This is a genomic window from Arthrobacter sp. P1_C12_2 (genome assembly GCF_056406415.1).
The window spans coordinates 169,438-225,545 of sequence record NZ_JBFUAF010000007.1 but is presented as its reverse complement, the minus strand read 5'-3'; the positions used below and the strand labels follow the sequence as shown (position 1 = coordinate 225,545).

The following is a 56,108-nucleotide window of genomic DNA, read 5'->3' as shown; positions in this document are numbered from 1 at the left end:
GGCAACGAATTGTGCGCGTTGTCGGCAATCTTCACGAGCGTGGCGTCGTGGTCCTCGGCGATGTACCGGATGCCGGCCTGGTAGTCGTCCGGGTTCTCATGCAGGCGCTTCGTGACCCGTTCGACGATGTCCACGGCCCGCTCGGAGACGCCCATGTCCAACAGCGCCTGCCGCGTCATCGGGGTGTCCTCGGCGATGTCGTGGAGGTACCCGGCGATCCGGATGTCGTCGTCGAAGTCCGCCAGGGCATCCCCGACGGCGAGCACATGCTCCCGGTACGGCCGCTTGAGCTTGTCCTTCTGGCGGTTGTGGGCCACCTCGGCCAGGACCTTGGCTGTCTCGACAGTGAAGCGGGGCTGGGGGTGTGCGGGCTCGGTCATGAATCCAGCCTACGCGCCGCGGCTGTCCGTCCCTGCCCGGAGGCCGGTTCCCGGAAGCGCTCCCGGCACACCGGGCCACACCCAGGGCTCGCGCGGCAGCGCGGCGGGGTCGAAGGCGGCGAGTGCATCTTCCAGGCGGCCGGGCGGGAGTCCCAGGGAGGCCAGCAGCGCGTCCCGGACCTGGTCCGCGCCCACCCCGGCCAGCGCCAGGTCGGCGAGCGTGACGGCGCCGTCGCGCTTGGCCAGCCGGGCGCCGTCGGCGTTCAGTACCAGCGGCACATGTGCATATTCCGGAACGGGCATATTGAGCAGCGACGCCAAATATGCCTGCCGCGGCGTTGAAGGCAGCAGGTCGTCGCCGCGGACCACCTGATCGATGCCCTGCGCGGCGTCGTCCACCACCACGGCCAGGTTGTAGGCGGTCACGCCGTCGTTGCGCCGGAGCACGAAGTCGTCGACCACACCGGTGTAGCTGCCGTGCAGCACGTCCTGCACGGTCACCTCAGCAACGATGGAACGGAGCCGGACAGCCGGCGGCCGGGCGGCCCGTTTGGCCTCGCGCTCGGCGCCGGTCAGGTTCCGGCAGGTCCCCGGATAGGCGCCCAGCGGCGCGTGCGGCGCGGACGGGGCCTCCTGGATTTCGCGGCGGGTACAGAAGCACTCGTAGGTCAGGCCCACCGCCGTCAGCTCCGCGATCGCCCCGGCATACAGATCCTCACGGTCCGTCTGGCGCACGACGCCGCCGTCCCAGCTCACGCCGATCGCCGCAAGGTCGCGGAGCTGCTCGGCCTCGGCGCCGGCCCGGGCACGGTCCAGGTCCTCCACCCGCATCAGGAACCGCCGCCCCCCGGAACGGGCGAACAGCCACGCCAGGATGGCCGTCCGGAGGTTGCCCACGTGCAGTTCGCCGGAGGGACTGGGGGCGAAGCGGCCAGCTGAGGTCATGTCACAAGCCTATGCGGAGCAGCACAAGAGCCCCTCAGCTACCGATGACTTCGGGAAATCCGACGTCGGTGGCTCAGGGGCTCTTGCCGCGGGGCGCGTTGTGCGGAATGACGATGCGTGAACAAGAGTCAATCAGCGGCTGGTTCCTTGCGGGAGCCTCATCCGGGGTCCGGGTGGTGTGCCGGGGTGTCCGTAGCCTTCGGGATCGTGGCGGTGGCCTCGTCCTCTTTGTTGTCACCATTTGAGCAGAAGCCATACAGTTGGTGCAACGGACCAGCGCTGAAGTAGCCAATCTGATCAACAACAGCTGGGACGGTGAACAGGAAGTGGTCATTTTGCAGGAGCTCGACGTGACGGACCGGCGGATTCTCTCCGCGCTGGATGAAGATCCCCGCGTGCCGGTCATGGTGCTGGCGCAGAAGCTGGGCCTGGCCCGCGGCACTGTCCAGTCCCGCCTGGAGCGGATGTCGGCGTCGGGCGCGCTCCGCCCGAACAGCAGCCGGGTGCTGCCGTCCGCCCTGGGCCGGGGCGTGGCGGCCGCGGTCAGCGCGGAATTGGACCAGAGCCACCTCAACGAGGCGATCGCTGCCCTGCGCAATATCCCGGAAGTACTCGAGTGCCACGCCCCGGCCGGCGACACCGATCTCCTGATCCGGGTGGTGGCCAAGAGCCCGGACGATCTCTACCGCGTGTCCGAGGAAATCCGGCTGTGCCCGGGAATCGTCCGGACGTCGACGAGCATGTTCCTGCGCGAGGTCATTCCCTACCGGACCACGGGACTGCTCGGCGCCTGAACCCTCCGTCCAGACCGGCGCGCCCCGGCCTTCCAGTCCTCGCTTAGACCGGCGGCCCGGCGTTGGCTTTCAGGTTCTTCATGACCAGCGTCGACGTCAGGCGTTCGACGCCGGGCAGCGAGGTCAGCTCGCTGTCATAGAAGCGCTGGTAGGACGGCAGGTCCTCCGCGATGACCTTGAGCAGGTAGTCCGGCGACCCGAAGAGCCGCTGGGCCTCGACGATATTGGGATTGCCGGCCACCCGGCTCTCGAAGATCTCCATGGTGGAACGGTCCACCTGCCGCAGCGTCACGAACACGATCGCCTCGAAACCGAGCCCCACGGCGGCCGGATCAATGTCCGCCCGATAGCCCCGGATGATCCCGGCGGCCTCCAGATCCCGCAGCCGGCGATGGCACGGGGCCACGGTCAACCCGACCTTGGCCGCCAGGGCCGTGGCAGTCATCCGGCCGTCCGATTGGAGGTAACGCAAAATACTTCTGTCAATGGTGTCGATCACGCAATTATCTTACCCAAAACCCGCGTTTCGTCAGTAAATAGGAGAACACTTCCCGGCCGAATTTGCCTAGAGTTTTCCTTGTACCCGCCACGAGGTGCCGCACCCCTGGAGCCCGCCATGAACCCCCAGCTTTTCCTCGCCTTCCTGGTCGTCGCCGTCGCCCTGGCATGCACCCCCGGCGTCGACTGGGCCTATTCGATCGCGGCGGGGCTCAGGCAGCGCAGCTTCGCGCCCGCCGTCGCCGGGCTCTGCGGCGGCTACGCCCTCCACACGGCGCTGCTGGTGCTGGGACTGGCGGCACTGCTGGCCGGGATGCCCGGCGTGCTGGGCTGGCTGACGGCCGCGGGCGCCCTCTACCTGCTCTGGCTGGGCTTCAGCACCCTGCGGTCCTGGCGCGGGGCCACCTTCAGCACCGGCGCGGCCGCTGCCGGCGCGGCCGCGCCCGCGAGCCAGTTCCGGATCTTCCTCCAGGGCATGGGCATCAGCGGAATCAACCCCAAGGGCCTGCTGTTCTTCGTGGCCCTGGTGCCGCAGTTTGTCAGCCCTGACGCCGCGTTGCCGGTTCCGGTCCAGTCGGGACTGCTCGGGCTGACTTTCATCCTGCTCGTGGGCGTCATCTATAGCTGCGTGGCACTCCTGGCGCGGAAACTGCTGCAGGCCAGGCCGGGCGCAGCCCGCCAGGTGACGCTGGCCAGCGGGATCATCATGCTGGTCCTGGGCGCCTTGCTGCTCTCCGAGCAGATCGTGCCCGCCGTCAGCGCAGCCATGAACCGCGGCTGAGGGCGGGAATCCCGGCTACTTGCGCTGCATGTACCACTCGGTGAAGGACGACGCGCGGCCGTCCGCGGTCAACTGGATGATCCACAGGTTGTCATAGCTTCGGCTGTTGCCGCGGTACGTCGTCAGGCCTTGCACAAACGCCCGGCCGCCGTCGACCCCCAGCAGCTTCCACTCAAACGTCCAGTCATCCGGCTCATCGCGCCCGGCAAGCCAGTGCTCCACGATGTCGTCCCGGCCCCGCCACGGTTCGGCTTCCTGGGGGCTGGTCGCGTAGACGGCATCCTCGGTAAACAGCGCCCGGATGTCCTCCGGATCGTTCGTCGTCCACGCTGTGAGGTAGTGCTGCATCCAGCGCTCCACCGCATCTCTCATGCCTCGTTTGTACTCCCCGCCCAAGGGGCCCGCAAGAGTAGTGGATACGTGGATTTGGCCGTGATCGGGCGCCGAAGCTTGTCAGTCGTCGTCAGTGCGCCCGTATTCACGGTCCCAGAGTTCGTGCATTTCGGCGTCCTTGCGGATGGCCTTCACGGCCTCCAGCTGCGCCGGTTTGTGGCGCTGCCAGTCCCGGCCGCCGAGGGTCTTGCGGCCCGCCTCGAGCAGGAGCAGGGCCGTGTCCGTCAGCGCGTCGCTGCGGAGGGTGAAGTCGGTCTTCCTGCGCCGCAGGACTTCCTGCAGGGCCGAACGGGAAGCGGTGTAGGCTCCGAGCCTGCGCAGCGACCGGGCACGCACCAGCAACAGCGCTGCGGACAGATCGTCCGCGTTCAGCAGGCCTTCGGTCTCTGCCACCACGTCAGCGTCGCGTCCCAGCTCGGCCTCCAGCGAACAGCGCGCCAGGGCGAGCGGCAACGACGGCGGCAGGCCGGCCAGCGCCGCAAGCGCCGCCTCCGGCTGGCCGGTCTCGCGCAATGAGTGGGACAGGGCCAGGAACACGGCCTCCTCACTGAAAAGCACCGGAACCTCGATCCGCTCGGCCACCTCCACCCTGGTGACCACGCCGGCCAGGTACACGGAGGCGTAGCGGTTGGCGTCCTCGTCGTTCCGCAGTCTCAGGCCATGCTGCAGGAGCTCGGACGCGCGCAGATGCCCGCCGTGGGCGTACGCCAGCAGCCCGGCCATGAGGTAGCAGACCCCGGCCCAGCCGGGGTAGGCGCGGGCCAAGGTGATCAGGCGGTCCGGATCGGTGCTGCCGAATACGGCGGAGTGCACGGCTTTGGTCCTCTTGGCGGACGTCCGGCCCCCCACCCTGCCCAGGCGGGGCACGCCGCCCTCGGCTGCCAGCGTCCCGGGCGCCCGGCCCGCCATGAGTCCGGTCACGACGCCGCCCACGTTGCCGGCCAGGCCGCGGACGGGTGTCCGGATCACGACCTTGCGGAAGGGCGTCAGGTCGCGGGTGTCCGTGTACGGCGTGCGCTGGCCGGCGGGAATCTGCGCGGCGGAAATGCGGCCGTCAGGAATGCGGCCGTCGGGAATTTGGGGGGCGGATCCGCCAAGTCCGGCGCTCATTCCCCCATGGTAGTAGGCTCCGGCAGGCCGTTGCTAGGCGGCCGAAGCCACCCAGAGGCCGATCACCCAGGTGCTCGCGGCGAGGCAAGCGAGGCCGAATTCCACGATCATGCCAAGGCCCGTGGCCTTCAATGCGGCCCAGCTCGAGGCAACCGCAGTGCCGAACGCGCGGGTGCGCTGCAGCTCGCTGAGCAGGAGCCCGGCGGCGAAGCCCACAAAGAGCCCCACCACGGGGATGATGAACATGCCGGCCACGCCCAGCACCAGGCCCACCACCACGGAGCGGCTGGGGATGCTGTGCTCCTTGAGCTTCCGGCCTGTCAGGACGGCGCTGGCGGCCATGCCGGCCAGGACGAACACCATTCCGATCCCGAAGACCACCCAGCCGGTGGTCCCGGCGCCGCCCCACAGCGCCCAGACAAGCAGGCTCGCCCCGATCAGGATGCTGCCGGGCAGGACGGGAATGATGGTCCCGGCCACGCCCACCAGGATGGCGAGGCCGCAGAGCACAGTCACCAGAGTCTCGGGGTTCATGGGCCCAGTCTAGGCGGGGATCGGACCCCACCAGGCCCGCCCACGGTGGCGCTCCCGCAAGGCAGCGCCACCGTTGGGCCCGCAGTGTGCGCTGATCTACTCGGCTTCCACCGCCGCGGCGACGGCAGCGGAGACGGCCGGGGCCACGCGCGGATCCAGCGGGCTGGGCACGATGTAGTCGGCGGAAAGGTCGTCCTCGGCCAGTTCCGCGATGGCCCGGGCCGCGGCGAGCTTCATGGCCGGCGTGATCCGGCGGGCGCCGGCGTCGAGGGCGCCGCGGAAGATGCCGGGGAAGGCCAGGACGTTGTTGATCTGGTTCGGGAAGTCGCTCCGCCCGGTGGCGACCACTGCCGCGTACTTGCTCGCGACCTCCGGCAGGACTTCCGGGTCCGGGTTGGACAGGGCGAACACGATCGAGCTGTGGTTCATCAGCTTCAAGTGCTCCTCGTCGAGCTTGGCGGAGGAGACACCGACGAACACGTCGGCGCCGAGCAGCGCCTCGCCCGGGCCGCCGGTCACGCCGCGCGGGTTGCTGCGGGCGGCGAGCTGGGCCTTCTTGCTGGCCGGATCCGCGGCGATGTCCGCGCGGTCCTTGCTGATGGTGCCGCGCGAGTCCAGGAGGACGACGTCGCCGATTCCGGCCGTCAGCAGGATTTCGGCGACGGCGATCCCGGCCGCCCCGGCCCCGGAGACCACGACGCGCAGGCTATCGAGCGTCCGGCCGGTCACCTTGGCGGCATTGGTCAGGGCGGCGAGGACCACGACGGCGGTGCCGTGCTGGTCATCGTGCATGACCGGGCAGTCCAGCGCCTCGATGAGCTTCTCCTCGAGTTCGAAGCAGCGGGGTGCGGCGATGTCCTCGAGGTTGACGGCGCCGAAGCTGGGGCGCAGGCGGACAAGTGTCTCGATGATTTCGTCGACGTCGGTGGTTTTGAGGACCAGCGGGATGGAGTCGAGTTCTCCGAAGGCCTTGAAGAGCGCGGACTTGCCCTCCATCACGGGCAGCGAGGCGCTGGCGCCGATGTTGCCCAGGCCCAGCACGGCGGTGCCGTCGCTGACCACAACCACAAGGCGCTGGGCCCACGTGAGCGTCTTGGCGAGCTCCGGGTTGGCGTGGATGGCGCGGCTGACCTGGGCGACACCGGGCGTGTACGCGATGGAAAGGTCGCGCTTGCTGGCGAGCGGGACGGTGCTGGAAATCGAAAGCTTGCCGCCCTCGTGGGATGCGAAGATTTCCTCGTCGCTGAGCACGGCTACTGCCTCAGCCGGGGAAGTGGAATCGGCGGGAATGATCGTTTCAGTGGACACGTCGTTGTCTCCTGGGACTCACCGTGGGCGCACGGCTCATGGAAGCTCAAGCAGGGATGCTCAAGTTGGTCGGGCGGGGGCGGTGGCGACCAAGGGTGGCGGTCGCCGGTGGAGCCCCCGATTTGCTGGCGTCAGCCGTAGCCGGTCCATCGATGGTAAACAGGGCACCCCGCCGGTTACGCCGGGTGGGAGAGGTTAGACGCCGTGGTGAAACGTTTCTCCACGCTTTTAAGTGACCCGGATCACACACTGGAGGACGTTTCCGCTCCGCTGGTCTAGACCGGTTACGCGGCCCGCCGGGCGCGCTGCAGGAGGGAGCAGGCCTTCTTCAGGTCCTCCTCCGCTTCGAATAGAGACAGCCGGCGGCAGCGGACGGCCTGGACCAGTCCCGTAACCGTCAGCAGCAGGACCCGGGCAACTGCGGCGTCACCGCACGCTGCCGTCACTGCCTTCTCGGCCGTCGCATCGATCTCACGGAGCACCCGTGTCGTGTCGGTGTCCTTGATGTAGACCGCGTGGTTGAGAGCCTGCTCCACGGCGGGCTGCATCAGGCGCATATGGAAGATCTCCATCACCACTCCCGCGAGGGCCGCCACCTTTCCCGCCTCGTGCGTCCCCGCGAGCAGTTCGCTCAATTGCTTGCGGTACAGCGCCAGGACCAGCTGAGTGGCCGAGGGGAAGTACCGGTACAGGGTCCCCAGCGGCACATCCGCCTTGGCCGCCACCTCGGAAAGGACCACCGAGTCCAGGCCTTTACGGGCAAACCCCGCGGCAACGTCAAGGATCCGCACGTAACGGAGCCGTTGCCGGGGCAGAGTAGGGGGAGGGGCCATCGGTGGAAGATCTGAGTGAAAATCAGGCATCAGCAGCGTTCCGGGGGTCGTTTTTCTCGGCAGCCGGGCGCGATCCGCCCACCCAGCTGCCGCGGCAATTCCCGTCCACTATACGCCACGAAACCGGACGCCCCGCTAGTCGACCGGGGCCCCGGAAGCCCCTGAACGGGGACGCTCGCGGCTCAGTCCACGCCCTTGATCTTGACCACGAACACGGCGCCGAGAAGCCCGATCACGGCGGCCGCGACATACAGCGCAACATAGCCGCCCCAGAGGGCCACAAACGGATACGCGATCAGCGGGGCGAGCACTTGCGGCAGCGAGTTGGCGATGTTGATGACGCCCAGGTCCTTGCCCCTGTTCAGGGCCGTGGGCAGCACCTGGGTGATGAGGGCGAAGTCCACCGCCAGATAGCAGCCGAAGCCGATGCCCAGCACCGACGCGCCGATCAGCGCCCCCGGCCATGTGGGCGCGAACGCAAGAATGAGGGAGGCCGCGGCGATCACCGCGGACGAGGTGATGACCAGCGGCTTCCGGCGGCCCATCCGGTCGCTCAGCCGGCCGCCGATCACACTGGTGATGATCACCATGACCGCATAGAGGCCCGTGAGGATCAGGACACCAAACTCGGGCTCGATGCCTTGGGTTTCGCGGACCCGAACTGCGTCGTTGAGGAAAAACAGCAGGTAAAGCGTGACCATGTGGTTGCCGATGTTCACCAGGAGCCGCGTCAGCCAGGCCCAGGCAAAATCCGGGTAGCGGGCCGGGGAAATCCAAAAGCCCCGCACAAAGCCGGCCAGGCTGAACGGGGGACGGGCCTGCGCGGGCAGCGGCACGTCGTCGTTCTTGAAGAAATAGAGCACGACGCCGGCCAGCAGCGCCACTGCGCACACCAGGTATCCGGCGGCGAAGTTTCCCGTGACGGCGGCGGCGATCACCGCCCCGATGAGGATTCCGACCGTCTGGCCCATGGCGGCCAGTCCGCCCACCGTGCCGCGTTGCGGGACCGGCACGCGGTCCGGGATGGCCGCCGTGATGGCGGCGTAGGCGCCGTTGCAGCCGGCCTGCACGAGGCACCAGAGCAGAGTCATGACGGCGACGTTCGGCGCCCCAGCCAGCGCGATCAGGGCCGCGGCGCCAAGGACCGCCCCGAACAGCACCCACGGCACCCGGCGGCCCAGCCGCGAGGTGGTGCGGTCGCTGAAGGCGCCGAACAGGGGGTTGGCGACGAGCGATACCGCGGCGCCGGCGCCCGTCACGAGAGCGAGGATGGCTTCCTTGTCCCCCTCACTGAACGCCGCCGCCTGTTGGCCGAGGAGCACCTGGAGCGGGCCGAAGAACGCCGCATTGATCCCAAGGTTGACCAGGACCACGCCCGCGGTCCAGACCGGACGGACACGCCGCTCCGGCTCGGCGAGCGCCGCCGACGTCGGAGCTGGGCTCGGTAGGTCGGACAAGCTCATATGGTTCCCCCCGGAACTGGCGACTCAAGCTGATGATCTGTGTGGGGCCAGACTATCGTGGCGGAAGTGCCGCGACGACACGGCTGGCGCTCATTGGCGGTCCGGCGCAGTAAGGTCATCGTTGAACCTCCAACTATGGAGAAAGTCACCATCACTCATTCCGTGGGGGAATACATTTTGTTGTCACAAATATCGGGCTCTGCTGCCCGAACCAAGGCCATAGGGATCGCTATGGCAGCACTGCTGGCCCTCAGCGGCTGCAACTCCGGTCCGGCCGCCGAGACGAAGACCGCCGTGAGCTCGGATTCCGAGTCCGGGCGGGTTCAGGCAACTGTCGTACGAATCATCGACGGCGACACTTTCAAGGCTTCAACAAATGGTGAAGAAAAGACTGTCCGTCTGTTGAATGTGGACACTCCGGAGACCAAGGATCCCAACGCGCCCGTGGAATGCATGGGCCCCGAGGCGACCAAAGGCCTAGAAGAACTTCTTCCCATTGGCGCCAAAGTCACGCTTGAACTGGACGTCGACCCCTTGGACAAATACGGACGCACTCTGGCTGGGGTGTTCGACTCAGGCGGAAAGCTGGTCAACGCTGAGGTCGCCCGCCTGGGACTCGGAGTACCCGTCCTGATCGAGCCCAACAAGAAGTTCTATCCGCCGGTTGTTGAGGCCTTTGACGAGGCCCGCACTAGGGGCGTAGGCCTGAACTCCTCAAACGTCGCCTGCCTGCCGTCCCAGCAGGTTGCAATTGCGGCGCAGACTGTTGAAACCCTGGCCGCCGCTCCCCTGACCAATTCCGTGTCCGAGCTGGACCAGGGCCATGCCGGCCTGGTCGCCGCCCTCGCGACGGTCGCCGCGCTCAAGGCAGTGGCCAAGGCCAAAGATGGAATCCATTGGGCCGCATACAAGCCGGCGCAGTTGGCGGCGATGATGACCAAACTGGATTCAGCGGCTACGGCCGGGGCCGCCAGGCAGACCGCCATTGCCGCAAAGAAGAAGGAAATCGGAGACGCAGCCGCAGTAGCTGCCGCCCGCCAGGCCGCCGAATCCGCTGCCGCAGCGGCTGCTGCCGCCGAAGCCGAGCGGATCCGCAACCTGCCGCCAGCGCCGGCGCGTTACGTGCCCCCGGCACCTGCCCCCTACGTCCCGCCGGCTTATGTCCCGCCCGTATATGTGCCGCCCGCACCGGCACCCAATCCATATCCGGGATACAACGGCCCCCGCTGTTATGCCCCCGGCGGCAAGACGTGGACTCCTTGTAGCAAGAGGTAGCTCTGACCCCGAGACTCGGCAGATCTGTTCGGAATGTGCGAGTCTCGGGGATGAGCCCGCCGTCTACCTTTCAGCCAGGAGCAACCGTGAACGCCTCCAGCGTCAACACCGCCGACCTCTACGACGAGCGCGGCGAGGAGCTCAGCTCCTTGGCCGTGCAGTTCCAGTCCCTGGGCGGCCGCAGCCACTTCAGCGGGCCGGTCCGGACCATTCGGTGCTTTGAGGACAACGCGCTGGTCAAGTCCGTGCTGGCCACTCCCGGCAGCGGCTGTGTACTCGTGGTCGACGGCGCCGGTTCCCTCCGCACGGCGCTGATGGGGGACATGATCGCGGCGAGCGCCGTCGCGAACGGCTGGGCCGGCGTCGTTATCAACGGCGCCATCCGGGACCGGGCCGCCATCGCGGGGCTGCCGCTCGGGGTCAAGGCACTGGGCAGCAACCCACGCAAGAGCGCCAAGGACGGCGGCGGGGCAATCGACGTTCCCCTGGAGATCGACGGCGTGGCCATCCGCCCCGGTGCGATGATCTGGTGCGACCCGGACGGGATCCTGGTCGAACGCTGAGACCTTCTTCGCTGAGGACATTTTCGGCCTCGAGGTAGTGGCGGGAACAATTCAGCCAGTAACATAGTTACTGAAAGCAACTATCCGCTTGATCCCCACACTTCACCTTGGAGCAGTCATGTCCAAAACCACCTCCGTGCGCGCCGCGGGAGAGGTCCTGACCCACCGTCAGACCATCACCGTCATGGTGGGACTCATGCTCGGCATGTTCCTGTCTTCGCTGGACCAGACGATCGTGTCCACCTCGATCTACACGATCGCCAACGACCTCGACGGCCTTTCCCTGCAGGCCTGGGCCACCACCGCCTACCTCATCACCTCCACGGTGAGCACGCCGCTCTACGGCAAGCTCAGCGACATCTTCGGGCGCCGCCCGCTCTACCTCATCGCCATCGTGATCTTCCTCGCCGGTTCGCTCTACGCCGGCTCGGTCCACTCGATGACCGAACTCGCCATCGCCCGCGGCATCCAGGGCATGGGCGCCGGCGGCCTCCTGGCCCTCGCCCTGACCATCATCGGCGACATCGTCGCGCTCAAGGACCGGGCCAAGTACCAGGGCTACTTCATGTCGGTCTTCGGCATCTCCTCCGTCCTGGGCCCGGTAATCGGCGGCGCCTTCGCAGGCACCGAAACGATCCTCGGCATCGATGGCTGGCGCTGGGTGTTCCTCATCAACATCCCGATCGGCCTCGCGGCCCTCACGGTGGTGTTCATGTACCTGCACCTCCCCGCCAAGCACGTGAAGCAGAAAATCGACTACTGGGGCGCCGCCGCCATCACGCTGGCCATTGTGCCGCTCCTCCTCGTCGCCGAACAGGGCCGCACCTGGGGCTGGAGCTCCGCGAACTCCTACCTCTGCTACGGGCTGGGCGTTATGGGCATCATCGCGTTCCTGCTGGCCGAACGGCATGCCGCCGACTACGCGCTGATCCCGCTCCGGCTGTTCCAGAACATCACCTTCGGCCTGTCCTCGCTGCTGAACTTCATCATCGGCATCGGCATGTTCGGCGCCATCGCGATGCTCCCCATGTACCTGCAGCTGGTCAAGGGCCTGACCCCCACCGAGGCCGGCCTCATGATGATCACCTTCACCGTGGGCATCCTCACCGGCTCCATCACGGCAGGCCGGACCATCTCCGCCTCGGGCACCTACCGGATCTTCCCGATCCTCGGCACCGCAACGCTGACGGCGGCCGCCGTCGTCATGGGCCTCTCCCTCGGCGTCGACACGCCGCTGTGGGTCCCGGGCGCCATCGCCGTGTTCTTCGGCCTGGGACTGGGCTTCTGCATGCAGCCGCTGACGCTGGCCATGCAGGTTTCCGTGCCCTCGAAGGACATGGGCGTGGGCACCTCCTCCGCCGCGTTCTTCCGCTCCATGGGCGGCGCGGTTGGAACGGCCGTGTTCATTTCGATGCTTTTCAGCCTCGCGGCGGACAAGATCGCCACCGGCATGAAGGACGCCGCGCAGAGTGCTGACTACCTCAAGGTGCTCAAGGATCCGGCCGTGGCCGCCGACCCGGCCAACGCCCAGCTCTACGACTTCTTCAAGAACGGCGCCAGCAACGACTCGCTGAACGACACCAGCTGGCTGCACACGGCCAACCCGACGCTGACCCGTCCCATCGTCGAAGGCTTCGCGCAGTCGATCGACGCGGTCATGCTCACGGCCGCCGTGCTCACCGGCATCGCCTTCCTGATCACGTTCGCCCTGCCGAACAAGAAACTCACGGACCCGAAGGCGGCCGCCAGGGAAGTGGCCACGGCCGCAGCCCACTAGGGCCGTCCCGACGGCTGGAACACGTCACGGCAGGCAGTCTTGTGGACTGCCTGCCGTTGTCGTCTGCCGAAAAACCGGGCTCCGGGAGGGCGTCCGACGCCGTAAGCCGGCCCTCCGTGACGTCTTTCGGCCCCCGGCCCGGAAGGCACACCCGCAGCAGCTGCAAAGTGTATGTTTCGTCTCACTTTCCGGTGGTTGTGACAGGGGGCACGCCGGGTCAGGTGTAAGACTGGGTAGCTGCGGCGAAGGCCGTGCACCGCGAACTGCCAAGGGAGCCGTATGACCACCACCCATGACCAGACCGCCGCCAAGATCCCGAAACGGGTCATTTGGCTGGCCGTGGCGGGCGCCGTCGGCGGCTTCCTCTTCGGCTTTGACTCTTCCGTCGTCAACGGCGCCGTCGACGCGATCAAGGATGAGTTCGCCCTCAGCGAGGCCGTGACCGGCTTCGCCGTCGCCGTGGCCCTCCTCGGCTGCGCGGCGGGGGCCTACCTGGCCGGCAAGATCGCCGACCGCTACGGCCGGATCCCGGCCATGAAACTGGGCGCGCTACTGTTCCTCGTCAGCGCCATCGGCACCGGATTCGCGTTCGGCGTCTGGGACCTGATCTTCTGGCGCCTGGTGGGCGGGCTCGGCATCGGGCTGGCATCGGTGATCGCGCCGGCCTACATTTCCGAAATCTCCCCCCGCCACGTCCGTGGCCGCCTGGCCTCGCTGCAGCAGCTGGCGATCACCACCGGCATTTTCGCCGCCCTCCTCTCCGACGCCCTGTTCGCGACGGCGGCCGGCGGCGCGGACCAGGCCCTGTGGTTTGGTCTGGAAGCGTGGCGCTGGATGTTCATGGCCGCCGCCGTCCCCGCAGTGGTCTACGGCTGGATCGCCTTCACCCTGCCCGAATCGCCGCGGTTCCTGGTGTTCCAGGGCAAGGACGAGGAGGCCCTCAAGGTCTTCAAGTCGATCGCCCCGGACGACGACTCGGACCGGCACCTGCGCGACATCAAGAAGGCCATCGACGAGGACAAGGTCGCCGGCCAGAAGGGATCCCTGCGCGGCAAGGCCCTGGGCCTGCAGCCGGTGGTCTGGATCGGCATCATCCTGTCCGTGCTGCAGCAGTTCGTCGGCATCAACGTGATCTTCTACTACTCCACCACCCTGTGGAAGGCCGTGGGCTTCCAGGAAAAGGATTCGCTCACCATCTCCGTGGCCACCGCCATCACCAACATTCTGGTGACGCTCGTGGCAATCGCCCTGGTGGACCGGATCGGGCGCCGTCCCATCATGCTGGCAGGCTCCATCGGCATGGCCCTCTCGCTGGGCACCATGGCCCTGGCCTTCGGCTCGGCCACCGGGTCCGGGGACGCGATCTCGCTGCCCGGCGCGTGGGGTCCGGCCGCGCTGGTCGCCGCCAACGTCTTCGTCATCAGCTTCGGCGCCTCCTGGGGCCCGCTGGTGTGGGTGCTGCTGGGTGAGATCTTCCCGTCCCGGATCCGCGCCCGCGCCCTGGGCCTGGCCGCGGCCGCGCAGTGGATCGCCAACTTCGCCATCACCCTGAGCTTCCCCGTGATGGCCGCGGCCTCCCTGCCGTTGACGTACGCCATGTACGCGCTGTTCGCGGCGGCGTCTTTCTTCTTCGTCATGTTCAAGGTGCCGGAGACCAACGGCATGTCCCTGGAACAGGCCGAAACCCTGTTCGTGCCGAAGGGGTCCGCGAAGGAATCCGCGAAAGAGTCCGCCAAAGTCTGATCCGGCGCCGCCTGAGGTCGCCGGTGCACTCAGCGACGTGAAAAGGAACGCCCATGCTTCCGAGGAAGCATGGGCGTTCTTTGTCACCGCAGCGGGTTCTGCACGAAGCAGGCGCTGCTACACCACGTGCGGCTCGTGCGCTGCCAGGTAGCGGCGTCCGCCGAAGACCACGGCAATCGCGGCCACCATGGCCAGCGCGCCGGCGAAGAAGGGCACCTGCGGGCCGAAGTGCTCGCCCAGCTGCGCGGCGGCAAAGGGTGCCAGGGCGCCGCCCATCCAGCGCACGAAGTTGTAGCCGGCGGAGGCCACCGGCCGCGGCGAATCGGAAACGCCCATGGCCAGCTCGGTGTAGATGGTGTTGTTGATGCCCAGCAGCGCCCCGGAAATCACCACGAGGACGACGACGGCGGGCACCGAGTGCCCGGCGGCCAGGCCCAGTCCCACAAGGTCCAGCATGAGCAGGACCAGGGTGCCAGTGAGGACCCGGACCGCTCCGAAGCGGTTCTGCAGCACGGGGGCGGCAAACACCGAGAAGACCGCAACGGCCACACCCCAGCCGAAGAACACCCCGCCGATCCCGTAGGCGTCCATGCCGAGGATGAAGGGCGTGAAGGCAAGGACGGTGAAGAAGCCGTAGTTGTAGAACAGGCCGCTGGCCGCCGTCGTCCGCAGTCCCTTGTGCCCCAGGGCCAGGAGCGGATCCCGGAGCCGGACTTTCCGCTCGGGCAGCGGGGTCTTGGGCAGCAGGGCAATCAGCGCGATGAACGCGGAGGCCATCAGCACGGCGGTGCCGAAGAACGGGGCGCGCCACTGCCAGCCGCCAAGCAGTGCACCAAGGAGCGGGCCGAGGGAAATGCCCAGGCCAAGGGCGGCCTCGTACAGGATGATCGCCGTGCCGGCGCCGCCGCTTGCGACGCCGACAATCACGGCCAGTGCCGTGGCCACGAACAGGGCGTTGCCCAGCCCCCAGCCGGCGCGGAAGCCGATGAGCTCGGCCACGCTGCTGGACGTGCCGGACAGCGAGGCGAACACGACGATCACCGCCAGCCCGATCAGCAGCGTCCGCTTCCCGCCGATCCGGGAGGAGACGTAGCCGGTGATCAGCATGGCGACGGCGGTCACCAGGAAATAGCTCGTGAAGAGCAGCGACACCTGGCTCGGGGAGGCGTCCAGGTTCTTGGCGATCGCCGGCAGGATGGGATCCACCAGCCCGATCCCCATGAAGGCGAACACCGCCGCGAGGGCCGTCGCCCACACCGCCTTGGGCTGTTTGAGTAGTGAGGCCTTCTCGGCCTCGAGGGTTACTTCCGCTGCCGGCAGGGTGTCGGCGGGGTGGCCGTGCATGGGGGAACTCCTAAATGATGGGAATTTTTGGGTGAAGATCAGGCCAGAAGCGTCGCGTTGATCCTGCCGATGACCGGAAGGGCGGCCGCGAGGGCGGCACGGTCATCGTCCGACAGGGACGAGAGGACGCCGGCCATGACGGCGTTGCGGCGCTCATTGGCCGATGCGACGGCGGCGAGTCCGGCTTCCGTGAGGGTTACGCGGACGGCACGGGAGTCGTCGGGGTCCGGTTCCCGACGGGCGAGGCCTGCGCGCTCAAGCTTGATGATCTGCTCGGTGGCACTGGGCACCTTGACGCCGAGGTTCCGGGCAATTTCGCCCACCCGCACGCCGCTGCCTGCGGCGGGTCCGGCGTCCATCAGCATCTTGAGCGTGCTGAGCTGGGCGGCGCTGAGTTCGCCGTCGGCGTCCAGACGGCGAACGAGATAGATGCTGTGGCGGAGGGCCTCGCGGAAGTCCTCGGCGAGAGCGAGAAGGCCGGGGTCGGCCGGTTCACTGGCGTTCATAGTTAGGTAGCCTAACAGTTAGGCTACCTAATGGTCAAGGGAGGAGCGTTGCCCTATCACTCTTGGTCTCCAAAACCGGCGAATGGGAGCCATAAGTGATAGGGCATCGGGTAAAAACGCCGACGCCGGAACTCACGTGAGTTCCGGCGTCGGCGCCCAGCTAGGGCGTTGATCAGACGACAGCCTTGGCTTCTTCGATAAGGGTGGAGACGGCGGCGAAAAGCGGGTGGTCCGCCGCCAGGCCGGTGATCTTCTCCGTGGCCTCGTCCGGCGTGGACGCGGAGAGGATTTTCGCCAGCTCCACGGACTCGGCGTCGGCCGGATCATTGAAGCGCAGGGCCGCGGCGATGGCCCCGAGCAGCGCCTCGGGGACAATTCCGCGTTCGGCCAGCTCGGCGGCGGGGCCGATGAAGCGTTCGTGCCGGCTGAGTTTGCGCAGCGGGGCACGGCCCACCCGGGTGACGGTGTCCGGCAGGTGCGGATTGGAGAAGCGGCCAAGGATCTTCTCCACGTACGCCTCCTGGTCCGCCCGGTTGAAGCCGTGCTTGGCCACCAGCAGCTCCTTGGTCTCCTCCAGGACGGCGCGCACGTCGGCCGCGACGTCCTGATCGGCCATGGCCTCGGAAATCTTGCCCAGGCCGGCCTCGAATCCGAAGTAGGCCGCCGCGGCGTGGCCCGTGTTGACGGTGAACAGCTTCCGCTCGATGTACGGCTCCAGATCGTCCACGAACGTCACGCCCGGGACCACCGGCTCCTTCCCGGCGAACGGGGTACGGTCGATCACCCACTCATAGAACGTCTCCACCGTGACGTCCAGGCCCTGCCCGGCCTCCTGGTTCGGCACAATCCGGTCCACCGCCGTGTTGGCAAACACGGCGGCAGCGTCCAGGGATCCTGCGGCCGGATCCCACTGGGCAACGACCTCGGACTTCAGGATGTCGGTGGCGTTGATCGCGTTCTCGCACGCCATCACCTGCAGCGGCGCCAGCCCGGCGGCGCGGGCCGCAATTCCCTTGGCGATCACGGGCGCCACGAACTTCAGGATGTGCGGCCCCACGGCGGTGGTGACGATGTCCGCCGTCGCGATTTCCGCGACGACGGCGGCTTCCTGGGTGCCTGAGTTCAGCGCGCGGAAGTTGTTGACGGTACGGACGGCGGGATTCTCTCCCACTTCGTGGACCTCGTAGCTGTCCGCGTCGGCCAGCTGGGTGATGAGGGCGTCCGCGACGTCGGCGAACACCACCTCATACCCCGCGTCGTGCAGCAGCAGGCCCACGAATCCGCGCCCGATGTTTCCGGCTCCGAAATGAACAGCCTTCACTAGGAATTGACCTTTCCGAACAGGGCCAGCACTTCGTCAACCGTGGTGGCCGCCTCAAGCTGGGCCACCTGGGCCTTGTTGGTGAAGACCTTGGCGATCGAGGACAGGATGTGCAGGTGTTCGTTGTTGATCCCGGCCACGCCGACCACGAACTTCACTTCCTTGCCGTTCCAGTCGATGCCGTTCGGGTAGCGGATCACCGAGACCGCGGACTTCATGATGTGGTCCTTCGCGGCGTTGGTGCCGTGCGGGATGGCGAGGAAGCTGCCCATGTAGGTGGAGACGGATTCCTCGCGTTCGTGCATGGCGTCCACGTAGCCGGAGTCGACGGCGCCGCGGTCCAGCAGGAGCTGCCCGGCCTCGTCGATGGCGGCGTCCCGCGTGGTTGCGGTGCCGTTGAGGACGACGCTTTCGGCCACCAGGATGCCCGCGGGACCCGTCTCGGCTTCTGCCTCGGCTGCCGCGGGGGCCTCCGGGGTTGCCACGGCGCCCGGGGTGCCGGCCGCGGCGGGGGCCGCTTCCGCGCTCGTGTTGCTGGCCTGGACCAGCTCCACGATCTCGTCGTACCGCGGGCTGTTCATGAAGTTGTCCACAGAGACATGCACGGCGCTGGCGGTCGCGGGCTTGGCCCGCTCGGTCAGGTCCTGGTGGGTGATGACGACGTCGTACGTGTCGGTGAGGTTGGCGATGGCGGAGTTGGTGACCTTGACGTCCGGGAAGCCGGCGGCCTTGATCTTGTTGCGGAGCACCGAGGCGCCCATCGCGCTGGAGCCCATGCCGGCGTCGCAGGCAAAGACGATGTTCGTGATCGGGGTTGCGAGGACGGCCACGCCGCTGGCACCCACGCCCTCACCGATCAGGGCGGCGGACACCGAGCTCTTCTTGCCCTTCAGGGCCTCCATCCGGTGCGTGGCCTGGTCGAGGTCGTCCTCGGCGGGCTCCTTGCTGGCCTTCAGGATCACCGAGGCGATGAGGAAGGACACGGTGGTGGCGAACAGAACGGAGAGCGTCACGCCGACGTAGCTGTCGCGTGCTGTTGAGGCATAGACCGCGATGATGCTGCCCGGGGCTGCCGGGGACCGGAGGCCGGCGCCGGTGACCACGAGCGTGAAGATGCCGGTCATGCCGCCGCCGATTGCGGCGAAGATCGTCATCGGCTTCATCAGGACGTACGGGAAGTAGATCTCATGGATGCCGCCGACGAACTGGATCACTGCCGCGCCCGGTGCGGACGCCTTGGCCAGTCCCTTGCCGAAGAAGGAGTAGGCGAGCAGGATGCCGAAACCGGGACCGGGGTTGGCTTCGAGCAGGAACAGGATGGACTTGCCCTGTTCGAGCGCCTGCTGCGTGCCGAGCGGGGTGAGGATGCCGTGATTGACGGCGTTGTTCAGGAACAGGACCTTCGCGGGCTCGATGAAGATGCTGGTGAAGGGCAAGAGACCGTTCGCGACCAGGAATTCGACTACGGCGCTGGCGCCGTTGCTGAATGCCTTCACGATGGGGCCGACCACCAGCATGCCGACGACCGCCATGGCGGCGGCGAGGATGCCTGCCGAGAAGTTGTCGATCAGCATTTCGAAGCCCGGCTTGACGCGGCCTTCCCAGATCTTGTCCGCCTTCATCATCAGCCACGCGGTGAGCGGGCCAAGGATCATGGCGCCGATGAACATCGGGATGTCGGTACCGACGATGACGCCCATGGTGGCCACTGCACCCACCACGCCGCCGCGCACTCCGTAGACCATCCGGCCGCCGGTGTAGCCGATCAGCAGCGGGAGCATGTACGTGATCATCGGCCCGACAAGCTTGCCGAGCTCCGAATTGGGGAAGAAGCCCGCCGGGATGAAGAGCGCCGTTATGAAGCCCCACGCGATGAACGCGGCAATGTTGGGCATGATCATTCCGGACAGGAACGTCCCGAATTTCTGGACGTGTACGCGCACGCTGGTGCGAGGCTTCGCAACTGTCTCTGTTGCCATGTGAGTTCCTAACCGTCATTCCCGCAGCTTTGCGGGATGGTCCGATAATTTCGCCGAGCTAGCTGGTGGAGCTGTTGGAGATCCGGTGGAGCCACTCGAGGAAGAGCTTGAGTTCCGAGCTGGAGAGCTGGTCCGAGTGGGACGCCTGGAGTGCTGCGTTCAATGCGATGGCCGCCACAACCACTGAGGATTTTCCGCTGTCAACAGAACCGTTGTCCCTGGCCTGCTCGGTGGAAACCGCATAGATCATGGCATCGCGGGTCATGGTGGAGAGCTCGAGGTTCCGCTCCGGCACCTTTTCCGCGATCAGCATGAGGGTCATGCCCACGTTGGCCGCCAGGATGGACCTGGCCGCCTCCTTGGGCGGGACGTTGAGCTGGCCGGAGACAGCCGCCTTGTTCAGCATTTCCTCCATGAGGGCCTCGGCATCGGCGACGATCGCCGGACGGCTCTCAGGACGGATATTGCCAAACATGACGAGATACAGCTCCGGCTGATTCAGCCCGAACTGGACATGGTTGTCCCACATCCTCCGGATGTCCTCCAGGGGTTGGCCAGAGGGCGCGAAGTCACGTTCGCCCGCGACATATTCGTCGAAACCTGCTGCGACGACGGCGTCGAACAGCCCTTCCTTGTCACCAAAGTGGTGGTACAGGGTCGGTGCCGTGACACCGGCCTGCTGCGTGATCTGGCGGGTCGAAATTGCGGATCCGCCGGAGTTGGCCAGCAGCTCGGCGGCCGCACGCAGCAGCCGGGCCTTGGGTGGTAGCTGGCCATCGATACTCATAACCGCTACCCTAGCACCTATAGCAACGCTATATGAACTGCATCACATACAATTTTTGCAGGATGCCGTGACCCGCCACTGACGTAGCTGTCAGCCGCAGGCACAAATGAGCAGCAGGGTCAGCGGCGGCACCTGGTTTACCGGCTTAGTGGCCACTGGCCTACGACAGAGAATGAGGACCTTCAGTGCAGAACTTCCCAGGAGTAGGCGTCAGCCCCGGCCGCATCATCGGCACCGTCCGGCAGATGCCCAAACCGATCAGCGAACCGCCCGCCGGAGAGCAGCTTCCCGCCGGCGTCACGGCGGAAGACGCGACGGCGGCGCTGAAGGCCGCGGCGAAATCCGTCCACGACGAGCTGAAGGCCCGCTCTGAGACCGTCACGGGCGACGGCAAGGCAGTTCTCGAGGCCACGGCCCTCATGGCCACCGACACCATGCTGCTCAAATCCGCCGCCAAGCTGATCGGCCGCGGCACCTCCGGGCAGCGGGCAATCTGGGAAGCCGGCGCCTCCGTCTCGGAAATGCTGCACAACTTGGGCGGCTACATGGCCGAGCGCGCCACGGACGTCCTGGATGTCCGGTCCCGGATCGTGGCGGAACTGCGCGGAGTCCCCGCGCCGGGCATTCCCGTCTCTTCCACCCCGTTCATCCTCATCGCCGAGGACCTGGCCCCGGCCGATACCGCCACCCTGGATCCGGAAAAGGTCCTGGCGCTCGTCACCGCGGGCGGCGGCCCGCAGTCTCACACCGCGATCATCGCCCGGTCGCTGGGTCTGCCCGCAGTGGTCGCCGCAGTCGGAGTCGACGAACTCGCCGACGGCACCGAGGTCTACGTGGACGGTGCGGCCGGCCTCATCACCGCGAACCCCGACGAGTCCCAGCGTGCGGCCGCAGCCCACTGGGCCGCCACGGCGTCGCTGCTTGCCGCCTTTGACGGGACCGGCACGACGGCGGACGGCCACCTCGTGCCGCTCCTGGCCAACGTCGGCGGCGCCAAGGACGCCGTGGCCGCGGCCGGGCTGAACGCGCAGGGCGTGGGACTGTTCCGGACCGAGTTCTGCTTCCTGGAGCGGGACACCGAACCGACCGTGGAGGAACAGGCCGCCGCCTACCAGGGTGTCTTCGACGCCTTCCCGGGCAAGAAAGTGGTGCTCCGCACGCTCGACGCCGGCGCGGACAAGCCGCTGCCGTTCCTGACCGACGCCACCGAGCCCAACCCGGCCCTGGGCGTCCGCGGCTACCGGACCGACTCCACCACGCCGGGGGTCCTGGAGCGCCAGCTGCAGGCGATCGCCCTGGCCGAGAAGGCATCCGAAGCCGACGTCTGGGTGATGGCCCCGATGATTTCCACCGCTGAGGAAGCGGCCCGTTTTGCCGAGCTGTGCGCCGCGGCAGGGATCAAGACCCCCGGCGTCATGGTGGAGGTCCCGTCGGCGGCACTGACGGCCGAGGCCATTCTCCGCGAGGTCGGTTTCGCCAGCCTGGGCACCAATGACCTCACCCAGTACGCCATGGCCGCCGACCGCCAGCTCGGCCCGCTGGCCGCCCTCAACACCCCTTGGCAGCCGGCCGTCCTGCGGCTCGTGGGCCTGACGGTGGAAGGTTCGGCGGCCGAGGGCCACGACAAGCCGGTGGGCGTGTGCGGCGAGGCCGCGGCGGACCCGGCCCTCGCCGTCGTCCTCACGGGGCTGGGCGTCACCACGCTGTCCATGACGGCGCGTTCCATCGCCGCCGTCGCCGCCGTGCTGAAGACCGTCACCCTGGCCGAAGCGCAGGAGCTGGCCAAGCTGGCCTTGTCCGCGCCGAGCGCAACCGAGGCCCGGGCTTGGGTGCGGGCAAACCTGCCGATCCTGGAGGACCTTGGGCTGTAACTGGGGATCCGCCACGACGCTGCCGCTAGGATGCACTCATGGCACTGATAGCCCCACGGGTGACGGCCGGCCTCCCGGCCGAGGATGCGCAGAAACTTAGGTACGCCCTCGACGGCAGCCACGACATCACGGTGTTCGTGGACGGCACCGTCCACCGGCTGCCGACTGCGGCGCGGGACGCCGTCGTCGATCTGCTGGGCCGCTTCAGCCGCGGCGAGGCCGTGACGGTCAGCAGCGTCGAGGAAATGCTGACGACGTCACGGGCCGCGGAACTTGCGGGGATCTCGCACACGTATCTGCGGAACATGACCGACCGCGGTGAGATCCCGGTGGAATACCGGGGAACGCACCGCCGGATCCGGCTGGCCGACATCATGGCCTGGCTCGACACGCAGAAGAAGAACAGTGCGGGCGCCGTGCCGCCGGCCGGCCGGCATGACGAGGGCGCCGGTGTTTAGGGAACAGATGCTTAATGAAGAGCTGTTTCATGAAGCAGTGATAAGGATCAAGCAACGATCCCGGTCCTGCGCGGAAGCACTGATATGCCGCGGGTTAAGCTTGGAATGTGGGTAAATTCAGAGGGTGGCACATCGTGGCAGGTATCGCCGCCATGCTGCTCGCTGGCATCTTCGGAACCGCGATGGGCCTGAACAACACCGCCACCTATTTGGCCAGCGGCGTCGCGTTCGTTGCGGTGTCGCTCTGGGTGGACAGCCGGATTTCCCGCCGCCGGAGTGCGGTCCGCCATGCCGGCCCCGCCGCCGGCCAGGGCCCCGGCCAGGACGGGACACGGGCCCTCGACGTCGATCCCTCGAAGCACGAGGGCTGACCCGAAGGCTAAACTCCGGAGCTAGATTCTGGGCCGGCCCGCCCAGCGCCGCGCCTTGAGCCCCGCATGCAGTTCCAGCCGCACCATCCCCTTCAACGGATCCACGCCCAGCAGCTGGCGGATCCGGCCGAGCCGGTTGTAGATGCTGCTCCGGTGCAGGTGTAGCTTGGCCGCGACCTCCTGGACCGAGCCGTCGTTGTCGTAAAACAGCTCCAGCACGGGCAGCAGCTCGTGGTTGCGGTCGTGGTCCTCGAGGATGCGGAAATACACGGAACCCGCATCTGCCCAGGCCCCCGCGCCGCCGCCGGCCGAGGCCAAAAGCTGGTAGACGCCGGTGGCACGGCAGTCGACGAGCTCGCCCAGCTGCGGATCCACTGCCGCGGCCTGGGCCGCCTGCCGTGACTGCCGGTAGGCCTCGGCGAGTTCCCGCGGCTTGGCAAATCCCTCGCTGGTGCCCAGGATGATCCGCCGGACCGTGCGCCCGGAGCGTTTGGCGAGTTCGAGTTGGTAGTGGACCAGCACCTGGGCGTGGTCCGCCCGCCCCGTGGATTCCTTGAAGAGCACCACCGCGTGGGTTTCCGTGCCGGCGCTGAAGAGTGCGGCGTCCACGCCGATGGTCGCCTGCAGCGCCGCGGAACGGTGAATGAGCGTGTCGGCGATGGGGTCCGAGCCCCCGGCCCAGCCATCCGCGTCCAGGACGGTCACCAACTGCCAGGGCCCCTTGCCTTGGACCTCTTTCCAGCCCGCCACGGCCGCCGCCGCGTTGGCCTCGCCGGCGCAGGCGGCCAGGAACTCCTGTTCGCGGCGGCGCCGGAACTCGGACTCGGCCGTGTTGGAATCCAGCAGCAGGGAGGACAGCTGCTCCAGCTCCGGGGCCACGTCCTGCAGCTGGGCCAGGACGGTCGCGGCGCTGGGCTCCTCGGCGTCGAGCTGGACCCACAGGTACCCCACCCGGAAGCCCCGGACCAGCAGCGGCACGCACACGCGCCCCAGCATGCCGAGGTCCGCGTTGGCCGGCACCACGACCGGCCGGACCGCCGTCGCAATCCCGTGGGAGAGCTGCCACGCGATGACGTCCACGGGGACCCGCTTGCTGAGCAGGAAGTTCACCCGGACGCGGTCCGCATGGGATTGGTTGGAGCTGTAGGCGAGGAGCAAACCGTCGAGGTCCTCGAGGGAGAGGCCGCGGCCCAGCCGCTGCGCCACCTGCTCCACGAGCTGCTCCACGTCCTGCTGCTGCATCCTGCCAGACTACTGCCCCGGCCTGCCGCCCTGCGAATGCCGCCGCGACGAACACGAGCCGACACCTGACGCCCACTCCCTCGACAAATGTCTATCCGGTGATTTGAAAAACCCCGGAATGTCGCGGCGGGCGTCCAGCGCCCGGCTGCGGCTCTTGTCGCCTGCCTCACAGTGGGAACTACTCTGGAAGTACGCAATCCCCCGCACATCCAGGCCCGCGAGGCCGCCATATCTGGAGCCAAAAAATGATCATCGGTGTACCCAAAGAGATCAAGAACAACGAGTTCCGCGTCGCCATCACGGCAGCGGGCGTCCACGAATTCCGCACCCACGGCCACGAGGTTCTCGTTGAGCGCGGCGCTGGCCTGGGCTCCGGCATCACGGATGAGGAATACGCGATCGCCGGTGCCGAGATCGTCGCCGAGGCCGACGACGTTTGGGGCCGCGCCGACATGGTGCTGAAGGTCAAGGAACCGGTCAAGGCCGAATACCACCGCTTCCGCAAGGGCCTGGTCCTGTTCACCTACCTGCACCTGGCCGCCGAGCCGGAACTGACCCAGGCGCTCATCAACTCCGGCGTCACCGCCATCGCCTACGAGACCGTCCAGGAGGGCAGGTCCCTGCCGCTGCTGGCCCCGATGTCCGAGGTTGCCGGCCGTCTGTCCGTGCAGGTCGGCGCCACCTCCCTGATGGCCCCGGCAGGCGGCAAGGGCGTGCTGCTCGGCGGCGTCCCGGGCGTCCGTCCGGCCAAGGTCGTTGTCCTCGGCGCCGGTGTTGCCGGCAACAACGCCGCCGCCATGGCCCTGGGCCTGGGCGCCGACGTCACCATCCTGGACATCAACATCAACCGCCTCCGCGAACTGGACGCCCAGTACCAGGGCCGCCTGAAGACGGTCGCGTCCAACTCCTACGAGATCGAGAAGTCCGTGGTCGACGCCGACCTCGTGATCGGTTCGGTTCTGATCCCCGGCGCCAAGGCCCCGAAGCTCGTCACCAACGAACTCGTGTCCCGGATGAAGCCCGGCTCCGTGCTGGTGGACATCGCCGTGGACCAGGGCGGCTGCTTCGAGGACACGCACCCCACCACGCACCAGGAACCGACGTACAAGGTCCACAACACGATCTTCTACTGCGTCGCCAACATGCCCGGCGCCGTCCCGAACACCTCCACGTACGCGCTGACCAACGTCACCCTGCGCTACGCTGTCTCGCTGGCGAACCTGGGCGTCAAGGCTGCATTCGAGCGCGACGCCGCCCTGGCCGCCGGCCTGAACATCGCCGGTGGCAAGGTTGCGCACCGCTCGGTCTCCGAGGCGCACAACCTGCCCCTCGTCGCCGACTGGCACGAGCTGGTCTCCGCGTAACCAGCGGCTCTCCGCCTAGCACGCACCGCATCGGCTGCTCCGTAACTGCCCTTTTGGACCCCCAGAACGGCAGTTACGGAGCAGTCGATTGCTGTTTTAAGCCGGTTTCAGGCCAGGGACCGGACCTGTTCGATCAGCTGCAGCACCTGGACGGGGCCCGCGGGGTCGACGGGGACGGGCAGCGCCGAGCCGGCACCGCCGTCGGCGATCTTCGCGGCCAGGATCCGGTAGAACTCCGGGTAGGCGCCGCGCTCGGTGGACAGCCGGTCCAGATGCCCGTCGCGTCCCAGCAGCCCGGCCCAGTCCGGATCTTCCACGCCGTAGTCGGCGTCCAGCGGGCTTCCGCCGGCCACGATGTAGGGCTCCTGCGGGTCCACGCCGTGCTTGGTGAAGCCGCCCTCGCTGCCTAGGATGCGGTAGCGCGGGCCCTGCTGGGCGCAGAGCATGTTCATCCATAGGTGGCTGGTCACCCCGGAGCTGTGCCGCAGGGCCACGAAGACGTCGTCGTCCGCGTTTCCTCCGGGCCGCCGGGCCGCCAGCTCCGCGTGCGTGACCGTGGCGGGCCCGAAAAGCTGCACGGCCTGGTCCAGCAGGTGGGTGCCGAGGTCAAACAGCACCCCGCCGCCGTCGTCCGCCGTGGCGGCCGCCTTCCACGCCTTGGGGACGTCGGGCGACCACCGCTCAAAGCGGGACTCAAAGCGGCTCACAGTACCGAAGGCGCCCGCGTCCATGAGGGCCTTCACCGTGAGGAAGTCGCCGTCCCAGCGCCGGTTCTGGAACACCGTGAGCACCCGGCCCAGCCCCGCGGCCAGGTCGATGAGTTCCTGCCCCTCGGCGCTGCTGACGGCGAACGGCTTGTCGACGACGACGTCGAGTCCGGCTTCCAGCGCCGCCTTCGCCAGCGGGTAGTGGGTGGCCGGCGGCGTGCCGAGCACCACCAGGTCCAGTTCGCCGGCGAGCTCCAGGATGTCGGCCGGGGTGTCGACGATCCTGGCCGCCGGGTAGCTGTGCGCGGCGGCCGACTGCCGGGCGGCGTCGGAGGTGGAGATGGCATCGAGCGAATAGGCGGGGTTCGCGGCGATGAACGGGGCGTGGAAGACGCTGCCCGAAAGGCCGAAGCCGGCGACGGCGGTGCGGATGGGCCGGGTTGAATCATTGCTCATGGTGCCAAGGCTACCGGCTCGGCATGCGGCCGGGTGGCTGACCGGCAGGGGTAGTTAATCGAACGAGGCCGGCGCCGCCCGGATGGTTCCGGGGGCACCGGCCTCGGCCGTTGCTGTGTATTGCTTAGTGCTGCTTAGCCAGCAGGGGTTACTTCTTGTCCCAGCCGACGACGCTCCAGTCCGGGGTCTGGAACAGGCTGGCGCCGTAATTGGCCAGGCCGGTGCGGGCGAAGTAGATCTGCGGGCCGTTCATGATGACGCCCATGGAGAAGTACTTCTCCATGTGCTTCTTCTCGACGTCCATGGCGGCCTTGTTGCGCTGGGTGTCATCCTGGATGGATGCGAGGTCCTTGATGGCCTTGTCCAGCTCGGCATCGCCGAGTTCGTTCTCGTTGGTCTTGGAATCGTAGAACTGCTTCACGCCGGAGGTGGCGTCGGCGCCCACCGTGTAGCCGCTGATGGTGAGCTGGAAGTCGCGGCTGCCAACCACCTTGCCGAAGTCGGCGTCGCCGCGCTGGTCGATGCCGACGTCCATGCCGGCCGCCTGCAGCTGCTTCTGCAGCGTCTGCACGGTGGCGAGGGCGGTGGGGTCGTCACCGAAGTTGGTGACCTTGAACGACGCCGGGACGCCGTCCTTTTCCATGATGCCCTTGGCGTTGGCCTTGTAGCCGGCCTCGGTCAGGACCTTCTTGGCCGCGTCGGCGCCGGTTTCCTTGACCGGGTAGTTGTCCTGGTAGTACTTCGAGAACGGCATCAGCATCATCGAGCCCGAGCTGTTCTCTTCCCAGTTCAGTCCGCCGAAGCGGACGGCGCGGATGGCGGGGCGGTCCACGGCGGTGAAGATCGCCTTGCGGACTGCGACGTCGGTGAGCGGCGCCTTCAGGGCGTTGAGGTTCAGGCCGCCGGCGAAGAGGCGCTGGCCGCGGCGGACCTCAGAGTTCTTCGTGCCTTCAAGCTGCTTGTACTTCGTCAGCGTGCGGCCGTCGGCCATGTCGACCTCGCCGTTCTTGAAGGCGGCGATCTCGGCGCTTGCCTCCAGCTGGCGGAAGATTACCTTGTCCAGGACCGGCTTCTCGCCCCACCACTTCTCATTGGGAACAAGGGAGACGGTCTTCGCGGCAGAATCGAACTTGTCGACCTTGAACGGTCCGGCCATCCACTCGGGGTGCATTTCGCCCGTGAAGCCGGTGTTGAAGATTTCGGGGGTGTTGACGGTCTGCGGGATGAATCCGCCGAAGATGTCGCTGAGCGGGTACACCGGCTGGGTGGTGGTCACAACGACTTCCTTGTCGCTGCTTCCGGCCTTGACGGAATCGATGAACTCGTAGGCGCCGGACGTGACGATGTCGATGTCCTTGTTCTGGCCGTTGAGCATCTTCCACGTGTTCTCGAACGTGGCGGCGTTGATCGGAGTGCCGTCGTTGTAGGCGGCCTTCGGGTTGATCTTGATGGTGATGGTCTGCTTGCCGTCTTTGACCTCGCTCTTGAAGTCTTCGCAGAAGTTCTTGTTGAGGCTGGTGGTGCCGTCGAAATCGTACTTCCAGCAGCCGACGTAGCCGGCCTCGTCGATCGGGTAGTGCAGTTCAGTGTTGTCCGCCGAGTTGCCCGCGTTGGAGAAGCCGTTGAAGTCCGGTCCGATGTTGCCCAGGGGCAGCGTTACGGTGCCGCCCTGCTGCAAGTCTGCAGCCTTCTTGGCGTTGACACTGACCAGCTTGCTCAGGTCGCCGGAGGCATCCTGTGCCTTGGCGCTCTGGGCGGTGGTTGAGGCGCCACCGCTGCCGCAAGCGGTCAGCGCGAGCGCCGCCACGACGGCGGTGAGGCCGCCGATCCTGGTCCGATTTTTCATGTGTTCCCCTTCATTTTTTTCGTGCGAGTGTGATGCGTGGGTTCTCGGGTGGTGCTGGTCCGGTGATTCAGTGGTTTTCGTGGACAACCAGCATGTCCGCGTCCAGTTCGCCGTCCGGGTAGAAGCAGGCGAACTGCTGGTCGGTGGCGGACGGTTCGAGGGCCGGTTCCAGGGTCAGGCACTTCTCCTGCTTGGCCGGCGGCAGGGCCGCAAACACAGGGCAGCGGGTGGCGAAGTTGCAGCCTGCCGGTGCTACCAGCGGCGAGGGCAGGTCGCCCTGGAGGATGATCCGCTCGCGGGTGCGCTCCAGCACCGGATCCGGTACGGGGATCGCGGAGAGCAGGGCACGGGTATAGGGGTGGCGGGGGTTGTCGAAGACGGCGTCGACGTCTCCGATCTCCACGATCTTGCCCAGATACATGACGGCCACGCGGTTGGAGATGTGCCGGACCACTGAGAGGTCATGGGCCACCATGAGGTAGCTGAGGCCGAGTTCGGCACGGAGCTTGTCCAGGAGGTTGATGACGCCGGCCTGCACCGACACGTCGAGGGCGGAGACGGGCTCGTCCAGGACAACCAGCCGGGGGTTCACCGCCAGGGCGCGGGCAATGCCGATGCGCTGGCGCTGGCCGCCGGAGAACTGGTTGGGGAACCGGTTGACGTGGTCCGCCTGCAGGCCCACCAGCTCCATGAGCTCCATGATCCGCTTCCGGATGGCCGGCTTCGGCATGCCCAGGTTTTCCATCGGCTCGGCCAGGACCTCGTAGACGGTGAAGCGCGGATCCAGCGCCCCGGTGGGGTCCTGGAACACCATCTGCAGTTCCTTGCGCATGGCACTCTTGGCGCGGGCGTCCGCGACCTGCTTGTTGCTCAGCCCGCCAATCACCACCTCGCCGTCCTGGTCCTTGTGGAACTCCATGATCTCCAGCAGGGTTGTGGTCTTTCCGCAGCCGGACTCCCCCACGATCGAGAAGCACTCGCCCTCGCGGATATCGAAGCTCAGCCCGTCCACGGCCTTCACCGTGCCGATCCTGCGCTTGAGCAGGGCACCCTTCAGGAGGGGGAAGTGCTTCCTGACGTCGCGGAGTTCCAGGACAGTCTTGCGCTCGTGCCGCGGAAGGCTGTCAAAGCGGGAGACCGGCACGGCCGGGACGGCAAAAACCGCGTGGACGTCGACGTCGGCGAGTGCCTCGCTTTTGATGCACGCGGCGCTGTGCCCCGCGCCGGGCGCCACCGCCCGAAGGTCCGGTTCGCCGTCAAGGCAGGCCTCGCTGGCCAACGGGCAACGCGGCGCGAACGAACAGCCCGTGGGCGGCTGGGTGAGGTTCGGGGGGATGCCGTCGATCGGCACCAGCGACGATTTTTCCGCGACGTCCACGCGCGGGACCGCGCCGAGCAGGCCCATGGTGTAGGGCATCCGCGGGCTGTAGTAGATGTCATCGACGCTGCCGGTCTCCACCGGCCGGCCGGCGTACATCACCATGATGTCGTCGGCCATGCCGGCGACCACGCCGAGGTCGTGCGTGATCATGACAACGGCGGCGCCGGTCTCCTCCTGGGCGGCGTGGAGCACCTCGAGGACCTGCGCCTGGATGGTGACGTCCAGCGCCGTCGTCGGCTCATCGGCGATCAGAACCCGCGGGTTGTTGGCGATCGCGATGGCGATCATGACGCGCTGGCGCATGCCGCCGGAGAACTCGTGCGGGAAGGCCTTGAGCCGGTCCTTCGGGCTGGGGATGCCGACCAACCCCAGGAGTTCGACGGCGCGGGCCTCCTTGGCCTTCTTGCTCATGGACGGGTTGTGGACCGTCAGCGCCTCGATGATCTGGGTGCCGACTGTGTAGACGGGGGTCAGGGAGGACAGCGGATCCTGGAACACCATCGCGAGGTCGCTGCCGCGGTGCCGGCACATGGCCTTGTCGCTGAGCCCCAGGAGCTCCTTACCCTGTAGCCGGACGGATCCGGTGATTTCCGCCGTCGGGGGCAGCAGGCCCATAATCGCCATGGACGTGACCGATTTACCGGAGCCGGATTCGCCCACGATGCCGAGCGTTTTGCCGGGCATCACATCGAAGTCGACGCCGCGCACCGCGTGCACCACGCCGTTTTCGGTGTTGAAGCGGACGTTGAGGTCCCGGACGGAGAGGACCGCGTCGGTGGGGGCGTGCAGTCCGGCGATGTGGAGGCGCTCGGCGGTGCCCTGGACCGTGGAATTGCTGGTCATTTGATCTTCTTCTGTGTCGTGCCAGCGGCCTTGTTCCTCTTGGCGCGGCCAACGGAGCTGGAGCTGGGGTCGAATGCGTCGCGTAGGCCGTCGTTCATCATGGCGAGGGAGCCGGTCAGCAGGAACATCACGATCAGGGGGGCCCAGAACATCCACGGAAAGGTGGAGACCTGGGAGGTGGACTGGCCGATCAGTACGCCCAGGCTCACGTCGGGGACCTTGATGCCGATGCCGATGAAGGAGAACGCGACCTCGGCGAGGATGGCGCCGGTGACACCGCGGGTGACTTCCAGGACCAGCAGGGAGCCGATGTTCGGTACGAGGTGCCGCCAGACGATGCGGCGCGGCGGGATGCCCATGTACTGGGATGCTTTGACGAAGTCACGCTGCATGAGTGAGAGCGACAGGGACCGGATGAGGCGTGCGGTGCCCATCCAGCTGAAGACCAGCAGCACGATGATGAGCAGCAGCCAGCTCGGGACGGTGTTCTTCAGCCCGTTGGCGCCGCCGCTCGTGGCCACCGCGACTACCAGCAGGGCCGGCATCATGATCAGGGCTTCGAGGATGAACAGCATGACCTTGTCCACCTTGCGGCCGAAGAACGCCATGGTGCAGCCGTAGACAGCGGCGATCAGCACCGAGACGAGGCCGACGACGACGCCGATCAGGATGGAGACCCTGGTGCCCTCGACGGTCAGGGCGTAGAGGTCGATCCCGGCCTGGGAGGTGCCCAGCAGGTGCTCCGCGGAGGGCGGCATGCCGATGTTGAAGGGGTCGATGGTCTCCTTGTCCCAACCGCTGAAGAAGCCGCCGATGAAGGAGAAGAGGGTCAGGGTCAGGAAGATGGCCAGGCCGGCGACGGCTGTCCGGTTGCGCAGGAAGCGCCGCAGGATGATCCGCGACTTGCCGATCACGACGTCGTCGTCCCCGAACTTCCGTTCGTCGAGGACGGCGGCCGGGTCGATCGTGTTGAGGTTGGTCATGATTACTGCACCCGCACTCTCGGGTCGACGAGCGTGGTGGCGAAGTCGGCGAGGATCGCTCCGACCGCGAAGATGACGGAGCCGTAGGCGAGGGTCGCGGTGGCCGCGTTGACGTCCTGCAGGGCGATCGAGTCGATGGACCAGGACCCGACGCCGTGCCAGGCGAAGATCTTCTCGGCGAAGAAGCCGCCGGCGAAGATGGCCGGGATGGTGAACGCAATGCTCTGCGCCACGGGGATGAAGGAAACCCGCAGGGCGTGCCGGCTGATGGCCTGGTTGCGGGTCAGGCCCTTGGCCCGCGCCGTCCTGACGAAGTCGGCGTTGACGTTGTCCAGCAGATACTGGCGTTGGGCGATCTGGTACGCGCCCCAGCCCACAATCGTGATGGCGAACGTGGGCACGGCGTAGTGGGCGAGCATGTCGACGAACTGGGCCCAGCCGTCGCCGTCGAGGCCCGGGGTGGAGATGCCGGTGACAAAGAAGACGCGCTCCCCGACCGACTCGTTGATGTTGATGGCGCCCAGCTGCACCAGGAAGTAGGCGATCGGTGCGGGAACGATGTACATGAGGTAGCTGTACGAGGTGATGGCCCGGTCCGAGGCCTTGTACTGGCGGGCCGCGGTGTAAACGCCGAGGGCGACGCCGATGACCAGGGTCAGGATGATCGAGGCCAGGAAGAGCCGGGTGGAGATCCAGACCCGGTCGCCGAACTCGGCGTTGATGAAGGCGCCGTTGGGGCTCCGCCCCCAGTCCCAGCGGGTGAGAATGCCCGTGAGCCAGTCGACGTAGCGCTCCCACGGGTTGAGCGTCGGATCGAGTCCCTTGAGCCGGAAGGAATTAGTCACCTGCTCGGGCGTGGGCCGCGGAATCCGCTCCTGCTCGAGCAGCGCCGGCTGCAGTGTGCTCACAGCCAGGAGATAGCCGGCACTGGTGGTCAGGAAGATCATGAAGACATACGTGAGCGCACGTTTAGCGAGATATCGAAACATGGGGCGGCTAGTTCTGGATCGCCGTTGCCTGAGCGGAGCCGGGCGTCAGGGCGGCGGCTGTAGGAGCCGGCCTGCCCGCCACAATGACAAGACTATTCACAACTTCGATCCTTCCGTCGCCCCACTCGGCAGCGGGTTCCGCCGCCGGTTCGGGATCATGGGCCAGCTGGTTTCCGGCCGCCCGCATGCCTTGCGGCTGAGCCCTGGTGGACTATGTTGCGGGTCACATTCCAGAGGAAGCTATCACATCAGCCGGGCCGCGCCGCACTTCCGGCGGCCGCGACACGGCGGCTTCATGACGGATCGTTATGAATAACTCCGCGGAATGGATTTTGACGCATGGAATCGGCTGCGCCGCTACGGTCCGCCCACTACGCGCGTGACAAGTTCCCGCCAGGTGTCCGCGAGTCGCTCGGGCGCAATCCCATGCACGCCGACGGAATGGAGCAACAGTTCCGGCTCCAGCGCGGCCCCCAGGGCCGACGCCATGAGCCACGGGTCCGCCGTCACGCCGGCTTCGCGCAGCAGCATCTCAAGATGGCGGTGCCAGAGGACGGCCGGCGGGACATCGAACCTGTTGTAGACCGAGGCGTCGGCCGCCCGGGCCAGCTCGCCGAATTCCAGGATCCAGGAAATGCGGGCGGCGCCCACGGCGATCAGCCGCTCCAGGGGCGGCGCGCCGGGACCCACCGGGGGCGGACCGAACATGAACCGGCCTTGGAATTCGGCCTCGGCGTCATTGAGGAGCGCCATCATCAGGCCGGCACGGCTGCCGAACCGCCGGAAGACTGTCCCTTTTCCAACTCCGGCGCGCTGCGCCAGCCGGTCCATGGTGAGGGCGTCGACGCTGGATTCCTCAACGATTTCCCGGGCGGCGCAGAGCAGGAGCTCCCTGTTGCGCATCGCGTCGCGGCGCGCTGATTCTGCGGCGGGCGCGGCGGGGCGCCCTCCCCCGGAGTGGGCACCGGGACGGATCGGGATGAGGCTCACACCGCTGATTCTAGCGCCTCGGAATATAACCGGACCGCGGTCCGTTTAGCATGGATGAAGGCCCCCAAAGCCTCACGATCCACCAGCCGCCGAAACCAATCTGCGGCGTGATGCACAGGAGTACACATGTCCAAGAAGACCATCCTCACCCTCGTCGGCAGCCTTCGCGCCGGCTCCACCAACCTGCAGCTGGCCGAGGCCATCGCGCTCAACGCTCCGGATCAGGTGGATGTGGTCATTCACGAGAGCCTGGGCAACATCCCCTTCTACAACGAGGACATCGACGTCGAAGGCCAGGTGCCCGCGGCCGCCGCCGCCCTGCGTGCCGCCGCCAACGAGGCCGACACCATTCTGCTGGTCACGCCGGAACACAACGGCACCGTCCCGGCATCGCTGAAGAACGCCATCGACTGGCTGTCCCGCCCCTTCGGCGCAGGCGCCCTGTCCGGCAAGCCCACCGCAGTTGTCGGAACCGCTTTTGGCCAGTTCGGCGGCGTTTGGGCCCAGGACGAGGCCCGCAAGGCCGTCGGCATCGCCGGCGCCCAGGTCCTCGAGAACGTCAAGATGGCAGTCCCGGGCTCGATGGTCCGCTTCGCCGAGGTCCACCCCAAGGACGACGCCGAAGTTGTCGAGCAGATCAAGGGCGTGTTCGATGCACTGGCCGAGGCTCCCGCCGCGGAAGCGGCCTAACCCTCCGCACCCCAAAGTTCCACCGAAGCCCCCGGCAGCACAACTTTGCCGGGGGCTTCGGCCTGTCCCGGGGCACACCTGGCGGATTTCAGACCGGACCCCTCGGAAACAATTGTTTCCCCCGCGACAACACGGGTAGTATCCTTGGGTTTGTGACCTACGAAACACTTGATGCCGCCGCAGCAGTACTTCCGGCCGAGGCCATTGACGCAATCGAACGTGCGGCTACGTCCGCCCACCGCCACGAGATCCTGTTTTCGGAGCGCGCAGCAAATATCAAGCAGTCGGCAGTCCGGGATGTCTTCGACATCTCGATGCGCCCCGGCCTCGTTTCCCTCGCCGGGGGGAGCCCCTACCTGCAGTCCCTGCCGCTGGAACGCCTGGGCCAGACCGCCGCGAAGATCATCGCCGAGCAGGGGATGACCGCCCTGCAGTACGGCGGCGGCCAGGGCACTGAGGAACTCCGCACCCAGATCTGCGAGGTCATGGCGGCAGAGGGGATCCTCGACGCAGACCCCGCGAACGTCATCATCACCGCGGGGTCGCAGTCAGCGCAGGATGTGGCCACCAAGGTCTTCTGCAATCCAGGCGACGTGGTCCTCGTGGAGGACCCCACCTATGTCGGTGCCCTCAACACGTTCGAGGCCTACCAGGTGGAGGTCGAAACGGTGCCGATGGACGGTGACGGCATCATCCCGGATCTGCTGGAGGCAAAGATCGCCGCCCTCCAGACCGCGGGCAGGAACGTCAAGTTCCTTTACACCATCCCTAGCTTCAACAACCCGTCCGGCATCACCCTGTCCGCGGAACGCCGGCAATCGGTGGTGGATATATGCCGTCGCGCGAATATCTTGGTGCTGGAGGACAACCCCTACGGCCTGCTCCGCTTCGACGGCAAGCCGCTGACTCCGCTGCGGGCAGCCAACCCGGATGACGTCATCTACATGGGATCCTTCTCCAAGATCTTCGCCCCCGGCCTGCGGATTGGCTGGGCCCTGGTCCCGGCCCACCTGCAACGCCGGTACTACCTGGCATCGGAGGCTGTCACCCTGTGCCCGCCGACGCTGAACCAGATGCTGGTATCGGCCTATCTGCGCGACTACGACTGGCGCGGCCAGATCGAGACGTACCGCGGGCTGTACCAGGAACGCTGCGAGGCAATGCTTGCCGCCCTGGCCGAATACATGCCGGACGGACTGAGCTGGACGCGCCCCGAGGGCGGCTTCTTCGTGTGGGTCACGCTGCCCGACGGCGTGGACACCTACCCGCTGTTGAAGAAGGCCATCGACGCCGGCGTCGTCTTCATTCCGGGCGCGGCCTTTACGAACTTGGACGACCCGTCGAACAAGATCCGGCTGGCGTTCAGCGCGGTGCCGCCCGAATCGATCCGCGAGGGCGTGCGACGGCTCGCGCCGGTCCTGCGCGAAGCCTTGGCCGCACTGTAGCGTGAACACCGGCGGGTCCGCCGCCGGCCCCGGCTGGGGCTCGTTGGGGCTTATTTGAACGGCCAGCACATTGAACAGCATTAATCGTTGAAAGAGGAGCGGTCCATGACCGGAATTATCGTTGTCGGCGTCGATGGCAGTGAAACTGCCTTGCGGGCGGCGCACACCGCCCGCGACCTCGCAGTTTCCATGGGGGCGACACTTCATGTGGTCAGCGCCTTTGACAGCGACAAGACCCAAGTCTTCGGCAGCGGCAGTGACGAGTGGATCGTTTCCGACGCCGGCAACGCGGAGAAGGTCGCGCGGACGGTGGCGGACGGCCTGCGCCGGCCGGACACCCACGTCACCCATGCCGCCGCCCGGGGCAAGCCCGCCGAGGCCCTGATCCGGGAAGCCGAACGGACCGGTGCCCGGATGATCGTGGTCGGTAACAGGCGCATGAGCGGAATCGGCCGGGTCTTGGGGAGCGTTGCGAACAGCGTGGCCCACAACGCCCCCTGCGACGTCTACATCGCCAAGACCGACGCCGGCTAAGGCACTACTGCTTCTCTGGCACTGCGGACGGCACTGCAGCTGGCACTGCAGCTGGCTCTGCGGGCTTGAGCATCCGCCGCAGGATTTTTCCTGAGGCGGACTTGGGCACGGCCTCGATGAACTCCACCCGTCGGATTTTCTTGAAGGGCGCCACCTTGACCGCCACGAAGTCCATGACGCCTGCCACGTCCAAGGCATCGCCGTCGGCGCCCGGCTGGCGGACCACGAACGCCTTGGGCACTTCCTGGCCGTCGGCGTCAAGGCAGCCGACCACCGCTGAATCGGCAATGCCGGGGTGGGTGAGGAGCAGCGCCTCCAGCTCCGCCGGGGCGATCTGGTAGCCGTTGTACTTGATCAGTTCCTTGAGCCGGTCCACGATCGTCACCACCCCGTCCGCCCGCACCGTGGCGATATCCCCAGTGTGCAGGAAGCCGTCCGGGTCCAAAGTGTCCGCGGTTTCCTGCGGCCGGTTGAGGTAGCCGAGCATCACGTTCGGCCCGCGGCACAACAGGTGCCCCGGCGCGCTGGTTCCTTCCGCGGGAACCGGGATCTCCTCCCCCGTGGCCGGGTCCACGAGGCGGCACTGCATGTTCGGCACCGTGTAGCCCACGGAACTGACGGGGACGCCGGGGGCGTCGCGGCCGTCGCGCGGAATGAGGTGCGACACCGGGCTCATCTCGGTCATGCCGTAGCCCTGCAGGACCCGGCAGCCGAGACGCTCGGCCAGGCGGGTGCCGAGTTCACCGTCCAGCGGCGCCGCGCCGGAGAGGGTGGTGTGCACCGAGCCGAGGTCGTACTCGGCAACGAGCGGGTGCTTGGACAGCGCCACGGCCACGGGGGGTGCGATGAACAGGTAGCTGCACCGGTGATCCTGGATGATCCGCAGGAACTCGGGCAGATCGAATCTGGGCATCGTGACAAGCCGGGCCCGCTGGCGCAGTGCGAGGTTCAGCAGCACGGTCAGCCCGTAGATGTGGAAAAACGGGAGCAGCGCCAGGAGCCGGTCTTCGGGGACGACGCCGAGCAGCCCCCTGGCCTGTTCCACGTTGGCGACCAGGTTCCGGTGGCTGAGCATGACGCCCTTCGGCCGGCCCGTGGTGCCGGAGGAGTAGGGCAGCACGGCCACATGCGTGGCGGGATCGAACGAGACCTGGGGAGCCGGTGCGCCCATTTCGAGCAGGTCGGCCAGCGAGGGGTGGCCGTCGGCGCCGTCGAGCACCACCAGCCGCGAGGCAGGGATCCCGGTCCTTTCGGCGGCGTCCCGGGCGGCCGGCAGCAGCGCTGAGACGGTGAAGAGCCAGCCGGCGCCGGCGTCGGTGAGCTGGTTGGCGATCTCGTCCGCCGTGTACAGCGAGTTGATGGTGGTGACCGTGGCGCCTGCCCGGAGCAGGCCGTGGAAGACGGTCGCAAAGGCGGGGACGTTGGGGCACAGGATGGCCGCCACGCCGTCGACGCCGAGGCCCTGGGCGGCAACGGCACCGGCGAGGGCATCGATCTGCCCGCGCAGCGCGCGGTAGGTGGTCTCCGCACCGCTGGCGCCGTCGACGACGGCGACCCGGTCCAGGTCCTCCTCTGCCAGAGCGCCGAAGAGGTAGTCGTAAATGCCGAGATTGGGAACATCGACGTCGGGGTACGGGCTTGAAAACACGCAACATCTCCTTTGATCCGCGTCCGCCCGGGCTGTCGGCGGCTGGTGCCACTCTAGTGCCGGGGCTTATCTCCGGAACAGGACGGCGCGGACTTGACTGTGTTCGGAGTTGATGAGGATCACCCCCTCCCGTGGGCAGCCTCACCGCCCAGCGGGCCGCCCCGAACGGACCGGCTCCGTAAAATGGGAGGTGCCCTGCGATGGTGCGGACGTCCGAGAACCCACCTACCAAGGGAGCCCCATGTTCACTCTTCAGCGCCGCCAGCTGGTTGGCCACGACATCCTGCTGGCCAGGCACGGCAACCACATCAGCGCCATGCGCGTGGACCGCGGCGCCGGCCGCGTTGTCGCGTTCCTGGACGACGGATCAACCGACAGCGCGCCTAACCTGATTGCCCCGGGCCTGCGCATGCCCGACACCTTGCGCAGCGTGTTCCGGGAGGACTGGAAGTTCCTCACCGGAATCAGCGCGTGCAGCGTGGGGCTCGCGGGCCTCATGTTTGCCGCCTCGGCCGCCCTCGCCGGCATGAGCGGCGATCCCGCGCTGGTCCAGATCCTGACCGCTTACTCCGGAAACTGAGCCGCCCGGGCCAAACGGCCCCACACTGAGGAACCCCGCCGCTGAATGGTTCAGCGGCGGGGTTCCGTAGTTTCGTGGCCAGTTTCGCCGGCTAGTCCAGCAGCAGTGCCGGCTCTTCCAGGATGGCGGCGACGTCGGCCATGAAGCGGGCCGAAAGGTCACCGTCCACCACGCGGTGGTCGAAGGAGCCGCCGAGGGTGGTGATCCAGCGCGGAATGACTTCGCCGTCCAGGACCCAGGGCTTTTGCTTGATGGTGCCGAACGCCACGATCGCGACTTCACCCGGGTTGATGATAGGGGTGCCGGTGTCGATCCCGAGGGCGCCGATGTTGGTCACGGTGAGCGTGCCGCCCCGCATCTGGGCCGGCTGGGTCTTGCCGGCCCGCGCGGTGGTGGCGAGCTCGTTCAGCGCCAGGGCCAGCTGCTTGAGCGAGAGGTCCTGGGCGTTCTTAATGTTCGGCACCATCAGCCCGCGGGGCGTGGCGGCCGCGATGCCCAGGTTCATGAAGTGCTTGACGTGGATCTCCGCGGAGTCGCTGCCGTCCGGGTTGTCCACCCACGTCGCGTTCACGCTCGGGTTTCGCGCCGCTGCCCAAATGACCGCCTTGGCCAGGATCAGCAGCGGGGAGACCTTGATGCCTTCAAAGTCGCGGGAGGCCTTCAGTCGCTTGACGAATTCCATGGTGCGGCTGGCGTCGACGTCGACAAAGATGCTGACGTGCGGCGCGGCGAAAGCGGATTCGACCATGGCCTTTGCGGTGGCCTTCCGGACTCCCTTGACCGGGATCCGCTCGATCCGCTGGTCCTGCGGGCGGCCGGACTTGCCCCAGAATGAGTCCGCCTTGTCCACCTCGGCGTCACGCTGGGCCTGGTAGCTCACCAGGTCTTCGCGGGTCACTTCACCGCGGGCGCCGGTGGGCACGACGTCGGCCAGGTTGATCCCGAGGTCCCGGGCGATCTTGCGGACCGGCGGCTTGGCCAGCACTTTGCCGACCAGGCCGCTGATGGCTCCGCCCAAGGAGGGGCGCGGGTCAACGGGGTCGGCCGGGCCGGCGGGGGCGGCCCCAGGCTCCGCCACCGGGGCGGCAGCGCCGGGGGCGGCCATGGCGGCCGGGGTTCCTTGGCTCGCGGCCGCCGGGGCGGAAATCCGCCGCCGGCGCTTGACGGCGTCGGCCTTGGGACCGGAGCCCACCAGCGGGCCGCCTGCCGGGCGCCCGGCTGCTTCGCCGGCGTCGGACGTATCAGCCGGCAGCGTGCCGTACATGGGCGCCGCGGCTGCCGGTTCCTGGGCAGCCCGCGCCGGGGTGGCAGGTGCCGCGGCGGCCGGCTCCGTGGTGGCGACGGCGTCGCTCACGCTGATGATCGGCGTGCCGACATCCACCGTGACTCCCTCGGGAACGAGCAGTTCCGTAACGGTCCCGGCGAACGGTGAGGGCAGTTCCACCAGGGATTTGGCCGTCTCGATCTCGCACAGGACGTCGTTGATGGCCACGGTATCGCCGGCCTTGACCTTCCAGGTGACGATTTCGGCCTCCGTCAGCCCTTCGCCGACGTCGGGAAGGTTGAACTTGTTGAGCGTCATGGGTCCTCGTCAGTACGCCAGGGCGCGGTCGAGCGCCTCAAGGATGCGGTCGATGTCCGGCAGGTAGTCTTCTTCGACCTTGGCCACGGGATAGGGCATGTGAAATCCTCCGACGCGGATGACGGGGGCCTCCAGGGAATGGAACGCCCGTTCACTGATCCGCGCGGCGATTTCGCCGCCGATGCCGCCGAAGGTGGGGGCCTCGTGGGCCACGATCAGCCGGCCGGTCTTCCGGACTGACGCCGTGACGGTGTCGAAGTCGATCGGCGAGATGGAACGGAGATCGATTACCTCGACGCTGTGGCCGTCCTCGGCGGCGGCTTCGGCCGCGGCGAGGGCCACGGGCACCAGCGGCCCGTAGACGACGACGGTCGCATCGGTGCCCTCGCGGAGCACGTGCGCCCTGAAGGGGTCCGCGGATGCGCCGGGGGTCTCGGTGTCGACCTCGCCCTTGAGCCAGTAGCGGCGTTTGGGCTCGAAGACGATCACGGGGTCCTGGCAGTCGACGGCCTGCTGGATCATCCAGTAGGCATCGTGCGGATTGGACGGCGTGATGATGCGCAGGCCGGCCGTGTGAGCGAACAGCGCCTCCGGCGATTCGGAGTGGTGCTCAATGGAGCCGATGCCGCCGCCGTACGGGATCCGGATGACGACGGGAACGGTCAGGTTGCCGTTGCTGCGGGAGTGCATCTTGGCCAGCTGGGTGGTGATCTGGTTGAAGCCCGGGAACACGAAACCGTCGAACTGGATCTCGCAGACCGGCTGGTAGCCGCGCAGGGAGAGGCCGATCGCGGTGCCGATAATGCCGGATTCGGCCAGCGGGGTATCCACGACGCGGTCGGCGCCGAATTCGGCGATCAGCCCGTCGGTGACCCGGTAGACGCCGCCGAGGGCCCCGATGTCCTCGCCCATCAGCAGCGAGCGGGGGTTGTTGTTCAACGTGGCCCGCAGGCCCTCATTGATGGCTTTCGCAATGGTCATGGTGGTCATCAGCGGGCCGCCCTGTCTGTCTGCTCAGCTTGTGCCTCGTCGGCGAACCCTGCGCTGTATTCCTCGAACCAGGCCAGTTCCTCGGCCACCAGTGGATGGGCCTCCACGTAGGTGTTGGCGAAGGCAGTCCGGATGTCCGGGGTTTCGAGGTCGTAGGTGGTCTTGCGGACGTAGGCTGCGAGCTCGTCGCCGTCGGCCTTGACCTGCTCGAAGAAGCCGTCGTCCGCGAGGCCCTCGGCCCGGAGGTACTTCTCCAGCCGCTCCAGCGGGTCTTTGGCCCGCCACAGGCCCTCTTCGGCGGATTCGCGGTACTTGGTGGGGTCATCGGCCGTGGTGTGCGCACCGACCCGGTAGGTGAACGCCTCGATCAGCACGGGACCATGGCCCTCGCGGGCCCGCTCCAGCGCCCATTCCGTGACGGCGTGGACGGCGATCACGTCATTGCCGTCGACCCGGATGCCGGGGAAGCCATAGCCCTTGGCGCGGTTGGCGAGCGGAATGCGGGTCTGCACGGAGCTCGGCACGGAGATGGCCCAGTGGTTGTTCTGGCAGAAGAAGACCACGGGCGCCTGGTAGGAGGAGGCGAACACCATGGATTCATGGACGTCCCCTTCGGAGCTGGCTCCGTCGCCGAAGTACACCATGACGGCAGCGTTGGGCTCCACGGCCTGTCCCGCTTCCCCGCTGCCGACGGCGTTGGCGGCTGCCAGCTTCTGGTCCCGCTGGATGCCCATGGCGTAACCGACGGCATGCGGGGTCTGGGCGGCCAGGACCAGCGTGTAGAGGTGGAAGTTCGTGTCCTTCGGGTTCCAGCCGCCGTTGGAGACACCCCGGAACTGACGCAGCAACTCGGCCAGGTCCACGTTCCGCGTCAGGGCCACGCCGTGCTCGCGGTACGTAGGGAAGATGTAGTCCTGCGGCTGGCTGGCCCGGCCTGAGCCGATCTGGGCGGCCTCCTGTCCCGTGAGCGGGACCCACAGGGCCAGCTGGCCCTGCCGCTGGAGTGCCGTGGCTTCCACGTCGAAGCGGCGGATCTTGGCCATGTCCGCGTAAAAGCCGCGCAGCGTGTCCGGATCCAGCTTCTCGGCATACTTTGAGAACACGGGGTCCGAGCCCAGGGTGCCGTCAGGGCCCAGCAACTGCACCATCGGCTCGGCCGGAGCGCCCAGTTGGGCCTCGGCCTCCGCTTCGAGCTGGTCATCCATCTCGGTTCCGTCGAACTCGGTAGAGGGCAGATGTGTGGCGCCCATACCGTCTCCTTGCTTGCCGCATCCGAATGAGCCGCAATCGCTGGGATATATGCCGGACCGGGAATACATTCCAGGTCCGGCATATATTTTGGCTTACTGGTCCTTACTTTATCCGCACGGGGCGGACTGAACGCGCAGTGTTAAGCGCTAGGAACGCCGCGGCGGTTTTGTATAGATCGCACAGAGCTCCAGGAAACGAGTGTTGGCTTCCGATTCGCCGATGCTGACCCGGACGCCCTCGTTGCCGAAGGCACGCACCGACAGCGCCCGTTCCGCCGCGAGGGCGGCGAATTCCGCGCTGTTCTCGCCCAGATTGAGCCAGACAAAGTTGCCCTGGGCCTCCGGAACGAACCACCCGAGCTCACGCAGTCCAGCCGTGACCCGGTCCCGTTCGTCCACCAGGCTTTGTACCCTTTCTACAACGTCGGCGAAGTGCTCGATCGACGTGACGGCAGCCGTTTCCGCGATCTGGGACACCGCGAAGGGCGTTGCGGCGACGCGCAGGTGCTGCGTCAGTTCGGGCCGGGACACGCTGTAGCCCACGCGGAGTCCGGCGAGGCCGTGCGCCTTCGAGAAGGTCCGCAGGACGACGACGTTGGGGTACTTGCGGTACATGGCGATGCCGTCCACGGCGTCGCCGGCGCGCACGAATTCCTGGTAGGCCTCGTCGATGACCACCACGACGTCGGCCGGGACAGTGTTGATGAAACGCTCCGTTTCCTCGGCCGTCAGGATGGGTCCGGTCGGGTTGTTGGGCGTGCACAGCAGGATCATCCGGGTCCGGGCGGTGACTGCGGCGGCCATGGCGTCCAGGTCATGCCGCCCGTCGGCCGTCAGCGGGATCCGGACGCTCTCGGCGCCGGCCAGCCCGACGCAGATCGGGTAGGCCTCGAACGAGCGCCAGGCATAGATGACTTCGTCGGCCTTGCCGTCGTCGTTCTGGCCGGCGAAGGTGGTCAGCAGCTGGTTCAGGGCGCCCAGGCTGCCGGCGCCCGTGACGATGTCCTCGGCGGGAACATCCAGGAAGCGGGCGAGCGATTCACGCAGCCTGCTGCTGAGCGGATCGGGGTAGCGGTTAAAGTCGGTCTGCGCCGCGATGGCCTGCTGCACTGCAGGGATCGGGGGCAACGGGTTTTCGTTGGAGGACAGCTTGTAGCTGGCCAGGCCTTCCACGGGGACGGGGGGTTTTCCGGCCGCGTAGCGGGGGAGGAGGTCTACCACCGGACGGGGCCTGATGCCCCCGGCCGGGTTCTCTGATGAAGTCATGCCAACTAGCCTACTTCGGGTCGCTGCCGCTGTTGGGGGATACGATCGCCGCCCCCATGGGGATGACGCCGCCGCCATGGGGGGAATCATGGGGGAATATGGTCCCTGCCGTCGCCGCGTGGCGTATGACAGCATGAGGCCATGCGCTCATTCATCGTACGGGTCATCATCAACGGGCTCGCCCTGGCAATCGCCTGCTGGATCCTCACCGGCCTGGATATTTCCACCCAGGGCAACGGCACCATCAACATCATCCTGGGCTATCTGTTCATCGGCCTGATCTTCGGTCTGGTCAATGCGTTCGTCAAGCCAATCGTCAGCCTCCTGTCGCTGCCGATCACCATCCTCACCCTGGGCCTGTTCACCGTGGTCATCAACGCCGCGATGCTTTACCTGACGTCTTGGATCAGCAGCTACACCACTGTGCACTTCACCATCGACTCGTTCTTCTGGACCGCCGTGTTCGCCGCCATCATCATCAGCCTGGTGTCCCTCGTGGCGAGCTTCCTTCCCGCCCTCGACCGCTAGAGGCGCCCGGGCTGTGCCGCGGTCCTGAAGGAAGTGCGGGCGTTGCCCGCGGCACCGGCCTGACCTCGCGCCGGAGCGAGAACCGGGTCACCGTCGCCGCCCCGCCGGTCCCCACCACTGCGGCCAGCGCCGCCGTGGAGTCCTTCAGCGTGGTGTCCCGGCTCGCCGAGACGAGCGCGGCCCCCTCGGCGTAATTCTCCAGCCGGTGCCCCGGACCCAGGCCTAAGTCCTGCAGCGGCGGCACAGCCAGCGGGTTGGTGAGGGTCACGGTCACCCGGTCCCTGGTGTCCGGGTTGGGCAGTCCGTCTGCCCCCGGCACCCAGTCCTGCTCGTGTTCCAGGTGCAGGCTGCGGATCCCCGGCTCCGGGCTGATACCGCCAACCGGCGAGCCCGCCGTCAGCACGAATTTGAGATCGTATTCGGCCAGGACCGCCCGGTCCTTGCTGAGGTTCATCGCGTGGATCCCACCCTGGCTGTAGCCGACGGCCACGAGCTGATCACCGGCTTCGGCCCCGGCCTGCCGCAACGCCTGCCGGACGGCGCCTGCCGTCCATTCCGAGTCGTAACCCAGGGCCTCGGCGATTCCGGCGGGGTCAAAGGGGTTGGCGCCCTCCGGCAGGTCGCCCTGCTGGGTTCCGGGAATGACTACCACCCACGCCGGCCGGCTCCCGCCGTCGACCTCGATGACCTCGATCCGGCCACCCTGCTCACCCACTGCTCCTGCCCGCCGCAACAGCCCCGCCGGTGAGAGGTCGACGTCGGCCGTAAACGTCTCCCGGCCCACGATGCTGACAGGCCGGGGCTTGAGGAACACGAGCCCCGGCGCTTCCGAGGCGTCCCGGACGAGGCGGCGGATGTCCGTGGGCCCGCCCAGGGCTCCGGCGACGGCGGCCAGGGGCCAGGGCAGGCCAAGCAGCACGGCGAGATTCCGGGGCGCCATGGCGACCCAGTCTTCAACGGTGCCGCGCACCCCGGGCAGGGCGAAGGGCTCCGGCACTGCACCGTACTCGGAGCCGTGAAATCCCATCCGCAGCAGCAAGGCATTCCGGGCTTCGGCATATTCGTATTCACGGTGACTGGCGCGAACGTCGTCGCCGATGTGCTGAAGTTGCGACCGGACGCGTCCGACCTCCCGGCCGGCCTCCCCCACGGCGATGATGGCGTTGCTGCCGCTGGTGTAGGAGTCGGACTGATAGGGAAACAGTGCGCGCCGGACGGCGTCGGCCTCCACTTCGACCGATTGCAGCTGCCGGACCAGCCCGTCCAGTGCCGCGGCGCCGGCCAGCAGCTCCTCAAACTGGAAGCTCACCCCGCCGATTCCGCCCCGGATGCGCAGGCTGCCGTCGGCCGGCGGAGCGGAAACCACGGGGGTGCCGCCGGAGCCCGCCGGCGTCACCTCGGCCATCAGGGGCCCATCTGGTCCGCGGGCTGCGCCACATTCCGGGCGTGCCGGAGCACCATGGCAACAGCATCGAGCAGGGAATCCCGGCTTCGGCGCAGCGCCGCCGCGTGCAGGGACAAGGCCAGCCGGTAGGCGCGGCCGGCCGGTGACTGCCACGTCTGGAGCTCAAGCCGGGCGAGGGCGGCGAGCACGGCGTCCGCTTCATCGGCGCACCTCGCAACGCGCGCAGCGAGCTGCTGGACTTCATAACTGCGCGAAGCGCACTCGAGGGCATCGGCGGCCGTCACGCCAAAAACAGCCACGCTGCCCGCCGGTCCCGGTGCCATCCCGCTGATCGACCTCATCTCGGCCTCATCCCACTACCCTGTGACATCCAACTACCCATGAACCGACGCTAGCGGGCAGCCGAGGACCGGCTGAAGAGCGCCGCCAGGCTATGTGGACAACGCCCGTACAGCCGTCCGCTACGCGCCGGCTAAGTCATACGGCAATGTCATAAGGACAGGTGCGCTTAAGGCCCGGCGGCACTTCGTGAAAGAATCGGCACATGCCTGAAACTGCCGCCACAGCTGATACCCGCACGCCGTCCGGACGCCTGGCCCTCGCCGCGTCAGACCACCAGATCGCGCTCGGCCCGCTGGATGGCCGCTACCAGTCCGCCGTCGCGCCGCTGGTCGACTACCTTTCCGAAGCGGCCCTGAACCGCGACCGCGTGGCTGTGGAGGTTGAGTGGCTGATCCACCTGACCGGCAACAACGTCCTGCCCGGGGCCGGCCCGCTCACGGCAGAACAGCAGCAACAACTGCGGGCGATCGTCACGGAGTTCGACGCCGCCTCCGTCACCGAGCTGGCCGAGATCGAGGCGGTAACGGTCCACGACGTCAAGGCCGTCGAGTACTACATCGGCCGGCGCCTGCCCGGCATCGGGATCGAGCGGCTGACCGCCATGGTGCACTTCGGCTGCACCTCCGAAGACATCAACAACCTCTCCTATGCCCTTGGCGTCAAGGGGGCCGTGGAGGACGTATGGCTGCCTGCGGCCCGCGCCCTCGTTGCCCAGATCAGCGCCATGGCCGAGGACAACCGCGCGGTCCCGATGCTCTCCCGCACCCACGGCCAGCCCGCCACTCCCACTACGCTGGGCAAGGAACTGGCCGTCATTGCGCACCGGCTCAACCGGCAGCTGGACCGGATTGCCCGGACCGAATACCTCGGCAAGATCAACGGTGCCACCGGTACCTACGCCGCCCACGTTGCCTCCGTCCCGGGCGCCGACTGGGAGCACGTCGCCAAGGGCTTCGTCGAGGGCCTGGGCCTGGCCTGGAACCCGCTGACCACCCAGATCGAAAGCCACGACTGGCAGGCCGAACTCTATGCCGACGTCGCGCGTTTCAACCGCATCCTGCACAACGTCTGCACCGACATGTGGAGCTACATCTCGATCGGCTACTTCGTGCAGATCCCGGTGGCCGGCGCCACGGGCTCCTCGACCATGCCGCACAAGGTGAACCCGATCCGCTTCGAGAACGCGGAGGCCAACCTCGAGATCTCCTCCGGCCTGCTGGACGTGCTGGGCTCTACCCTGGTCACCTCCCGCTGGCAGCGCGACCTCACCGACTCCTCCTCGCAGCGCAACATCGGCGTGGCGTTCGGCCACTCGCTGCTCGCCATTTCGAACGTCGCCAAGGGCCTGGACCGTCTCAAGGTTGCCGAGGACGTGCTGGCCGCGGACCTGGACACCAACTGGGAAGTCCTCGGCGAGGCCATCCAGATGGTCATGCGGGCCGAGGCCATCGCCGGCGTCGACGGCATGGAGAACCCGTACGAGCGGCTCAAGGACCTGACCCGCGGACACCGCGTGGACGCCGCCCGGATGCAGGAATTCGTCCAGAGCCTCGGCCTGTCCCCCGACGCCGAAGCCCGGCTGCTGGCACTGACCCCGGGCAAGTACACGGGCATCGCGGACCAGCTGGTGGACCACCTCAAATGAGGCTTCTGCTCATCCGGCACGGCCAGACGCCCGGGAACGTCCTCGGCCAGCTGGACACGGCGCACCCGGGGCCCGGGCTGACAGAACACGGCGATCGCCAGGCGGAGGCGTTGGCCCGCTCTCTGGCGAACGAGCGGATCCACGCCCTCTACGCTTCCACCCTGATCCGCACGCAGATCACGGCCGCACCCCTTGCCCGGGTGCACGGGCTGGAAACCGAGGTGCTTGAGGGCATTCAGGAGATCGAAGCCGGGGCGCTGGAGAAGCTGACGGACCACGAATCGCACAAGCGGTACCTGGGGACCATTTTTGCCTGGGCGGTCGGCGAGCTGGACCGTCGGATGCCTGCGGGTCCCAGCGGCCAGGACTTCTTCGACCGCTACGACGCCGCGATCGCCAAAATAGCGGCACGCGTCAACGGGGGCTCAGGATCCGTGGCCGTGGTCAGCCACGGCGCCGCCATCCGGGTATGGGCCGGCCTGCGGGCAGCCAACATCGAACCGGATTTTGCTATCAGGCACGTGCTGGACAACACCGGAATCGTGGCGCTGGAAGGCGATCCCGACCACGGCTGGGAGCTCATCCACTGGGACGACAGCCCCGTCGGCGGCCTGGCGCTGGCGGATCCGACGGCGGAGGATCCCACCGGCCGTCCGGCGTAGCGGGCCGGTCCGTCCGTCCCCGGCGGGCGTACCCTGTTTGCCGGGTCTGGACTGCTCACGGGAACGCGGCGATGATGAAAACAGGCGTGGGGACAGGATGGTCGGCCGCGGCATGCGGTTGAGCCCGCGCAGTGGAGGCGCAGGGGCATGTCACGCAAATCGGTACACCCGGGGCATGCGCCCGGCGGCGTCTTCCCTGGCTTCGATGAACAGTTCCTCGCGGCGTACTACGAGCACGCTGCGCCGGAGGACCTCCAAGGCTACAGTCCCGAAAACCTGGAGCAGCGGTCCAGGCACCATGCGGAACTGGCGGACGGCCGCCCGGCAGGCACGGCGGCCGTCCACATCCTGAACGAAAGCGACGCCAGCGTCCTGCTGGTGGTTGCCGACGCCATTCCGCACCTGATCCATTCGCTCACTGCGGAGCTGGGCCGCCAAAACGAGTCAATCCGGCTACTGGTGCATCCCAATTTTCTGGTCCGGCGGGATCCGCGGACTGACCGGTTGATGGAAGTACGGCATGGGTTAGCGCAGTCCGGACCGGCGGTCCGAATCGCCAGTATCCCGGGTACCGCGGCGACCGGCACCGCCCAGGACCCGCCGGGGTGGCTATCCGAAACCTGGGTGGCGGCGGAGATAGGCCGCCTGCCGGGGTCGCGGGCCGTCGCGGAGCTCACCGCGAACGTGCGGCGTGTCCTGGCGGACGTCCAGTTGGTCGCTGATGACACCCCTGCCATCCACGCCAGCCTCGCCCGCGCCATCAGCTCCCTGCACCTGCTGCCCGCCGGCATGGTTCCGACGCCGGAGCAGCTCAGTGAGCTCTTGGGCTGGCTGGACCGCGGCAACTTCACGTTTTTGGGATACAGCGAATATGAATATTCGACGGCGGAGGGTCCGGATGTTGTTTCGTTGCGGCCCGGCGCGGGGCTGGGCCTGCTCCGGGACGGGCGGCCGGAGGCCCGCCAGACCGTCACGGGGCTGCCCCATTCGCAGGTCCTCACCCTTTCAATTTCTGATCTGAGGTCCTCCGTCCCCCGCCCCGCCTACCTGGATGAAATCCTCGTCCGGACCTTCGGCAGCGCCGGGAAGGCCACGGGAGAAGTACGGTTTGTGGGCCTTTTCGCTCCGGGCGCGACGGGCCGGTCCGTGCGGCGCATCCCGGTCATCCGGGACAAGGTGCGCGCCATCCAGGAGCGCTTCGGCTTCACCGAGGCGTCCCAGCCCGGCAAACAGCTTCTCACCGTCCTTGAGTCCTTCCCCTTGGACGAGCTGTTCCACCGGGACCTGGATGAACTTTCCGGGCTTGCCCGTGAGATCCTGCTCCTGCAGGCCCACCACCAGACACGGGTGTTCCTGCGCTCTGACGCGTACGGGCGCTTCATGACCGCGTTGGTGTTCCTCCCCCGGCACAGGTACAGCACGGCCGTCCGTCTCCGCATCGAACGCGAGCTCAAACAGGCTTTCGGGTCCTCCTCGCTCGAATTCGAAGTCAGGCTGAGTGAATCGCCGATGGCCCGCGTGTTCTTCCGGATACTGCTGCCCGCCGGCGGGATGCCCGACGTCGATCCCGCTGCAGTGGAGCGGAGCATTATCAGCGCAACGCGGACCTGGGCCGAAGGCCTGGACGAAGCGCTCCGTGACAGGTTGCCGTCGGCGGAGGCCAGCCGGTTGTCGGCGCTGTGGTCCGCCGCCTTCCCGGCCGGTTACCGGGCCGATTTCGAGGTCGAGGACGCGGTTGAGGACATCAAGACGTTTGAGCTGTTCGATCTCGACGGCACGGGCGGGCGACCCCTGAACGATCCTCAGCTGGCCGTTTATGTTCGCACAGATGCGTCCCCGACGCTGGCCGAAGACGCCCGGATCCGGCTTTACCTGACTACGGCCCACAGCCTGACGCGGATCCTGCCGTTCTTCCACAACCTCGGACTGGAGGTGCTGAACCAACGGCCCTTCGATGTGATGCGCGGGAGCGACCGGGCGTTGTTCCTTTATGACCTTGGCGTCCGGTACCCGGCCGGCGTGGATCCGGCCCGGACCAGCGGGCTGCTCGGGGATGCCTTCGGAGCTGCCATGCGCGGGGCCTCGGAATCGGATCGCTTTGACGGCCTCGTCCTCCGGGAGGGCATCGAATGGCGCCAGGCGGCAATCTTGCGCAGCTATGCCAAGTACCTGCAGCAATTGGGCACGACGACCTCCTATGGCTTTATGGCCGATACCCTGCTGGTCAATGTCCGGGCAACCCACGCGCTCCTGGCACTGTTCCGCGCGAAGTTCGATCCCGACCTGGACGGGCCACGCCGGTTCGGGGACACCGACGCGGCGCGGAGGGATCTGCTGGCCGCGATCGACGACATTCCCGTCCTGGACGCCGACCGGCTGCTGCGCACCTTCATGAACCTGGTGGAATCCACGCTCCGCACCAACTACTTCCAGGCGAAGCCCCACCTGAGCTTCAAGCTGAACCCCTCCGCCATCGCGGGTGCGCCGTTTCCCCGTCCCAAATATGAAATCTGGGTGTACTCGCCCCGTGTGGAAGGCGTCCACCTGCGCTTCGGCGCACTGGCCAGGGGCGGGCTGCGCTGGTCCGATCGAAGCGAGGATTTCCGCACCGAGGTCCTTGGCCTGGTCAAGGCGCAGAACGTGAAGAACTCGGTGATAGTGCCAACCGGCGCCAAGGGCGGTTTTTATCCCAAACAGTTGTCGGACCCGTCCTTGGACCGCGACGCCTGGCTGACGGAGGGCCTGGAATGCTACCGGATCTTCGTCCGCGGGCTGCTGGATGTCACCGACAACCTGGTCACCACCGCGCACGGCGAAACAGTGGTGCCCCCGGCTCGCGTGGTGCGGCACGACGTCGACGACTATTACCTCGTGGTGGCGGCGGACAAGGGAACAGCGTCATTTTCCGACGCTGCGAACGCGGTGGCAGCGGAGTACGGCTTCTGGCTGGGCGATGCCTTCGCGTCCGGCGGGAGCGTGGGCTATGACCATAAGCAGATGGGCATCACAGCCCGCGGGGCCTGGGAATCGGTGAAACACCATTTCCGCGAACTCGGGGTGGACTGCCAGGAAGAGGACTTCACAGTTGCCGGCATCGGCGATATGGGCGGTGACGTCTTTGGGAACGGGATGCTCCTCTCCCGCCACATCCGACTGGTGGCGGCTTTCGATCACCGGCACATCTTCCTGGACCCGGCGCCGGAGGCAGGGTCCTCGTTCGAGGAACGGCGTCGGCTCTTTGCCCTCCCCCGCTCATCCTGGGCGGACTACGATCCAGCGCTGATCAGCGAAGGCGGCGGTGTCCACTCCCGCCGGACCAAGTCCATCAGCATCACGGAACAGGTCAGGAGCTCTCTCGGCCTGGACCCGGGCACCGTGTCGCTGCCACCCCACGCACTGCTTCAGGCCATCCTCCGGGCGCCCGTGGACCTTCTGTACAACGGAGGCATCGGAACTTACGTCAAGGCCTCGTCGGAGGGCAACGCGGAGGTTAGCGACAAGGCGAACGACCCCGTCCGGGTCAACGGCAAGGAGGTGCGGGCGAAGATCATCGCCGAAGGCGGGAACCTGGGAATCACGCAGCTCGGGCGGATTGAGGCCGCCCTGTCCGGCGTCCTGCTGAATACCGATGCGATCGACAATTCAGCGGGCGTGGACTGCTCGGATCATGAGGTGAACATCAAGATCTTCGTGGACCGGATGATCGCGGCGGGAAAGATGCCGTCGCCGGAACGCACCGGCTTCCTGCATTCCCTCACGGACGAGGTGGCCCGTCTTGTCCTGGCCAATAACGCGGACCAGAATGTCCTGCTCTTCAACGACCGGCACTTGGTGCGGGAGTGGAGCCCGGGCTTCGAACGGACCATGGACTGGCTCGAGAACGCCACCGACCTGGACCGCAGGCTGGAGGGCCTGCCAAGCAACGAACAACTCAGGGAACGGCTGCGGTCTGGTGAGGGTCTGACCGCGCCGGAACTGTCGGTGCTGGCCGCCTACGCCAAGATCGAACTGGCAGCGGAGCTCAACTCCAGCGACCTTGCCGACGACCCGTGGTTCCGGCGCGTCCTCCGCGGCTATTTCCCGCGCCAGCTGTCCGAACGCTTTGAAGCAGAGCTGGAGGCCCATCCGCTGCGCCGCCAGATCGTGTGCACAGTGGTGGCAAACGACATGATCAACCTCGGCGGAATCACGTTCGCCTTCCGCGCCATCGAGGAAACCACTGCGACGGCCGCCGGTGTAGCCAAGGCCTTTGTGGTGGCGCGGGAAGCCTTCGACCTGGCGTGGATCGTCAACCGGCTGGCCGCACTCCCCGCCGGATATCCCAACGAACACGTCGCTGAAGCGACCCTGCACATGCGCAGGGTCCTCGACCGGGCCACGCGGTGGTACGTGACGCACGACCATCGCGACCAGCCGGTGGACGCGGCTTTGGGCAGGATCCAGCCCACACTGGAACTGCTCCGGACCTCCACCGGGGACTACCTCCGCGGCTCCGACCTGGACCGTGTGCAGGAGAGGCTCGCGCACTGGGACGCTGTGGGGATGCCCCGTGAGCTGGGCCTGCGCGCCTCGGACATGTTGGAGAGTTTCGGGCTGCTGGACATCTCCGTGATCTCCGAACAGGTGCGCGAACCGATTGCCACCATCGCCGACGTGTACTACTCGGTGTTCCAGCGAATCGGTGCCGCGAACCTGCTGCTCAGCATCACCGACCTGCCGCGGCAGAGCCGCTGGGAAGCCCTCGCGCGGGCCGCCCTGCGCGATGATGTGTATTCCGCCGTAGCGGACATGACCGTCTCGGTGATGGAGACCACCCAGGGCCTTACTGCCGCAGACGCCGGCACGTCCGATGCCGTGGAGCGCATCGTGGTGTGGGAGCGTGGGCGCCAGGAGCAGCTGGGACGGATCAAGGACACCTTCGCGGAAGTGACCAAACCGGGGCAGGTGGATATCGTCTCGATCTCCGTGGCGCTGAAACTCCTGCGGACACTGGTGCGCCGCTAGGCTGTGGCCGTCGCCACGTCCACCCGGAAAGTCGAGCCGGAAGCCTCAACTGCACTGCCATCCATCCACAGTTCTCGCGACGCTTACCGGCAGGAAACACGGCCGAAACTGCTGGTGCCTAGCCTTGGACTGCATAACACTTCGGCGAATCGAGGCAGTGATGCAGACCAACCCGCGGCTCAACATCCGTCAGGTCACTTGGGCGAACCCCGTCGGAGCGGACCTGAGGGCAGCCCAGCAGGCAGAACTCGAGGCCCGCTTCGGCCGGCCCGACCACGAACCCGGGCCGCCGCCGTCGGAAGCGGACACGGCGGTGTTCCTGGTGGCGCACGACAAAGCCTCAGGCCAGCCGGTCGGCTGCGGCGGCCTTCGCATGCTGGATGCCAGCACCGCTGAAATCAAACGCCTCTACGTTCTGCCCTACACCCGCGGCTCAGGAGTGGCGAGCTCCATCCTCGCGGCCCTCGAAGCCCACGCCCACGCGCTGGGGGTCACCACCCTGACTGCGGAGGCCGGTTCGGTGCAGACCGACGGCCGGCAGTTCTACGAGAACTCGGGCTTCGTGTCCGTGCCGAACTTCGGGCCGTATGTCGGCCTGGTGCACTCGTACTGCTACGCGAAGCCGATCGATTCGCACAGCGCGGCGCACACCGCCATGGCGTGAGGCCGCGCGGCACGGCAGATCGGCGCCGGTGCTGGTGGAAGTGCCGGCCCCCCATGCCGCCGGGGGCGTGCCGTGCTGCCGCGTCACACAGCGCCGCCCTTAGCGGAGTCGGCTAACCTCGCACTATGGAATCGGCCGACATCACCTTCCGCACCCGCAAATGGGTGCGGCCCGAGGACCTCAACGCCAACGGCACCCTGTTCGGCGGGAGCCTGCTGAAGTGGATCGACGAGGAGGCGGCCATTTACGCCATCCTGCAGCTGGGCAACGGCCGGGCCGTCACCAAGTACATCTCCGAAATCAACTTCGTCAGCTCCGCGGTCCAGGGCGACCTGATCGAAATGGGCCTGACCGCGACCCGGTTCGGCCGGACATCGCTGACCATGCGCGCCGAAGTCCGGAACATGATCACGCGCCGGAGCATCCTCACCATTGATGAGATCGTCTTTGTGAACCTGAGCCCGTCCGGGACGCCCGAGCCGCACGGCTACACCGAAATCACCTATGACCGGGACCGGATTCCGACGCACCACCTGACCGAGACCCTGGACCAGGACTAGCCAAGCCCAGCAGCGCGTCCCTCACAGGCTGGCCCCGCTCCGCCAGCGCCAGCCGCATCACGGCCGACGACGCCCACCGCAGCGCCTGCGTGCGCAGGTGACGCGCCCGGTTGTAGGCGCTCAGTGCCTCGCCCATGGGCCGGGTATTGAGCAGCGCCGCGAGGGTCACGGCGTCGACCAGCGCCTCGCAGGCGCCCCGGCCAAGGTTGGGTGTCATTGCGTGGGCGGCATCGCCGAGCAGTGCCACCCTGGCGCGGACATAACTTCCAAGCGGCGGCGTCGTCCAGATCCGCTGCACCAGGGACGTTTCCGGGGCCGCAGCGGCCAGGACTTCGCGGATGCCCGGGGCGTAGCCGCTATAGCGGACCCGGGTTTCCGCCAGGACCGCGGCGGTGTCGAAGGTTCCCTGTCCCGCCCCGGAGCGGAACGCCGCGTACCAGTTGGTCCCGGCCGCCGCGGGCCCMATCCCGAAGAGCTGCCCGCGGCCCCAGTATTCGCCCGTGTGCCCCCGCCACAGCGATCCGGGCACCACGCCGCGGACCGCGAGGTAGCGGGTGGGCCGGGCACCGGAGCGGGCACCCCAACAGCTGCGGCGCACCGCGCTGTGGACTCCGTCGGCGCCCACTAGGAGGCCGGCAGGACCGGGCCGGACGACGTCGAGGCGGCCGGCCACCCGGCGCACGCTGCCCGGAACGGCACCGTCGAGGAGCCGGATGAGATCAACCCGGGAAACGCCGATCAGCCCCGTCGCCTGCGCTGATGTCCATGGCCTGCCGGAGGCCGCCCGGACGGTCATGCCGTCGATCACCGGGCTGGCATCCCGGACGGCGTCAAGGATGCCCAGATCGCCAAGTGCGCGCTGGGCCGCGGGCCACATGGCCAAGGATGTCCCCACGGTCGGGAGCCCGGACCGCTGCTCGGTGACGGTGACCTCGAAACGCGCGGGATCCAGCCGGGCTGCAAGGGCCAGCCCGGCGATGCCGCCGCCGATGATGGAAACAGCCTGCGCGCGCGGCCGATCATGCGATTGTTCGGTCAGGTCCAGAAGTCGTCCGACTTGGCCGTGTCCTCGAAGAACTCCCGCCCTTCCGCGATCTTTCCGTCGCGGACCACAAAAGTGATGACGGTGGCGAGGTCCATCTTCTTGCCGTTGCCTTCTGCCCGGGATTGCTGGATCCCTACCGTGTAGTTTTCCCCGCCGATGACGTCCTTGACGTCCGCTTGGAAGGAACCCTGGGAGCGGGCACCGAGCTCACCGAAGTAGCTCAGGATAGCGTCCCGCCCCTGTTTGGTCCCGGAGAGCACGCCGCTTCCGGCCGCGTACCAGACTGCGTCCTCCGCGAACATCTCGCTGAGGCTCGCCATATCCCCTGTGTTGAAGGCCGTGTACCCTCGCCGGACCAGTTCAACATTCTCTGCGGTTCCCATGATCGGACACCTCTCCGTCATCCTTGTCGGGTCATGCTGGGACGGTTCAA

At 67.3% G+C, this 56,108-nt stretch carries 50 protein-coding genes (1 of these 50 running past the window's edge); 20 read left to right on the top strand and 30 right to left on the bottom strand.

Annotation, left to right across the window (positions count from 1 at the left end; genetic code table 11):
• Both AC1DZQ_RS10235 and gluQRS read right to left on the bottom strand, forming a co-directional pair.
• Positions 1-380, bottom strand: the 5' portion of a protein-coding gene (locus AC1DZQ_RS10235; RefSeq protein ID WP_476963417.1) for an HD domain-containing protein. It extends 307 nt beyond the left edge of the window; only the first 380 of its 687 coding nucleotides appear in the window; the start codon lies at positions 378-380; its stop codon lies beyond the left edge, outside the window.
• A 9-nt stretch (positions 381-389) separates the two neighbouring features.
• The gene (gene gluQRS, locus AC1DZQ_RS10230) at positions 390-1,325 is read right to left on the bottom strand and encodes a tRNA glutamyl-Q(34) synthetase GluQRS (RefSeq protein WP_476963416.1); all 936 of its coding nucleotides are present in this window, start codon (positions 1,323-1,325) and stop codon (positions 390-392) included.
• Positions 1,326-1,660: 335 nt separating this feature from the next.
• Here gluQRS and AC1DZQ_RS10225 point away from each other — a divergent pair, with 335 nt between their 5' ends.
• Positions 1,661-2,119 (top strand): Lrp/AsnC family transcriptional regulator, encoded by a 459-nt coding sequence (locus AC1DZQ_RS10225; RefSeq protein WP_476963432.1) that lies wholly within the window; start codon positions 1,661-1,663, stop codon positions 2,117-2,119.
• 43 nt (positions 2,120-2,162) lie between these two features.
• Here AC1DZQ_RS10225 and AC1DZQ_RS10220 read toward each other — a convergent pair whose 3' ends face one another.
• The gene (locus AC1DZQ_RS10220; RefSeq protein ID WP_476963415.1) at positions 2,163-2,618 is read right to left on the bottom strand and encodes an Lrp/AsnC family transcriptional regulator; all 456 of its coding nucleotides are present in this window, start codon (positions 2,616-2,618) and stop codon (positions 2,163-2,165) included.
• Between the two features lie 117 nt (positions 2,619-2,735).
• On the opposite strand from AC1DZQ_RS10220, the gene AC1DZQ_RS10215 reads away from it, so the two are divergent.
• Positions 2,736-3,398 (top strand): LysE family translocator, encoded by a 663-nt coding sequence (locus AC1DZQ_RS10215; RefSeq protein ID WP_476963414.1) that lies wholly within the window; start codon positions 2,736-2,738, stop codon positions 3,396-3,398.
• Positions 3,399-3,413: 15 nt separating this feature from the next.
• On the opposite strand, the gene AC1DZQ_RS10210 is transcribed toward AC1DZQ_RS10215, so the two are convergent.
• The 6 genes from AC1DZQ_RS10210 to AC1DZQ_RS10185 all read right to left on the bottom strand — a co-directional run bounded on the left by AC1DZQ_RS10210 (position 3,414) and on the right by AC1DZQ_RS10185 (position 9,039).
• A complete protein-coding gene (locus AC1DZQ_RS10210; RefSeq protein ID WP_476963413.1) occupies positions 3,414-3,770 on the bottom strand; it encodes a nuclear transport factor 2 family protein in 357 nt (118 codons plus the stop codon).
• An 81-nt stretch (positions 3,771-3,851) separates the two neighbouring features.
• Positions 3,852-4,901 carry a hypothetical protein gene (locus AC1DZQ_RS10205; protein ID WP_476963412.1) on the bottom strand — a complete coding sequence of 350 codons (1,050 nt, stop codon included), beginning with the start codon at positions 4,899-4,901 and terminating at the stop codon, positions 3,852-3,854.
• 33 nt (positions 4,902-4,934) lie between these two features.
• Complete coding sequence (locus tag AC1DZQ_RS10200; protein WP_476963411.1) at positions 4,935-5,435, bottom strand: DUF456 domain-containing protein; 501 nt, start codon at positions 5,433-5,435, stop codon at positions 4,935-4,937.
• A gap of 96 nt (positions 5,436-5,531) precedes the next feature.
• On the bottom strand, positions 5,532-6,725 hold the full coding sequence (locus tag AC1DZQ_RS10195; RefSeq protein WP_476963431.1) for an NAD(P)-dependent malic enzyme: 1,194 nt from the start codon (positions 6,723-6,725) through the stop codon (positions 5,532-5,534).
• A 302-nt stretch (positions 6,726-7,027) separates the two neighbouring features.
• A complete protein-coding gene (locus tag AC1DZQ_RS10190; RefSeq protein ID WP_476963410.1) occupies positions 7,028-7,576 on the bottom strand; it encodes a TetR/AcrR family transcriptional regulator in 549 nt (182 codons plus the stop codon).
• Between the two features lie 182 nt (positions 7,577-7,758).
• Positions 7,759-9,039, bottom strand: coding sequence for an MFS transporter (locus AC1DZQ_RS10185; protein WP_476963409.1), 1,281 nt, complete (start codon positions 9,037-9,039; stop codon positions 7,759-7,761).
• 231 nt (positions 9,040-9,270) lie between these two features.
• Here AC1DZQ_RS10185 and AC1DZQ_RS10180 point away from each other — a divergent pair, with 231 nt between their 5' ends.
• The 4 genes from AC1DZQ_RS10180 (at position 9,271) to AC1DZQ_RS10165 (ending at position 14,397) form a co-directional block, all read left to right on the top strand.
• Entirely contained in the window at positions 9,271-10,314 is a 1,044-nt protein-coding gene (locus AC1DZQ_RS10180) for a thermonuclease family protein (protein ID WP_476963408.1), read from the top strand.
• 50 nt (positions 10,315-10,364) lie between these two features.
• A complete protein-coding gene (rraA, locus tag AC1DZQ_RS10175; protein ID WP_476963407.1) occupies positions 10,365-10,877 on the top strand; it encodes a ribonuclease E activity regulator RraA in 513 nt (170 codons plus the stop codon).
• A 118-nt stretch (positions 10,878-10,995) separates the two neighbouring features.
• The gene (locus tag AC1DZQ_RS10170; RefSeq protein WP_476963406.1) at positions 10,996-12,654 is read left to right on the top strand and encodes an MDR family MFS transporter; all 1,659 of its coding nucleotides are present in this window, start codon (positions 10,996-10,998) and stop codon (positions 12,652-12,654) included.
• A 279-nt stretch (positions 12,655-12,933) separates the two neighbouring features.
• Positions 12,934-14,397: a sugar porter family MFS transporter gene (locus AC1DZQ_RS10165; RefSeq protein ID WP_476963405.1), complete on the top strand. Its 1,464-nt coding sequence runs from the start codon at positions 12,934-12,936 to the stop codon at positions 14,395-14,397.
• 117 nt (positions 14,398-14,514) lie between these two features.
• Here the strand turns inward: AC1DZQ_RS10165 and AC1DZQ_RS10160 are convergent, their stop codons facing one another.
• The 5 genes from AC1DZQ_RS10160 to AC1DZQ_RS10140 form a co-directional block, all read right to left on the bottom strand.
• A complete protein-coding gene (locus tag AC1DZQ_RS10160; RefSeq protein WP_476963404.1) occupies positions 14,515-15,741 on the bottom strand; it encodes an MFS transporter in 1,227 nt (408 codons plus the stop codon).
• Between the two features lie 38 nt (positions 15,742-15,779).
• Positions 15,780-16,247 carry a MarR family winged helix-turn-helix transcriptional regulator gene (locus tag AC1DZQ_RS10155; protein WP_476963403.1) on the bottom strand — a complete coding sequence of 156 codons (468 nt, stop codon included), beginning with the start codon at positions 16,245-16,247 and terminating at the stop codon, positions 15,780-15,782.
• A 172-nt stretch (positions 16,248-16,419) separates the two neighbouring features.
• Positions 16,420-17,568: a mannitol-1-phosphate 5-dehydrogenase gene (locus AC1DZQ_RS10150; protein WP_476963402.1), complete on the bottom strand. Its 1,149-nt coding sequence runs from the start codon at positions 17,566-17,568 to the stop codon at positions 16,420-16,422.
• Positions 17,568-19,547 (bottom strand): PTS mannitol transporter subunit IICBA, encoded by a 1,980-nt coding sequence (locus AC1DZQ_RS10145; protein WP_476963401.1) that lies wholly within the window; start codon positions 19,545-19,547, stop codon positions 17,568-17,570. Before AC1DZQ_RS10145 ends, AC1DZQ_RS10150 begins: the two co-directional genes overlap by 1 nt.
• A 58-nt stretch (positions 19,548-19,605) precedes the next feature.
• Positions 19,606-20,334, bottom strand: coding sequence for a TetR/AcrR family transcriptional regulator (locus AC1DZQ_RS10140; RefSeq protein ID WP_476963400.1), 729 nt, complete (start codon positions 20,332-20,334; stop codon positions 19,606-19,608).
• 185 nt (positions 20,335-20,519) lie between these two features.
• On the opposite strand from AC1DZQ_RS10140, the gene ptsP reads away from it, so the two are divergent.
• From ptsP to AC1DZQ_RS10125, 3 genes are all read left to right on the top strand, one after another.
• Positions 20,520-22,205: a phosphoenolpyruvate--protein phosphotransferase gene (gene ptsP / locus AC1DZQ_RS10135; RefSeq protein WP_476963399.1), complete on the top strand. Its 1,686-nt coding sequence runs from the start codon at positions 20,520-20,522 to the stop codon at positions 22,203-22,205.
• Between the two features lie 38 nt (positions 22,206-22,243).
• Positions 22,244-22,663: a helix-turn-helix domain-containing protein gene (locus tag AC1DZQ_RS10130; RefSeq protein ID WP_476963398.1), complete on the top strand. Its 420-nt coding sequence runs from the start codon at positions 22,244-22,246 to the stop codon at positions 22,661-22,663.
• 107 nt (positions 22,664-22,770) lie between these two features.
• Positions 22,771-23,034, top strand: a complete 264-nt coding sequence (locus AC1DZQ_RS10125; protein ID WP_476963397.1) for a hypothetical protein — start codon at positions 22,771-22,773, stop codon at positions 23,032-23,034.
• Between the two features lie 21 nt (positions 23,035-23,055).
• Here the strand turns inward: AC1DZQ_RS10125 and AC1DZQ_RS10120 are convergent, their stop codons facing one another.
• Complete coding sequence (locus tag AC1DZQ_RS10120) at positions 23,056-24,276, bottom strand: PucR family transcriptional regulator (RefSeq protein ID WP_476963396.1); 1,221 nt, start codon at positions 24,274-24,276, stop codon at positions 23,056-23,058.
• A gap of 245 nt (positions 24,277-24,521) precedes the next feature.
• Here AC1DZQ_RS10120 and ald point away from each other — a divergent pair, with 245 nt between their 5' ends.
• Entirely contained in the window at positions 24,522-25,640 is a 1,119-nt protein-coding gene (gene ald, locus AC1DZQ_RS10115; protein ID WP_476963395.1) for an alanine dehydrogenase, read from the top strand.
• A gap of 107 nt (positions 25,641-25,747) precedes the next feature.
• Here the strand turns inward: ald and AC1DZQ_RS10110 are convergent, their stop codons facing one another.
• The 6 genes from AC1DZQ_RS10110 to AC1DZQ_RS10085 all read right to left on the bottom strand — a co-directional run bounded on the left by AC1DZQ_RS10110 (position 25,748) and on the right by AC1DZQ_RS10085 (position 33,835).
• Complete coding sequence (locus AC1DZQ_RS10110; protein WP_476963394.1) at positions 25,748-26,803, bottom strand: Gfo/Idh/MocA family protein; 1,056 nt, start codon at positions 26,801-26,803, stop codon at positions 25,748-25,750.
• 148 nt (positions 26,804-26,951) lie between these two features.
• Positions 26,952-28,649, bottom strand: a complete 1,698-nt coding sequence (locus tag AC1DZQ_RS10105) for an ABC transporter family substrate-binding protein (protein WP_476963393.1) — start codon at positions 28,647-28,649, stop codon at positions 26,952-26,954.
• 67 nt (positions 28,650-28,716) lie between these two features.
• Positions 28,717-30,873, bottom strand: coding sequence for a dipeptide ABC transporter ATP-binding protein (locus AC1DZQ_RS10100; RefSeq protein WP_476963392.1), 2,157 nt, complete (start codon positions 30,871-30,873; stop codon positions 28,717-28,719).
• Positions 30,870-31,856 (bottom strand): ABC transporter permease, encoded by a 987-nt coding sequence (locus AC1DZQ_RS10095; RefSeq protein WP_476963391.1) that lies wholly within the window; start codon positions 31,854-31,856, stop codon positions 30,870-30,872. The genes AC1DZQ_RS10100 and AC1DZQ_RS10095 overlap by 4 nt, the downstream gene beginning before the upstream one ends.
• Positions 31,857-31,858: 2 nt before the next feature.
• Positions 31,859-32,845 carry an ABC transporter permease gene (locus AC1DZQ_RS10090; RefSeq protein ID WP_476963390.1) on the bottom strand — a complete coding sequence of 329 codons (987 nt, stop codon included), beginning with the start codon at positions 32,843-32,845 and terminating at the stop codon, positions 31,859-31,861.
• A gap of 357 nt (positions 32,846-33,202) precedes the next feature.
• Positions 33,203-33,835, bottom strand: a complete 633-nt coding sequence (locus tag AC1DZQ_RS10085; protein WP_476963389.1) for a TetR/AcrR family transcriptional regulator — start codon at positions 33,833-33,835, stop codon at positions 33,203-33,205.
• A 126-nt stretch (positions 33,836-33,961) separates the two neighbouring features.
• Here AC1DZQ_RS10085 and AC1DZQ_RS10080 point away from each other — a divergent pair, with 126 nt between their 5' ends.
• From AC1DZQ_RS10080 to AC1DZQ_RS10070, 3 genes are all read left to right on the top strand, one after another.
• On the top strand, positions 33,962-34,525 hold the full coding sequence (locus AC1DZQ_RS10080; protein ID WP_476963388.1) for an NAD(P)H-dependent oxidoreductase: 564 nt from the start codon (positions 33,962-33,964) through the stop codon (positions 34,523-34,525).
• Between the two features lie 152 nt (positions 34,526-34,677).
• Positions 34,678-35,970, top strand: coding sequence for an aminotransferase-like domain-containing protein (locus tag AC1DZQ_RS10075; protein WP_476963387.1), 1,293 nt, complete (start codon positions 34,678-34,680; stop codon positions 35,968-35,970).
• Between the two features lie 105 nt (positions 35,971-36,075).
• Positions 36,076-36,504 (top strand): universal stress protein, encoded by a 429-nt coding sequence (locus tag AC1DZQ_RS10070; protein ID WP_476963386.1) that lies wholly within the window; start codon positions 36,076-36,078, stop codon positions 36,502-36,504.
• A gap of 4 nt (positions 36,505-36,508) precedes the next feature.
• Here AC1DZQ_RS10070 and AC1DZQ_RS10065 read toward each other — a convergent pair whose 3' ends face one another.
• Entirely contained in the window at positions 36,509-38,152 is a 1,644-nt protein-coding gene (locus AC1DZQ_RS10065; RefSeq protein ID WP_476963385.1) for an AMP-binding protein, read from the bottom strand.
• 241 nt (positions 38,153-38,393) lie between these two features.
• Between AC1DZQ_RS10065 and AC1DZQ_RS10060 the strand changes: the two genes are divergently transcribed.
• Positions 38,394-38,732 (top strand): hypothetical protein, encoded by a 339-nt coding sequence (locus tag AC1DZQ_RS10060; protein ID WP_476963384.1) that lies wholly within the window; start codon positions 38,394-38,396, stop codon positions 38,730-38,732.
• A 91-nt stretch (positions 38,733-38,823) separates the two neighbouring features.
• On the opposite strand, the gene AC1DZQ_RS10055 is transcribed toward AC1DZQ_RS10060, so the two are convergent.
• The 4 genes from AC1DZQ_RS10055 to AC1DZQ_RS10040 all read right to left on the bottom strand — a co-directional run bounded on the left by AC1DZQ_RS10055 (position 38,824) and on the right by AC1DZQ_RS10040 (position 43,820).
• Complete coding sequence (locus AC1DZQ_RS10055) at positions 38,824-40,314, bottom strand: dihydrolipoamide acetyltransferase family protein (RefSeq protein ID WP_476963383.1); 1,491 nt, start codon at positions 40,312-40,314, stop codon at positions 38,824-38,826.
• Between the two features lie 9 nt (positions 40,315-40,323).
• On the bottom strand, positions 40,324-41,304 hold the full coding sequence (locus AC1DZQ_RS10050; RefSeq protein WP_476963382.1) for an alpha-ketoacid dehydrogenase subunit beta: 981 nt from the start codon (positions 41,302-41,304) through the stop codon (positions 40,324-40,326).
• Positions 41,304-42,554 (bottom strand): thiamine pyrophosphate-dependent dehydrogenase E1 component subunit alpha, encoded by a 1,251-nt coding sequence (locus AC1DZQ_RS10045; RefSeq protein WP_476963381.1) that lies wholly within the window; start codon positions 42,552-42,554, stop codon positions 41,304-41,306. Before AC1DZQ_RS10045 ends, AC1DZQ_RS10050 begins: the two co-directional genes overlap by 1 nt.
• A 147-nt stretch (positions 42,555-42,701) precedes the next feature.
• Complete coding sequence (locus tag AC1DZQ_RS10040) at positions 42,702-43,820, bottom strand: histidinol-phosphate transaminase (protein WP_476963380.1); 1,119 nt, start codon at positions 43,818-43,820, stop codon at positions 42,702-42,704.
• 141 nt (positions 43,821-43,961) lie between these two features.
• Here AC1DZQ_RS10040 and AC1DZQ_RS10035 point away from each other — a divergent pair, with 141 nt between their 5' ends.
• Positions 43,962-44,348 carry a phage holin family protein gene (locus AC1DZQ_RS10035; protein ID WP_476963379.1) on the top strand — a complete coding sequence of 129 codons (387 nt, stop codon included), beginning with the start codon at positions 43,962-43,964 and terminating at the stop codon, positions 44,346-44,348.
• On the opposite strand, the gene AC1DZQ_RS10030 is transcribed toward AC1DZQ_RS10035, so the two are convergent.
• Complete coding sequence (locus AC1DZQ_RS10030; RefSeq protein WP_476963378.1) at positions 44,299-45,753, bottom strand: hypothetical protein; 1,455 nt, start codon at positions 45,751-45,753, stop codon at positions 44,299-44,301. The two genes, AC1DZQ_RS10035 and AC1DZQ_RS10030, sit on opposite strands and share 50 nt — an antisense overlap.
• Complete coding sequence (locus tag AC1DZQ_RS10025; RefSeq protein ID WP_476963377.1) at positions 45,753-46,094, bottom strand: hypothetical protein; 342 nt, start codon at positions 46,092-46,094, stop codon at positions 45,753-45,755. The genes AC1DZQ_RS10030 and AC1DZQ_RS10025 overlap by 1 nt, the downstream gene beginning before the upstream one ends.
• Before the next feature lie 203 nt (positions 46,095-46,297).
• Here AC1DZQ_RS10025 and purB point away from each other — a divergent pair, with 203 nt between their 5' ends.
• The 5 genes from purB to AC1DZQ_RS10000 all read left to right on the top strand — a co-directional run bounded on the left by purB (position 46,298) and on the right by AC1DZQ_RS10000 (position 54,630).
• Entirely contained in the window at positions 46,298-47,740 is a 1,443-nt protein-coding gene (gene purB, locus AC1DZQ_RS10020; RefSeq protein WP_476963376.1) for an adenylosuccinate lyase, read from the top strand.
• Positions 47,737-48,402 carry a histidine phosphatase family protein gene (locus tag AC1DZQ_RS10015; protein WP_476963375.1) on the top strand — a complete coding sequence of 222 codons (666 nt, stop codon included), beginning with the start codon at positions 47,737-47,739 and terminating at the stop codon, positions 48,400-48,402. The genes purB and AC1DZQ_RS10015 overlap by 4 nt, the downstream gene beginning before the upstream one ends.
• A 147-nt stretch (positions 48,403-48,549) precedes the next feature.
• Positions 48,550-53,406, top strand: coding sequence for an NAD-glutamate dehydrogenase (locus tag AC1DZQ_RS10010; RefSeq protein ID WP_476963374.1), 4,857 nt, complete (start codon positions 48,550-48,552; stop codon positions 53,404-53,406).
• 160 nt (positions 53,407-53,566) lie between these two features.
• The gene (locus AC1DZQ_RS10005; protein ID WP_476963430.1) at positions 53,567-54,070 is read left to right on the top strand and encodes a GNAT family N-acetyltransferase; all 504 of its coding nucleotides are present in this window, start codon (positions 53,567-53,569) and stop codon (positions 54,068-54,070) included.
• A gap of 125 nt (positions 54,071-54,195) precedes the next feature.
• Positions 54,196-54,630, top strand: coding sequence for an acyl-CoA thioesterase (locus AC1DZQ_RS10000; protein WP_476963373.1), 435 nt, complete (start codon positions 54,196-54,198; stop codon positions 54,628-54,630).
• Here AC1DZQ_RS10000 and AC1DZQ_RS09995 read toward each other — a convergent pair.
• Positions 54,569-55,621, bottom strand: coding sequence for an FAD-dependent monooxygenase (locus AC1DZQ_RS09995; RefSeq protein WP_476963429.1), 1,053 nt, complete (start codon positions 55,619-55,621; stop codon positions 54,569-54,571). The two genes, AC1DZQ_RS10000 and AC1DZQ_RS09995, sit on opposite strands and share 62 nt — an antisense overlap.
• 44 nt (positions 55,622-55,665) lie before the next feature.
• On the bottom strand, positions 55,666-56,058 hold the full coding sequence (locus AC1DZQ_RS09990; RefSeq protein WP_476963372.1) for a nuclear transport factor 2 family protein: 393 nt from the start codon (positions 56,056-56,058) through the stop codon (positions 55,666-55,668).
• Between the last annotated feature and the right edge of the window lie 50 nt (positions 56,059-56,108).

What these genes read in the sequence shown, in the direction of transcription:
- AC1DZQ_RS10205 (WP_476963412.1), bottom strand. Translation starts at nt 4,901, where the DNA reads ATGAGCGCCGGACTTGGCGGATCCGCCCCCCAAATTCCCGACGGCCGC.
- AC1DZQ_RS10105 (WP_476963393.1), bottom strand. Translation starts at nt 28,649, where the DNA reads ATGAAAAATCGGACCAGGATCGGCGGCCTCACCGCCGTCGTGGCGGCG.
- AC1DZQ_RS10010 (WP_476963374.1), top strand. Translation starts at nt 48,550, where the DNA reads ATGTCACGCAAATCGGTACACCCGGGGCATGCGCCCGGCGGCGTCTTC.
- AC1DZQ_RS09990 (WP_476963372.1), bottom strand. Translation starts at nt 56,058, where the DNA reads ATGGGAACCGCAGAGAATGTTGAACTGGTCCGGCGAGGGTACACGGCC.
- AC1DZQ_RS10050 (WP_476963382.1), bottom strand. Translation starts at nt 41,304, where the DNA reads ATGACCACCATGACCATTGCGAAAGCCATCAATGAGGGCCTGCGGGCC.
- AC1DZQ_RS10190 (WP_476963410.1), bottom strand. Translation starts at nt 7,576, where the DNA reads ATGGCCCCTCCCCCTACTCTGCCCCGGCAACGGCTCCGTTACGTGCGG.
- AC1DZQ_RS10000 (WP_476963373.1), top strand. Translation starts at nt 54,196, where the DNA reads ATGGAATCGGCCGACATCACCTTCCGCACCCGCAAATGGGTGCGGCCC.
- AC1DZQ_RS10110 (WP_476963394.1), bottom strand. Translation starts at nt 26,803, where the DNA reads ATGAGCAATGATTCAACCCGGCCCATCCGCACCGCCGTCGCCGGCTTC.
- AC1DZQ_RS10145 (WP_476963401.1), bottom strand. Translation starts at nt 19,547, where the DNA reads ATGGCAACAGAGACAGTTGCGAAGCCTCGCACCAGCGTGCGCGTACAC.
- purB (WP_476963376.1), top strand. Translation starts at nt 46,298, where the DNA reads ATGCCTGAAACTGCCGCCACAGCTGATACCCGCACGCCGTCCGGACGC.
- AC1DZQ_RS10045 (WP_476963381.1), bottom strand. Translation starts at nt 42,554, where the DNA reads ATGGGCGCCACACATCTGCCCTCTACCGAGTTCGACGGAACCGAGATG.
- AC1DZQ_RS10030 (WP_476963378.1), bottom strand. Translation starts at nt 45,753, where the DNA reads ATGGCCGAGGTGACGCCGGCGGGCTCCGGCGGCACCCCCGTGGTTTCC.
- AC1DZQ_RS10120 (WP_476963396.1), bottom strand. Translation starts at nt 24,276, where the DNA reads ATGCAGCAGCAGGACGTGGAGCAGCTCGTGGAGCAGGTGGCGCAGCGG.
- AC1DZQ_RS10170 (WP_476963406.1), top strand. Translation starts at nt 10,996, where the DNA reads ATGTCCAAAACCACCTCCGTGCGCGCCGCGGGAGAGGTCCTGACCCAC.
- AC1DZQ_RS10210 (WP_476963413.1), bottom strand. Translation starts at nt 3,770, where the DNA reads ATGAGAGATGCGGTGGAGCGCTGGATGCAGCACTACCTCACAGCGTGG.
- AC1DZQ_RS10070 (WP_476963386.1), top strand. Translation starts at nt 36,076, where the DNA reads ATGACCGGAATTATCGTTGTCGGCGTCGATGGCAGTGAAACTGCCTTG.
- AC1DZQ_RS10140 (WP_476963400.1), bottom strand. Translation starts at nt 20,334, where the DNA reads ATGAGTATCGATGGCCAGCTACCACCCAAGGCCCGGCTGCTGCGTGCG.
- AC1DZQ_RS10095 (WP_476963391.1), bottom strand. Translation starts at nt 31,856, where the DNA reads ATGACCAACCTCAACACGATCGACCCGGCCGCCGTCCTCGACGAACGG.
- AC1DZQ_RS10215 (WP_476963414.1), top strand. Translation starts at nt 2,736, where the DNA reads ATGAACCCCCAGCTTTTCCTCGCCTTCCTGGTCGTCGCCGTCGCCCTG.
- AC1DZQ_RS10080 (WP_476963388.1), top strand. Translation starts at nt 33,962, where the DNA reads ATGTCCAAGAAGACCATCCTCACCCTCGTCGGCAGCCTTCGCGCCGGC.
- AC1DZQ_RS10200 (WP_476963411.1), bottom strand. Translation starts at nt 5,435, where the DNA reads ATGAACCCCGAGACTCTGGTGACTGTGCTCTGCGGCCTCGCCATCCTG.
- AC1DZQ_RS10015 (WP_476963375.1), top strand. Translation starts at nt 47,737, where the DNA reads ATGAGGCTTCTGCTCATCCGGCACGGCCAGACGCCCGGGAACGTCCTC.
- AC1DZQ_RS10060 (WP_476963384.1), top strand. Translation starts at nt 38,394, where the DNA reads ATGTTCACTCTTCAGCGCCGCCAGCTGGTTGGCCACGACATCCTGCTG.
- AC1DZQ_RS10090 (WP_476963390.1), bottom strand. Translation starts at nt 32,845, where the DNA reads ATGTTTCGATATCTCGCTAAACGTGCGCTCACGTATGTCTTCATGATC.
- gluQRS (WP_476963416.1), bottom strand. Translation starts at nt 1,325, where the DNA reads ATGACCTCAGCTGGCCGCTTCGCCCCCAGTCCCTCCGGCGAACTGCAC.
- AC1DZQ_RS10160 (WP_476963404.1), bottom strand. Translation starts at nt 15,741, where the DNA reads ATGCACGGCCACCCCGCCGACACCCTGCCGGCAGCGGAAGTAACCCTC.
- AC1DZQ_RS10130 (WP_476963398.1), top strand. Translation starts at nt 22,244, where the DNA reads ATGGCACTGATAGCCCCACGGGTGACGGCCGGCCTCCCGGCCGAGGAT.
- AC1DZQ_RS10100 (WP_476963392.1), bottom strand. Translation starts at nt 30,873, where the DNA reads ATGACCAGCAATTCCACGGTCCAGGGCACCGCCGAGCGCCTCCACATC.
- AC1DZQ_RS10040 (WP_476963380.1), bottom strand. Translation starts at nt 43,820, where the DNA reads ATGACTTCATCAGAGAACCCGGCCGGGGGCATCAGGCCCCGTCCGGTG.
- AC1DZQ_RS10180 (WP_476963408.1), top strand. Translation starts at nt 9,271, where the DNA reads ATGGCAGCACTGCTGGCCCTCAGCGGCTGCAACTCCGGTCCGGCCGCC.
- AC1DZQ_RS10155 (WP_476963403.1), bottom strand. Translation starts at nt 16,247, where the DNA reads ATGAACGCCAGTGAACCGGCCGACCCCGGCCTTCTCGCTCTCGCCGAG.
- rraA (WP_476963407.1), top strand. Translation starts at nt 10,365, where the DNA reads ATGAGCCCGCCGTCTACCTTTCAGCCAGGAGCAACCGTGAACGCCTCC.
- AC1DZQ_RS10035 (WP_476963379.1), top strand. Translation starts at nt 43,962, where the DNA reads ATGCGCTCATTCATCGTACGGGTCATCATCAACGGGCTCGCCCTGGCA.
- AC1DZQ_RS10005 (WP_476963430.1), top strand. Translation starts at nt 53,567, where the DNA reads ATGCAGACCAACCCGCGGCTCAACATCCGTCAGGTCACTTGGGCGAAC.
- AC1DZQ_RS10055 (WP_476963383.1), bottom strand. Translation starts at nt 40,314, where the DNA reads ATGACGCTCAACAAGTTCAACCTTCCCGACGTCGGCGAAGGGCTGACG.
- AC1DZQ_RS10185 (WP_476963409.1), bottom strand. Translation starts at nt 9,039, where the DNA reads ATGAGCTTGTCCGACCTACCGAGCCCAGCTCCGACGTCGGCGGCGCTC.
- AC1DZQ_RS10025 (WP_476963377.1), bottom strand. Translation starts at nt 46,094, where the DNA reads ATGAGGTCGATCAGCGGGATGGCACCGGGACCGGCGGGCAGCGTGGCT.
- ald (WP_476963395.1), top strand. Translation starts at nt 24,522, where the DNA reads ATGATCATCGGTGTACCCAAAGAGATCAAGAACAACGAGTTCCGCGTC.
- AC1DZQ_RS10165 (WP_476963405.1), top strand. Translation starts at nt 12,934, where the DNA reads ATGACCACCACCCATGACCAGACCGCCGCCAAGATCCCGAAACGGGTC.